The organism is Cupriavidus sp. KB_39 (genome assembly GCF_052114485.1).
Taxonomy (GTDB): domain Bacteria; phylum Pseudomonadota; class Gammaproteobacteria; order Burkholderiales; family Burkholderiaceae; genus Cupriavidus.
Map to the genome: position 1 here is coordinate 1 of NZ_JBFREV010000032.1, position 57,671 is coordinate 57,671.

The following is a 57,671-nucleotide window of genomic DNA, read 5'->3' on the forward strand; positions in this document are numbered from 1 at the left end:
GGCCGCACCGGCGGGTCGTAGAGCACGAAGTCGCCATAGCGCTGCACGAGGAAGTCCTTCACGGCGGTCTCGCTCGCGCCGCTGCGTAGCTGCTCCCGGATCTGGGCGCGCAGGTCCACCGCGAGGTCGGCGTTGGAATCGGCCAGCGTCTGGTTCTGGCAGACCAGRCAGCGCAGCTGTTCCGCCAGCGCATGCACGCGGGCGTCCAGTTTGGCGGCGTCTTCGGCGCCGTGGGCGGCGCACGCCATCCAGAGCAGGCAGGCGAGCGCSAMTCTACGCATGGCCGGGCTCCCGTTCCAGCGTGCGCAGCAGCGGCAGGATCTTCTGCTCCAGCACCTGCGGCGTGACCGGCCCCACCTGTCGATAGCGCACCACCCCGGCTCGGTCGATGACATAGGTTTCCGGCACGCCATACACACCCAGGTCGATGCCGGCCTTGCCATCCGCGTCCACCAGCGACGCCACGTACGGATCGCCCATGCGCCGCAGCCAGTCGCGCGCGGCGTYGGGCTGGTCCTTGTAGTTCAGGCCGACCAGCGGCACCTCGGACTTCCCGGCGAAGTCGGTCAGCACGGGATGTTCGACGCGGCACGCGGTGCACCACGACGCCCACACGTTCAGCATCCACACCTTGCCTTTCAGGTCGGATGTGGCRCGYACRYCSYYGGAAGCCTTCAGCAGCGGCAACTGCAACGCTGGCGCGGGCTTGCCGACCATGGCCGATGGGAGTTCGCGCGGATCGTGCCGCAGCCCGGCGGCCAGCGCGGCGGCCAGGGCGAGGAAGACGGCCAGCGGCAGCAGAAAGCGCGTCATCGCAGCGGCTCCCGGGTGGTGGCCAGCGGCACGGCGGGGCGCGGGGCCGGGGGCGCGGCCTCCGCTTCCACCTCGGCCGTCCGACGTCGATAACGCCGGTCGCAAGCCGCCAGCAGACCACCGAGCGCCATCAGCACGCAGCCACCCCAGATCCAGCCGACGAACGGCTTCACGTGGAGCCGYACCGCCCACTGGCCGTCGGCCACCTGTTCGCCGATCGCCACATAGAGGTCGCGGGTAAAGCCATTATCGATGGCGGCCTCGGTGGTCGGCATGTCCTGGCTGCGGTAGACGCGCCGTTCCGGCGCCAGCGTGGCCACCGTCTGCCCGTCGCGGCTGGCCACCAGCTTGGCGCGGAACGCCGCGTAGTTCGGGCCGCGYACCGGCGCCACGCCCTCGAAGCGGAACGTGTAGCCGCCCACGCTGACCACCTCGCCGGCGCGCATCGGCAACTCGCGCAGGCTTTCCTGGCTTTTCACCAGCGTCACCCCGGCGATAAACACGCCCACGCCGACATGCGCGAGCAGCATCCCGTAATACCCGGCCGGCAACTGCCGCAGGGCGGATCGGCCACGATGGCGCAGCCGGCTGGCGAGGCTGGTCAGCCCGCTGGCCACGCACCAGGTAGCCAGCCACAGCCCGAGCCCGGTCAGCGCGGAGGCCGTGCGCAGCGTCGCCAGCAGCGCCAGGGCCACCAGCAGGCTGCCGATGGCGGCCCAGCGCAGCCGCGCGGCCAGGTCGGGCAGGGCGGCGTGGCGCCAGCGCACCAGCGGGGCCACGCCCATCAGCAGCACGGCCGGCGCCATCAGCGGCACGAAGACCTGTTCGAAATAGGCCGGCCCCACCGAGATCTTGCCGAGGCCGAGCACGTCCAGCAGCAGCGGGTAGAGCGTGCCGAGCAGCACCGTGGCCGCCGCCACGGCCAGCAGCACGTTGTTGGCGAGCAGGAAGGATTCGCGCGAGACCGCCGCGAAGGCCGCGCGCACCGACACCCGCGGCGCGCGCCAGGCATAGAGCGCCAGCGCGCCGCCCGTGATGGCGCTGAGCAGGGCGAGGATGAACACGCCGCGCGTCGGGTCCACGGCGAAGGCGTGTACGGAGGTCAGCACGCCCGATCGGACCAGGAAGGTGCCGAGCAGGCTCAGCGAGAACGTGAAGATGGCGAGCAGCGCGGTCCACGCGCGGAAGGCGCCGCGCTTCTCGGTGACGGCCAGCGAGTGCATCAGCGCCGTGCCGGCCAGCCAGGGCATCAACGAGGCATTCTCCACCGGGTCCCAGAACCACCAGCCGCCCCAGCCCAGCTCGTAGTAGGCCCAGGCGCTGCCGAGCAGGATGCCGATGGTCAGGAAGCTCCACGCCAGCGTGGTCCACGGCCGCGCCCAGCGCGCCCAGGCGGCGTCCAGCCGCCCGCCCAGCAGCGCAGCCACCGCGAAGGCGAAGACCACGGCAAAGCCCACATAGCCCATATAGAGCTGGGGCGGATGGAACACCATGCCGGGGTCCTGCAGCAGCGGGTTCAGGTCGCGCCCCTCCATGGCCGGCGGCAGCAGGCGGATGAACGGGTTGGAGGCGAACAGCAGGAACAGCAGGAAGCCCACGCTGATGGCGCCCAGCACACCGATCACGCGGGCCCGCAGCGCCGGCGGCAGGCCGCGGCTGAAGCGCGCCACGGCCAGCGTCCAGAGCGCCAGCATCAGTGTCCACAGCAGCATGGAGCCCTCGTGCCCGCCCCAGACCGCCGCCGCGCGATAAATCGCCGGCAGCGCGGTATTCGAGTTGGCCGCCACGTAGCGCACGCTGAAATCGTTGTCGAGGAAGGCCAGCGTCAGCGCGCCGTAGGCTGCCATCACCAGCAGCGCCTGGGCGACGGAGGCGGGGCGGGCCACGGCCATCAGCGTGGCGTCGCCGCCGGGACCCCGCGCGGCGCCGGCAATCGGCAGCACCGCCTGCATCACGGCGACGAACAGCGCGAGGATCAGGGCGAAGTGACCGAGTTCGACGATCATCGTGGCGTGGTCTCCGGGATGCGTGCCTTGGTCTGGGCGGCCTGCTTCAGGGCCTCGGCGGCCTCGGGCGGCATGTAGTTCTCGTCGTGCTTGGCCAGCACTTCGGTGGCCTGGAACACGCCGTCGCGCAACTGGCCACGCGCCACCACGCCTTTGCCTTCTCGAAACAGGTCCGGCAGGAGGCCGCGATAGACCACGGGCACCTGTCGCATGGTGTCCGTGACGATAAAGCGGATGGTCATGCCGTCGCCCTCGCGGCGCAGCGAGCCGGTCTCGACCAGCCCCCCCAGCCGGAACGCCCGGCCGGCCGGGGCTTCCTGCGCGGCCACCTGCGTCGGGCTGAAGAAGAAGACGAGGTTGCCCCGGAACGCGTTGAGCACGAGTGCCGTGGCCACGCCGGCGCAGGCCAGCGCGGCCAGCAGCCAGCCGAGGCGACGGCGCCGGGTGGTCATGCGCGCGGTGCGTCGCCAGCCGCCAGCCGCCGCGCGGCCCGCGCGCGCCGCGCCAGCAGCATCATTTCCAGCCCCAGCGCGGCAAACGCCACCCCGAAGGCGCCGGCCACATAGCCCAGATGGGGCGAAGACAGCAGGAGGTTCAGCATGATCGGCTCCGGTTCTCGTTAGATCAGCCGCGGCTCGGCGCGCTCGCGCAGGATGCAGCGCACGCGCACCAGCGCCACGGCAATCGTGTACATCCAGCAGGCCAGCGTCATCAGCAGCATGCCGGCCAGCATGGTGTGCGCCATGGATGGCGCGGCGGTCAGGCTCACCGACGCGCCCTGATGCAGCGTGTTCCACCACTGCACCGAGAAATAGATGATGGGGATGTTCACCACGCCGACCAGCGCCAGCACCGCGCAGGCACGCTCGGCGCGGCGCGGGTCGTCGATGGCGTTTTCCAGCGCGAGAAAGCCGAGGTAGAGGAACAGCAGGATCAGTTCGGAGGTCAGCCGGGCGTCCCAGACCCACCACGTGCCCCAGGTCGGCTGGCCCCACAGCGCGCCGGTCCAGAGCGCGATAAAGGTGAACAGCGCGCCGGTGGGGGCCAGCGCGGAGGCCATCATCGACGAGAGCCGCGTGCGCAGCACCAGCGCCAGCGCGCAGTAGCTGGCCATCACGAGGTAGATGAACATCGACATCCACGCTGCCGGCACGTGGATGAAGATGATGCGATAGACCTCGCCCTGCTGGGCGTCCGTCGGCGCCACGCCGAAGCCGAGGTAGAGCCCGGCGATCAGAAGCAGCGCTGCCGCCACGGCGAACCAYGGCRYCAGCCGCCGGGCSAGCGGGTCGAAGCGGGCCGGRGAGGCGTAGGTCAGCCAGCGCGACCGGGAGGGCTGGGGCAGTCTGGCGGAGCGGGGCARGTCGGCCGAGGGTCCCATCGTCTCACTCCATGGCAATGCGCAGGCCGGCAGCGGCGGCCGGCGGACACAGGCACAGCGCCAGCGCCAGGCAGGCGCCCAGCAGCGACAACTGCGGCATGACGTCGAGCCCGGCATCCGCCGCCGCGCCGGCCCCGGCGCCAAAGACCAGCACCGGCACGCAGAGCGGCAGGACGAGGATGCACAGCAGCACCGCGCCGCCGCGCACGCCCAGCGTCAGCGCCGCGCCCACCGCGCCGATCAGGCTCAACACCGGCGTGCCGATCAGCAGCGACGCCGCCAGCATCCACGTGGCCCCGGCCGGCAGCGAATACTGCTGCGCCAGCACCGGCGTCAGCACCAGCAGKGGCAGGCCACTGGTYAGCCAGTGCGCACAGATCTTGGCCAGCACCAGCAGCGCCAGCGGCGCCGGGGACAGCAGCATCTGCTCCAGGCTGCCTTCGGCATGATCGGCGGCGAACAGGSGCGACAGCGACAGCATCGACGCCAGCAGCGCCGTCACCCACAGGATGCCGGGCGCCAGCGCGCGCAGTTGCTGCGGATCGGGGCCGATGGCGAGCGGGAACAGGCTGGCGGCGATGACGAAGAACACCAGCGTGGCGACAAGGCCGTCGCGCCGGCGCCAGGCCAGCTTCAGGTCATGGACGAGCGTGGCGCCGAAGGCATGCATCAGGCGGTGCCCTCCAGCGCGAGCCCGCGCAGCCTGCCGCGCGCCGTTGCCAGTGGCAGCGCCAGCGGGCCGTGCAGGGCGATCACGGCCATGCCGCCGGCGGCCAGATGGGCGTCGAGGCGGGTGCGGAAGTGGTCGGCGGCGGGGGCGTCCAGCGCCGCCAGCGGCTCATCCAGCAGCCACAGCGGGCGCGGTGTGAGGGTCAGCCGCGCCAGCGCGATACGCCGCCGCTGGCCCTGGGAGAGCGTACGCAGGCGCGCATCGGCCATCCGCGCGAGCCCGGCGTCCGCCAGCGCCGCCCGCGCTGCCTCCGGCGTGACCCGGTGGCCGGCCAGCCGCGCCGCGTAGACCAGCTGCTCGATGGCGCTCATCTCGGCGTCGAGCCCATTGTGGTGGCCGAGGTAGGCCACCGCTCGCCCATAGTCCGGATCGCCACCGCGCACGGGCCGCCCTTGCCAGGTCACGGCGCCGGCCAGCGGCACCAGCAGCCCGGCCAGCACCCGCAGCAGCGTGGAYTTGCCGCTGCCATTGGGCCCGGTCAGGGCGATGGCCTGCCCCGGCGCCAGGTCGATGTCGATGCCATGGAACACGGCGCGGCCGGCGCGGGCAAAGGCGAGCTGGTGGGCCGCGAGCATGGGGCGGGCCTCAGCCGGAACGGGGTCGGGAGCGGGAACGGGCGCGCGCGGCGTGGGTCATTCGCTGCCCTCGGCCTTGGAGACATCGGGCAGCCGGTGCGCAATGCCCTTGTGGCAGTCGATGCAGGTCCGCTCCTTGTTGGCGAGGTAGGTGGAGTGCATGGCCTGGGCGCGCGGGCTCTGCCGCGTAAAGTCCATCGACTGGTAGTCGTGGCAGTTGCGGCATTCGAGCGAGTCGTTGGCCTTGAAGCGCGCCCACTCGTGCTGGGCCAGCTCCAGCCGATGGGCCTGGAACTTCTCGCGGGTGTCGATGGTGCCGAAGATCTTGGCCCAGACCTCCTTCGATGCCTGCATCTTGCGGGCCATCTTGTCGGTCCAGTTGTGCGGCACGTGGCAGTCCGAGCACTTGGCGCGCACGCCGCTGCGGTTGGTGAAGTGGATGGTGCCCTGCAGCTCCTGGTACACGTTGTCGCGCATTTCGTGGCAGCCGGTGCAGAACTTCTCGGTATTGGTGAACTCCAGCGCCGTGTTGAACGCGCCCCAGAACACCACGCCCGCGATGAAGCCGCCCAGCGTGAGGAAGCCGAGGCTGAAATACGCGCTGGGCCGGTTGATGGTGCGCCAGTATCGTTTGAGCAGGTCGAGCATCGCGCTAGTCCGCCAGGTCTTATTTCTTGGCTGCAGTGCCCTTGGGCGCCGCCGGTTTCTTCAGCATGGTCTCCACGTCCGTGAACGTGTTGCCGACCAGCGGCTTGGCGTCGGCCTGCGGCACGTGGCACTGGGTGCAGAAGTAGCGCCGGGGCGAGACATCGGCCAGCACGTTGTTRTTCCGGTCCATGTAGTGCGTAATGCTGACCGGAATCGCCTGGGTCTCCTCGGTGCGGGTGCGCGCGTGGCAGAACATGCAGCGGTTGTAGTCCTTGTCGAGCTGGTAGCCGTCGATCTTGTGCGGGATGGTCGGCGGCTGCATGGTGTAGTTGCGGGTGCGGCGCACGTCCTTGTTCTCGGTGGGGTAGAGCAGGGGCGGTTTGGACTCGCTGCCGATGGGCGTGGGACCGCGCATGGCGTCGGTCAGCCCCTTTCCCTCGGACTGGGCCTGCGCGCCGGCCAGCACGAACTGGCTGGCGAGGATCCAACCCATCCAGACTGTTGATCGCATGGCGTGGCCCCCCTATACCTTCACGATCTTGACCGCGCACTTCTTGAAGTCGGTCTGGAGCGAGATCGGGCAGGTGGCGTCCAGCGTCACCTTGTTGATCAGCTGGCTGGCGTCGAACCACGGCACGAAGACCAGCCCGCGCGGCGGCTGGTCGCGCCCGCGCGTCTCGATCCGGGAGCGCATGCGCCCGCGCCGGGACACCACCTCCACCTCCACGCCGCGCCGCAGTCCCATCGCCTTGGCATCCTCGGGATGCATGAACACCACGGCGTTGGGGAAGGCGCGGTACAGCTCGGGCACGCGGCGGGTCATCGAGCCGGAATGCCAGTGCTCCAGCACCCGGCCGGTGGCCAGCCAGAACGGGTATTCCTTGTCCGGCGACTCGGCGGCGGGCTCGTAGGGCAGGGCGAAGATGACCGCGCGGCCGTCCGCGTTGCCGTAGAACTGGAAGCCGGTGCCGGCCTTCACGTAGGGGTCGCTGCCCTCGCGGTAGCGCCACAGGGTTTCGCGTCCGTTGACCACGGGCCAGCGCAGGCCGCGCGCCTCGTGGTAGGCGTCGAACGGGGCCAGGTCGTGGCCGTGGCCCCGGCCGAAGCTCGCGTATTCCTCGAACAGCCCCTTCTGGATATAGAACCCGAACGCCTTGGCTTCATCGTTGTGGTAGTCCGGGTTGACTTCCTTGAGCGGGAACTTGTCCACCTGGCCGTTGCGGTAGAGCACATCGAACAGCGTCTTGCCCTTGACCTCCGGCATCTTGGCGATCAGGTCCGCCGGCCAGACTTCCTCGATCTTGAAGCGCTTGGAGAACTCCACCAACTGCCACAGGTCCGAACGGGCCTCGCCGGGGGCATCGACCAGTTGATGCCAGAACTGGGTGCGCCGCTCGGCGTTGCCGTAGGCGCCTTCCTTCTCTACCCACATGGCGGCAGGCAGGATCAGGTCCGCCGCGAGCGCGGTCACGGTGGGGTAGGCGTCCGAGACCACGATGAAGTTTTCCGGGTTCCGGTAGCCCGGCAGCCCTTCCTCCATCAGGTTGGCCGCCGCCTGCATATTGTTGTTCACCTGCACCCAGTACGCGTTGAGCTTGGCGTCCTTGAGCATGCGGTTCTGCAGCACGGCGTGGTAGCCGGGCTTTTCGGGGATGGTGCCGGCCGGGATCTTCCAGATCCGTTCGGCGGTCTCGCGGTGCTTGGGGTTGGCGACCAGCATGTCCGCCGGCAGCCGGTGGGAGAACGTGCCCACCTCGCGCGCGGTGCCGCAGGCCGAGGGCTGGCCGGTCAGCGAGAACGGGCTGTTGCCCGGCGTGGCGATCTTGCCGGTCAGCAGGTGGATGTTGTAGACCATGTTGTTGGCCCAGCTGCCGCGCGTGTGCTGGTTGAAGCCCATGGTCCAGAACGACACGACCTTGATGTTCGGGTCGGCGTAGAGGGCGGCCAGCTGTTCGAGCTTGTCGCGCGGCACGCCGGAGAGCTTGCTGACGGTGGCCACGTCGTACTTCGCCACGAACTTGGCGAAATCGTCGAACGTGATCGGCGTGGCGGCGTTGGGGTCGGCCGCGTTCTTGGCCTTCTTCTGCAGTGGGTGGTCCGGGCGCAGCCCGTAGCCGATRTCGGTCACGCCCTGCTTGAACACCGTGTGCTTGTTGACGAAGTCCTTGTTGACCTTGTTATTGGTGATGATGTAGTGGGCGATGTAGTTCAGGATCGCCAGGTCGGTCTGCGGCGTGAAGATGATCGGCAGGTCGGCCAGTTCGTAGGAGCGATGGGTGAAGGTAGACAGCACCGCCACCTTGGTCTTGGGYGCGGAGAGGCGGCGGTCCGTCACCCGGGTCCACAGGATCGGGTGCATCTCGGCCATGTTCGAGCCCCACAGCACGAAGGCGTCGGCCACCTCGATATCGTCGTAGCAGCCCATCGGCTCGTCCATGCCGAAGGTGCGCATGAAGCCGGCCACGGCGGAGGCCATGCAGTGACGGGCGTTCGGGTCGATATTGTTCGTGCGGAAACCGGCCTTCATCAGCTTGGAGGCGGCGTAGCCCTCCCAGATCGTCCACTGGCCCGAGCCGAACATGCCGACCGCCGTGGGGCCTTTCTCCTTCAGCACGCGCTTGAACTGGGCGGCCATCACGTCGAACGCCTTGTCCCAGGTCACGGGCTGGAACTCGCCGTTCTTGTCGTACTGTCCGTTTTTCATGCGCAGCAGCGGCTTGGTCAGCCGGTCCTGCCCGTACATGATCTTGGACAGGAAGTAGCCCTTCACGCAGTTCAGGCCCTTGTTGACCTCGCACAGCGGGTCACCCTGGGTGGCCACCACCTTGTTTTCCTTGACCGCCACGGTCACGCCGCAGCCGGTGCCGCAGAAGCGGCAGGGCGCCTTGTCCCATTTCAGGCGGGTCAGGTCGCTGTCCGTGACGAAGTTGGCCGCGTCCGCGCCCAGCGGAATGCCGCCCACCGAGGCGGTGGCGGCCACGGCCGTCTGCTTAATAAAGTCCCGGCGAGTGACTTTCATCGACAATCTCCGTGTCCATGTCGCACGCATCCTCGTTGTGCTGGTAGACCAGGGTGGCCGCCAGCACGCCGTCCAGCTGATGGAGGAACGTCAGATGCGCCGCGATGGCGCGTGAGGTGGGGGCTTCCAGCGTGACGACGAGCTTGCCGGYGTCGCTGGCGGCGTGGATCTCGGCACCGGCCAAACCGGCGATGGCGCCGCGCACGGCATCGAGGCTCGCCGGCTGGGTGTGCACGAGCACGCCGGCGATGTGCCACTGCTGCGCATCGGCGTCATCAGGGCTCTCTGCGCGGGTGTCTCCCGGCTGCGCCGTGGGGAGTGGCGGCTCGGGGGTGGAATGCGTGGTACCTGGCATGACTGTCCTTGCGGCAGCAGGCCGCGTCGTTCAGTGCTACAGGAACTGCAGGCGTCACCCCACCGGGCGACGTCGGTCCATGCCAATCAATGCGTGGGCGGGCCGCTGACGAGYTGGGTCATCCAGACGATGAATCCGTACCCGGCCACGACGATGACGGTCAGCACCGGCACCATCACGGCGGTCAGGAACAGGAAGCTCCGGAGTTCTTCTTTCTTGCGCTGCGGATCGTCGGCGACAGCCATCGCAAAGTCCGGCATGGATTTCGTGGGGACGGGATCATTTAAGGAAGCGCATCCGGTGGTGTCAAGCGCGCATTGGGCCAATATGGCACGGCGTGATGTGTGTGGGTCGTGCGGAGGGCGTGTATCGGGCGATCTCTGATAAGTCAGAGACCGCCCCGGGGCGAGGCTCAGGGCTGGGCGCCGAACTCCGTCTGCGCSCGGGTCCAGGCGCGGGCCTGCTCGCTGATGGAGACGCCCAGGCCGGGGCGCGTGGGCACGGTGATGCGGCCGTCGCGGATCTCCAGCCGCTCGTTGAACAGCGGTTCGAGCCAGTCGAAATGCTCGACCCACGGCTCGCGCGGATACGCTGCCGCCAGATGCACATGCAGTTCCATGGCGAAGTGCGGCGCAATCATCAGCCCGGCGTGGTCGGCCAGCGCCATCACCTTCAGGAACGGCGTGATGCCGCCCACGCGCGGCGCGTCGGGCATCAGGTAGTCGGCGGCGCGGTGGCGGATCAGGTCCCAGTGTTCGGCGGCGCTGGTCAGCATCTCGCCGGTGGCGATGGGGGTGTCGAACTGCGTGGCCAGCGCGGCGTGGCCTTCGTGATCGTAGGCGTCCAGCGGTTCCTCGATCCAGACCAGGTTGAACGACTCGAAGGTGCGGCACATGCGCTGCGCGGTGGGGCGGTCCCACTGCTGGTTGGCATCGACCATCAGCGGCACGGCATCGCCCAGATGCTCGCGCACGGCGGCCACGCGGCGCAGGTCTTCGGCGCGGTCTGGCTGGCCCACCTTGAGCTTGATGCCGCCAATGCCGCGCTCGACGGACGCCGCCGCGTTCACCTTGAGCTGGTCCAGCGGGGTGTGCAGGAAGCCGCCCGAGGTGTTGTAGCAGCGCACGGCATCCCGATGGGCGCCCAGCAGCTTGGCCAGCGAGAGGCCGGCGCGCTTCGCCTTCAGGTCCCAGAGCGCCACGTCGATGGCGCCGATGGCCTGCGTGGACAGGCCGCTGCGTCCCACCGAGGCGCCGGCCCAGCACAGCTTGTCCCAGATCCTGGCGATGTCGCTGGCGTCCTCGCCCAGCAGGGCCGGGGCGATCTCGCAGGCGTGGGCGTACTGGCCGGGGCCGCCGGCCCGCTTGGAGTAGCTGAAGCCGAGCCCGGCGTGGCCATCGGCGGTCTGGATTTCGGCGAACAGGATGGCCACCTCGGTCATCGGCTTCTGTCGGCCGGTCAGCACCTTGGCGTCGCTGATCGGGGTGGCGAGCGGCAGGTAGCAGGWAGAGAGGCGGATCCAGGCGATCGAATCGGGAGACATGCGGGTTCCTTTTCAGGGTATGACAACGTTGTCATTCAAGGGCGGAATGCCCGGCTGGGATGCGTCGTATTGGCCACGTGGTCGTTGTTTATGGCCGGGATGCGCGCCAGTTCAGGCAATCGTCGGTAGAATGCTAACGTTGTCATACGACTGGGTCAACCCGTCGGCCGACATCGTATCTCCATCCAATCCGCTTAAACCCGCCAGAACCCGCATGCCCCAAGCTCCAGCGTCGAAGTCCGTCACGCTCCATGATGTCGCCCGGCAGGCCGGCGTCTCGCTGATTACCGCCTCGCGGGCGTTGAGCAATCCGGGCATGGTGTCCGAGGCCACCATCGCGCGCGTGCGCGAGGCCGTGGCGGTGACCGGCTACATCCCGAACCTGCTGGCCGGCGGGCTGAAGTCCCGCAAGAGCCTGATGGTGGCCGCGCTGGTGCCGAACATCGCTGTGCAGCAGTTCCTGCCGACCGTGAAGGCGCTGACCGATGCGCTGGACGCCGCCGGCTACCAGTTGATCCTCGGCCAGACCGGCTACGATCACGCCCGGGAGGAGGCGCTGCTCGCCACGATGATCAGCCGTCGCACGGACGGCATCGTGGTGACCGGCCTGATCCATTCGCAGACCGCGCGCGACCAGTTGCGCCGCGCCGGCATTCCGGTGGTGGAGACATGGGATTTGAGCGATCGGCCCGTGGACATGGCGGTGGGCTTCTCGCACCTCAAGGTGGGCAGCGCCATCGCCGGCTACTTCCTCGGGCAGGGGCGGCGCCGGCTGGCCATCGCCACCGGCGACGACCAGCGGGCCGCCGTGCGACGCGAGGGCTTCCTGTCCACGGTGGGCCACGATGTGCCGACCGTGGTGGTGCCCGCCCCGAGCAGCCTTGAATACGGCCGCAAGGCGCTGGCCGACCTGCTGGCGCAGGCCCCGGACATCGAGGCAATCTATTGCAGTTCCGACCAGCTCGCGCAAGGYGTGATGATCGAAGCACACGCGCGCGGGCTGCGCATGCCGCAGGATCTGGCGATCTGCGGCTTCGGCGACGCCGACTTCGCCGCGCATATGAACCCGCCGCTGACCACCGTCCACGTGGATGGCGCGCAGATCGGCGAACTGGCCGCGCGGCAGTTGCTGGCGCGTTTTCGGGGCGAGCCGGTGCCGGAGCCGGTGATCGACGTGGGCTTCCGCATCATCGAGCGGGGCACCACGTAAGACGCTGCATCAGTGCGCCGATGAAGGTGCTCTGCCCGGCGCGGCTCGAACCGTATCAGCCGGCGCAACCTTTGCAGCCGGCACGCTAGGCCGGTCCACTGTCACATCCCGTCCGGCGGCAGCAGGTGGACGTTGTACGCCACTTCCCACAGGTGGCCGTCCGGGTCCTGGAAGTGACCGGCATAGCCGCCCCAGAAGGTCTTCTGCGCGGGCTTGGTGATGGTCGCGCCGGCCTGTTTCGCCTGTGCCATCACGGCATCGACCTCGGCCTCGCTACGCACGTTGTGGGCCATCGAGAACTCGGTGGCGCTGGGCGGCGCCACCGGCAGGCCGGCCTCGCGGGCGAGGTTCTCGCGCGCGAACAGCGCCAGCTTGGTCCCGCCTTGCAGGTCGATGAACACGGCGGCGCCATGCTCGAATTCCTGCCCGATAATGCCGGCGGTCGGCAGGCCGAGGCCATCGCGGTAGAAGCGCAGCGAGCGTTCCAGATCGTCCACGCCCAGCGTGATCAAGGTGATATAGGGTTTCATGGGCTGTCTCCGTTTTCGGTGCGACAGCTTACCTCCGATCCGCCCGCCTCAGCCCAATCAGCGGGGATGCGGCAGAATGCGCTTTCCGCACCCCCGCGCCCCCAAATCGTGATGATCCGATGCTCAGACTCGAGGACCTGACCCTGTTTGTCCGCAGTGCCGCGCTCGGCAGCTTTTCCAGCGCCGCGCGCGAAGCCGATCTGCCGCCTGGGCAGGTCAGCGCCGCCATCCAGCGGCTGGAACGGGAGCTGGACCTGCGCCTGTTCGTGCGCTCCACGCGCAGCCTGCGGCTGACGGCCGAGGGCGAGCGATACCTGCCGTACGCCACCGATGTGCTCGCGCTGCTGCACGAAGGCCACGAGCGTTCCCGGAGCGAGGAGGGGGATCTGAGCGGGGTCCTGCAGGTGTCGGCGCCGTCCGATGTCGGCCGCAACGTGCTGCTGCCGTGGATCACGGCGTTCTGCGCGAGCCATCCGCGCCTGTCACTGCGGCTGCTGCTCTCGGACCGCGTCAGCGATGTGTTCCGGGAGCCGGTCGACGTGGCCATCCGCTACGGACTGGCCGAGGACGCCAGCTATGTGGCCCTGCCGCTGGCCCCCGAGAACCGCCGCGTGCTGGTGGCATCGCCCGACTATCTGGCCGCGCACGGGCGGCCGGCAAGCCTGGACGACCTTTTGCGCCACCGCTGCGTGCTGTACCTGCTGGGCGGGCGCCTCTATGACAAATGGGTGTTCCCGGTGGAGGGCAAGCGCCGGCTGGTGGCGGTGAACGGGGCGATGATCTGCGACGATGCCGACGTGGCGCGCCGCTGGGCGGTGGCGGGGCAGGGCATCGCCTACAAGTCGTGGCTCGATGTCTGCGCGGATGTGGAAGCGGGCACGTTGGAGGTGGTGCTGCCGCACCAGCCGGGCGAGAGCGCGCCGCTCAGCCTGATCTGCCCGCATCGCAAGCAGTTCTCGCCGGCGGTGCGCCAGTTGCAGGCGCTGTTGCGCGAGCGGCTCGCCCCGCTGGAGGCCCGGTTGCGCGGCATCGCCACGCCCTAGGCCCCTTTTTTCGTATTGATCGTACGGGTCTTACTTCGATGCGACCTTGCTGATGCGGYCYTCGATATGCTTGGCGCGCGCYTCCGAGCCCGGATGCGAGCCGAACATGCTCGACTTGCCGCCATCGAGCTTGGCCAGCTTCTCGAACGCGGTGACCAGCGCCTTGGTATTGGCCTTGTTCTTGGTCAACAGGTCGAAGGCGAAGTCGTCGGCGGCGGTCTCCTGCGCCTGCGAGAACTGCGCGTTGACCAGCTTTTCGCCGAGTTCACCCAGTTGGGAGGAAGACAGCGCGGCCATGGCGCCGTTGGTGGCGCCGACCGCACTGCGCGCGGCGGTGGCGGCGTAGGCCACCTGCATGGCCTTCTTGCTGTGGCCCAGCGCCACGTGGCCGAGTTCGTGGCCCAGCACGCCGCGGACCTCGTCGTCGCTCATCATGTCCATCAGGCCGCTGTAGACCCGCACGCAGCCGTTGGCCATGGCCCAGGCGTTGACGTCCTTGGTCAGGTACACCCGCACGTTGAGATTGGGCACATCGCTGTTCTTCAGCCCGGCCATGACCTTGGTGAGGCGTTTTGCGTAGTTGGTGCGGGGGCCGGCGGTCTTGTTGGTCTGGTCGGACTCGGCGCAGGCCTGGTCCGACAGCGATTTCACCTCCGCGTCGGTCAGGGTGGCGGCCTGCGCCAGCGAGGTGCCGGCGGTGACCAGGCTGTTGACATCGGTGCCGGCGCAACCGGCGAGCAGGGCAGTGGTGAGCAGCGGAAGTACGAGGAAGCCTTTCATAGCGGTTCGCGAGGTAGTGGCGGGAGTTTCCCGGGAATGGGAGGCTATGCCACTTCATCGCGGGCGAACCCGCATCCAGATCAAGGTCCGCCGTGTTTCCGCRCGCTGGCTAWGGAAATCGGATTTCTGCCAATCGCATCAATCCTGAGGTAATCGTGAATCGATCCTGACGCGACTCAAGCCGTGGCCTCATGCGCGCCGCGCGGCACGAAGCGCCCCAGTACATGGCTGGTCATGCCCTTGGCCAGTTCCTCCTCGCCATAGAACACCGTGCCGAGCCCTTCCTTGCGCAGCAGCGCGGACTCGTCCTCGCTATGCGTGCGCAGCACGATCTCCACGTTGGGGTTCAGCGTCTTGGCGGTTTCCACCATCTGGCGCACGTAGAGCGGCTCCGGCACGGCAATCACCAGCATCGCCGCGTGGGCGATATGGGCCTGGATCAGCACCGCCGGGTCGGCCGCATTGCCCGAGACCGCCGCGAAGCCCGCGCGGCGCAGGGACTCCACACGCTCGCGGTTCTCGTCCGCAATCACGAAGGGAATGCCGCGCTCCTGCATCGCCTGGGCAATCCGCTTGCCCACGCGGCCGTAGCCGACCAGCACCACCTGGCCTTCCAGAAACTTGCGCTCGGTGGTCATCGGCAGCTCGGCGTAGGGGTCGCCGCGCTGCTCCAGCCGCCGCGCCAGCGCCGATCGCTTGAGAATCCACTTTCGCAGCGGCTCCACGCCGGCAAACAGCAGGGGATTGATCGCGATGGAAATCAGCGCGCCGGCCAGCACCAGGCTCATGCCTTCCTCCGGCAGCAGCCCCAGCGTGACCCCCAGCCCGGCCAGGATGAACGAGAATTCGCCGATCTGCGCCAGGCTGGCGGACACCGTCAGCGCCGTATTGAGCGGATAGCGGAAGGCCAGCACCAGCGCGAAGGCCGCCAGCGACTTGCCGAACACGATGATGGCGACCACGGCCAGCACGTGCAGCGGCTGCTCGATCAGGATGGCCGGCTTGAACAGCATGCCCACCGAGACGAAGAACAGGACCGAGAACGCGTCGCGCAGCGGCAGCGATTCCTCGGCGGCGCGATGACTGAACTCCGACTCGCGCATCACCATGCCGGCGAAGAAGGCGCCCAGCGCGAACGACACGTTAAACAGTTCGGCCGCCCCATAGGCAATGCCAATCGCCACCGCCACMACGGCCAGCGTGAACAGCTCGCGCGAGCCGGTCTTGGCCACCTGCCACAGCAGCCACGGCAGGATGCGTCGCCCGGCCACCAGCATCAGCGCGATAAACGCTACCACCTGGAGCAGTGTCTGGAGGATGGTGAAGCCGAGCGCCTGCGCGCCCTGGTCTGGCGCGGCGTTTGTGCCGCCGAGCAGCCCGGCCAGCGGCGGCAGCAGCACCAGCACCAGCACCGTGGCGAGGTCTTCCACCACCAGCCAGCCCACGGCGATGCGCCCGTTCATGGTTTCCAGCACGTTGCGGGTTTCCAGCGCCTTGAGCAGCACCACCGTGCTCGCGCACGACAGGGAGAGGCCGAAGACCAGCCCGGTGCCCAGGCTCCAGTCCCAGATCCACGCCACCAGCATGCCCAGCGCGGTGGCAATCGCCATCTGCACCACTGCCCCGGGAATGGCGATACGTTTTACCGCGAGCAGGTCGCGCAGCGAGAAATGCAGGCCGACGCCGAACATCAGCAGCATCACGCCGATTTCGGATAATTGCGAGGCCAGATGAACATCGGCGACGAAGCCCGGCGTGCCGGGGCCGATGATGATGCCGGTGACGAGGTAGCCGACCAGGGCGGGAATCTTGACGCGTTCGGCCAGGAAGCCAAGCACGAGGGCGATGCCGAAGCCGGCGGCGATGGTGGTGATGAGGGTGAAGTCGTGGTCCATGCGTCGTCTGCGGGGTGCTGCGCAAGCGGCCAGTGAAATGCTGGGGCGAGGGGCAATTGTAACGGCAGGTGCCCGGCCTCGACGGCGGGGCCCATGAAAAAACGGGCAGATTCCGGYCAGCGCCCGCCAGCGGGGGCTTGGCAAGGTGCGCCACTTCGACAACCATACACGCACCAAAAGGCGGATAAATACGAGAGGAGAGGCGGGAATGACCCAAACGAAGACCAMAGCCCCGGCCAAGRCCGCAACCAAGGCCACCGCGCCAGCGGACGAGTCCCCGGCAGCCCTGATCGACGCCCGGATCGCGGAACTGGGCGACTGGCGCGGCGAAACCCTCGCCCGCCTGCGCGCGCTGGTGAAGGAAGCCGACCCCGAGGTGGTGGAGGAATGGAAGTGGCGCGTGCCGGTGTGGTCCCACGACGGCATCCTGTGCACCGGCGAGACCTACAAGAGCGCGGTGAAGATGACCTTCGCCAAGGGGGCCTCGCTGGACGACCCGTCCGGCCTGTTCAATTCCAGCCTGGACGGCAACACCCGGCGCGCCATCGACTTCCGYGAGGGCGAGAAGATCGATGCCAAGGCGCTGAAGGCCCTGATCCGTGCCGCCGTKGCGCTGAACCAGGGCAAGGSCTAGTTCCGGAATTCCCGGTTCAGGCTTCGCCGCCGCGCTCGAGCATCTTATATAGATGGGAGCGGGAAATGCCCAGTTCCAGCGCGGCCTGCTTCTTGTTGCCGCCATGGCGGGCGATGGCCTGCAGCACGGCGTCATAAGCGAGGTCGCGCAGCCGGGCCGCCGCCGGGGCCGGGGCATCCTCGGGCGCGAAGACCTGCCCGAGCGGGTGCGTTGCCGGCGCCACCATGGTCGCCATATGGTTTTCCTCGCCCCGGGCGAAGTCCTGCACCCGGAGCCGGCTGCCGTCGCAGAACACCAGCGCTTCCTCGATCTTCTGCCGTAGCTGGCGCACATTGCCGGGCCAGCGCCGCGAGGCCAGGTGCCGCGCCACATCGGGCATGACCTGCGGCACCGGCACGCCGTTGCGCTGGCAGAACGCCTGCACGAAGTGATGGAGCAGGGCGGGWATGTCCTCCAGCCGCTGGCCCAGCGCCGGCACGCGCAGCACCACGCCGCTGAGGCGGTAGTAGAGGTCGAGCCGGAAGCGGCCACCGTCGATCAGCGCCTGAATGTCGCGGTTGGTGGCGGTCACGAGCCGGAAATCCACCCGCCGCGCCTGCCGGCTGCCGAGCCGCTCGACCATGCGGTCTTCCAGCACGCGCAGCAGCTTGACCTGCATCTCCATCGGAATATCGGCGACTTCGTCCAGGAACAGCGTGCCGCCGGCTGCCTGTTCGAGCTTGCCGGGCTGGCCATGCCGATGGCTGCCCGTGAAGGCGCCCGCCGCATGGCCGAACAGTTCGGCCTCGATCAGCGTGGCCGGGAACGCGGCCAGGTTCAGGCTGACCAGCGGCGCGGCCTGCGTCCCCTCGTCATCGCCCTGCACGCCATGCGACCCCCGGCCGGCGCTGTGGATGGCCCGCGCGACGAGTTCCTTGCCCGTGCCGGACTCGCCCAGCACCAGCACGGGCACGTCGAGCCGCGCCACGGTCTCGATCTCCCGGCGCAGCCGCTGCATCGGCGCGCTCTCGCCAATCAGCAGGCCCACTCCCGAGTCGCGCTGGCGCAGCCCGTGCAGTTCGCGCCGGTAGTGCGCCAGCTGCGACCGCAGTTCCTCCACCTCCTTGTGCATCCGGCCGATGGCCTCCGGCTCCTTGAATAGGACCTGTCCGATCGCGCCGACCGTCTTGCCATCGGCAACGATGGGCACCCGGTTCACCACGCGCGTCACGCCATTCATCCGCTGAAGCTGGCCGATCTCGGCCTTGCCGGTCGCCGCCACGTGGCCCAGCCGGGAATTCGGGATGACCTGCTCGGCGGGGCGCCCCGTGCCTTCCCCAGTGCGCAGGCCGAAGAACGCCTCATGGACGGGACTGATGAAGCGGATACACCCCGTGTGGTCCACCACCGTGATCGCCTGATAGGGATTGGTCAGGAAGTGTTCGAGGATGGCGTCCGCAAACGGCACTGCGCCGAGGAAGTCGAACAGCGCCGCCCCGGCCGCCGCGCGGCGCAGCAGGATGGTCTGTTGGCTGGCATCGAGCAAGGCCAGCCCGATATGGCGCTCGCCATCGACCTCGATATCGAAAATGCGGCCGGCATGGTGGTTCTCGGCGGGGGGCAGTGCGGCCACGCCGGCCTGCGCGGCCCGGGCGATGGCCGGATTGCGTGCTGTGCCCGAGGCGGCGAGGGTCTCCCCGCCGGCCCCGAGCACCAGCGCRCCCAGGCTTTGTGTCTTCACTGACGMCATTGATTGTGTCTCCATGCGGGACATCTGAGTGTCCTCGTGCCGGACACTCTACCGGCCAGTCGAAAAAATCGCAATGAAATCAATGTGCTTCATGGCTGGCACGGGTAGTGCGTTAGCTCTCGGATAACACCCATACCCATAAGCCCGAAGACACAGAGGAGACACATGTCCTGGCAGCCGGAAATCGACGAACTGGCCTATCGCAAGCGACTGGCCGCCGAGCTTGGCGGACCCGACAAGGTCAAGCGCCACAAGGACGCCGGCAAGCTCACCGTGCGCGAGCGCATCGAGGCCATCGCGGACCCCGGCAGCTTCCGCGAGGTGGGCGCGCTCACCGGTAGCGGCCAGTACGACAGCAATGGCCGGCTGGTGGGCCTGACCCCGGCCAATCTGGTGATGGGTCGCGCACATCTGGGTGGCCGTCCCGCCGTGCTGGTCGGGGATGACTTCACGGTGCGCGGCGGCGCCAACGACGGCGCGGTGGGCGACAAGCTGATCCACGCCGAGAAGATGGCCCACGACCTGCGCCTGCCGATGGTGCGGCTGGTCGATGGCACGGGCGGCGGCGGCTCGGTGCGCAATATCGAGAACCGTGGCTACACCAATATCCCCACCATGAAGGTGTGGCAGCACGTGGTGGAGAACATGTCGGTGGTGCCGGTGGTGTCGCTGGCGCTGGGCTCGGTGGCCGGCATGGGCGCGGCGCGCGTGGCGGCCAGCCACTACTCGGTGATGGTCAAGGGCACGACGCAACTGTTCAACGCCGGCCCGCCCGTGGTGGCGCGCATCGGCCAGATCCTGGAAAAGAACGAGCTGGGCGGCAGTCAGATCCACACCCGCAACGGCGTGGTCGATGACGAGGTGGCGAGCGAGGAAGAGGCCTTCGACCGGGCCCGCCGCTTCCTGTCCTACCTGCCGCCGTCCGTGTATGAGCTGCCGCCGCGCGCCGCGCCCGCCGACGACACGCGCCGCCGCGACGAATGGCTGCTCTCCGCCATCCCGCGCGAAAGCCGCCAGGTCTACAAGATCCGGCCGATCGTGCAGGCGCTGGTCGATCAGGACTCGTTCTTCGAGATCGGCAAGCACTGGGGCCGCGCCATCGTCACCGGGCTGGCGCGGCTGGATGGCTGGCCCGTGGCCGTGGTCGCCAGCGACCCGTACTACTACGGCGGCGGCTGGGACGGCCCCACGGCCGAGAAATTCACCCGCTTCCTGGACATGGCCGAGGCCTTCCACCTGCCGGTGGTCAACCTCGTCGATATCGCCGGGTTCCAGATCGGGCTGGAGGCCGAGAAGGCCGGGATCATGCGTTACGGCGTGCGCGCGCTGGCGGCGGTTTATCAGGCCACCGTGCCGTGGTGCTCGGTGATCGTGCGCCGCGCCTACGGTGTGGCGGCGGCGGGGCACCAGCACATGGGTCGCTTCAACTTCCGCTATGCGTGGCCGTCCGCCAACTGGGGCTCGCTGCCGATCGAGGGCGGGCTGGAGGTGGCCTACAAGGCCGAGATCGAGGGCGCCGACGACCCGGTGCAGAAGCGGGCCGAGATCGAGCAGCGGGTGCGCAGCCTGACCTCGCCGTTCCGCAGCGCGGAAGCCTTCGTGATCGAGGACATCATCGACCCGCGCGACACGCGGGCGCTGCTGTGCGAGTTCGCCAACCTCGCCGCGCCGCTGCGCGAGGCGGGGGTGCGCAMGTTCGGCATCCGGCCTTGAAAGCGTTCGGCAACCCCTAGCCAAAATCCTAAAAAAAGAATCAGGAGACAAACCGCATGCAACGCAGATCCCTACCTTCGCTGTGTCTCGGCCTGATGGCCACCACGTTGGCCACCACGCTGGCCGCGCCGGCCTTCGCGCAGGAGAACTGGCCCGCCAAGCCCGTCACCATCGTCGTGCCGTTCCCGGCGGGCGGCATGACCGACCTGCTGGCGCGCCGCATCGCCCGTGACATGCAGGCCGAGCTGAAGCAGCCCTTCGTGGTGGACAACCGCGCCGGCGCCAGCGGGCAGATCGGCACCGAGATCGTGGCGCGCGCCAACCCGGACGGCTACACGCTGCTGGTCTCGGCCACGCACCACGTGATCAACCCGGCCATCCGGCCCAAGCTGCCGTACAACGCGTCGAAGGATTTCACGAACATCGCGCTGCTGGCCACCACGCCCAACGTGCTGGTGGTCAACAACAAGGTGCCGGCCAACAATCTCCCCGAGTTCCTGGCCTATGCGAAGAAGCAGACCGAGGGGCTGTCCTACGGCTCGTCGAGCATTGGCGGCGCCACGCATATGTCCGGGGAGCTGCTGCGGCTGATGACGAAGGTGCCGATGACGCACATTCCGTACAAGGGCGCGTCCCCGGCGCTGGCCGACCTGCTGGGCGGCCAGATCCCCGCGCTGTTCCATGACGTGATGACCATGGCGCCGTACGTGAAGGACGGCAAGGTCAAGGCCATCGGCGTGACCTCGGCCAGGCGCAGCGAGGCGCTGCCCAACGTGCCGACCATTGCCGAGCAGGGCGTGCCCGGCTACGAAGCCACCACGTGGATCGGCTTCTACGGCCCGGCCAACCTGCCGCGCGCGCTGGTGGAGAAGCTGAACCACGCAGCGGTCAAGAGCATGAACAGCGCCGAGGCCAAGACCTACCTGACCCAGAACGGCACCAGCCCCGGCGCGCTCAACGCCGAGCAGTTCGGCAGCTTCGTGCAGGCCGAACTCGACAAATGGAAGCGCGTGGCCATCGAGGCCAAGGTCAAGGTGGACTGAGCGATGGCGGATACCAAGGAGCAAGCTTCGTTGTTGTCATTGCTGGCGCCGCGCTCGGTGGCGGTGCTGGGCGCGTCCGACAACCCGATCAAGGCCGGCGGACGGCCCATCGACTATATGCGGCGCCACGGCTATGCCGGGCGCATCTACCCGGTCAACCCCAAGCGGGCCGAGATCCAGGGCCTGGCCGCCTATCCCGATCTGGCCGCGCTGCCGGACTCGCCCGATGTGGTCGTCATCAGCGTGGCCGGCACCGAGGCCGAGCAGGCCATCGAGCAATGCATCGCGGTGGGGGCCAAGGGCGCGGTGATCTATTCGTCGGGCTTTGCCGAACTGGGCGAGGCCGGCGCGGCGCAGCAGCAGCGGCTCGTGGCGCGGGCCCGCGCCGGCGGCCTGCGGCTGTTCGGGCCGAACACGCAGGGCGTGGCCAACTTCGCCACCGGCGCCGTGCTGCATTTCTCGACCATGATCAACGAGGAAGCGCCGCAGGACGGCCCGGTGGCCATCGTCAGCCAGAGCGGCGCGGGCTCGTCCATCGTCTATGGCGGGCTGCGCCGCAAGGGCATCGGCGTGCGCTACATGGTGGCCACGGGCAACGAGGCCGACGTGACCGCCGCCGAAACGCTGCGCGCGATTGCCGAGGACGACGCCGTGCGCGTGATGCTGCTGTACGTGGAATCCCTGCGCGACCCCGACGTGCTGGCGCAGGCCGCACGGATCGCCCATGCGCGCGATGTGCCGATCCTCGCCGTCAAGGCCGGCCGGACCCGCGCCGGGCAACTGACCGCCAGCTCCCACACCGGGGCGATGGCCGGCGAGGACGCGCTGGCCGATGCCTTCCTGCGTCAGCACGGCATCCTGCGCGTGAACGATTTCCGGGAGTTGTCCGAGTACGCGCAGATCTTCGCGGGCGGCCAGCGGCCGCGTGGCCGCAAGGTGGTGGCGATCAGCAACTCGGGCGCCACCTGCGTGCTGGCGGCGGACGCGGCGGAGTCCCACGGGCTGGACCTGTGCCAGTTCGACGRACCCGGCACCGCCGCGCTGCGCRCCGTGCTGCCCGGCTATGTCTCGGCGCGCAATCCCATCGACATGACCACCGCGTTGCTCGGCCAGCCGCAGATCTATGGCCAGACGCTCGACGCCGTGGCGGCCCAGCGGCAGGCCGACCTGATCTTCGTCGGCTTTCCGATTGGCGGCGAAGGCTACGACTTCGACGATTTCTCCGCACAGACCGGGCGCTTTGCTTCGGCCAGCGGCGTGCCGGTGGCGGTCAGCGCCAATCAGGAGTGGGTGGCGCAGGCGTTCCGCGCGCAGGGCGTGCCGGTGTTCGACAGCGAGCGCTCCGCCATGCAGGCGCTGGCGCTGCTGGCCGAATATGGCGAACGCCGCGAGGCGGCGCTGGCCGCGCCCTTGCCGGCTGGCGTGCCGGCAGGAGTACTGACGCACGCGTCCCCCGCCCATGCCCTCGATGAAGTCCGCAGCCTGGCCGAACTCGCGGCGGCGGGCCTGCCCGTCGTGGCGCACCGGCTCTGCCACAGCGCCGACGACGTGCGCCGTGCCGTGTCCGAACTGGGCGCACCGGTGGTCGCCAAGGGTGTGTCCCCGGACATCACGCACAAATCCGAGCACGGGCTGGTGAAGCTGAACCTGTCCGGCGAGGCCGCCGCCGTGGCTGCCTTCGACGAGATCGACCAGATCCTGCACAGGATGGAAGTCCGCCACGGCGGCGTGCTGCTGGCGCGCCAGCAACGCGGCGCGTTCGAACTGGCCGTGGGCGCCCATATCGATCCGGCCTACGGCCCGGTGGTGATGGTCGGGCAGGGTGGCGTGCTGGTGGAAGCGCTGCAGGACGTGCAATTCCTCGTCGCGCCGTTCACGGCCAGTCAGGCGCGGGCCGCCATCGGCCGGCTGCGCATCGCCCCGGCGTTCGCCGCGCTGCGCGGCATGGAAGCGGTGGACCTCGACCAACTGGCCGACATGCTGGTCCGTCTGGGCGACTGGATGGTCGCGGCGGGCGGCACGGTGCATTCGGTCGATGCCAACCCGGTGATCGTCGCCCGTGGGGCGGTGGCGCCGGTGCTGGTCGATGCGGTGGTGATCCGCACAGGAGAGACGGCATGAACGACACCATCAAGATCCGCACGCTGCGCCGCGTGCTGGTGGCCAACCGGGGCGCCGTGGCGGCGCGCGTGATCCGCGCGCTGCGCCAGCTCGGCATCGCCTCGGTGGCGGTCTACTCGGACGCCGACGCGGGCCTGCCCTACCTGCGCGAGGCCGATATGGCCGTGCGCATCGGTGAGGCGGCGCCGCTGGACAGCTATCTGCATCAGCAAAAGCTGCTCGATGTCGCCCGGGAGACCGGCGCGGACGGCGTGCACCCCGGCTATGGCTTCCTGTCGGAAAACGCCGACTTCGCCGAACGGGTGGAGGCGGCGGGGCTCTGCTTTATCGGCCCGTCGCCCGCCTGGATCCGCCGTCTGGGCCACAAGACGCAGGCGCGCGACTTCATGGCCGGCCACGGCATGCCGATGGCGCCGAGTTCCGGCGTGCTGCCGGACGACATGGCCGTCGTGGCTGCCGCCGCCGAGCAGATCGGCTACCCGGTGCTGATCAAGCCGGCTGGCGGTGGCGGGGGCATCGGCATGCTGCCGGTGCGCGATGCGCAAGGGCTGGCCGCCGCGTGGCAGCAGGCCCGCTCGGTGGCGCAGCGCAGCTTCGGGCAGGCGGAGCTGTATCTGGAAAAGCTGATGGAGCAGCCGCGCCACATCGAATTCCAGGTCTTGGCGGACCGCTACGGCGGCGTGCGCATTGTGGGCGAGCGTGACTGCTCGGTGCAGCGCCGTCATCAGAAAGTGTTGGAAGAAGCCCCCGCGCCGGGCTTGTCGGGCGAGGCGGTGGCCGCCATGCGCGAGCGGCTGGCCACGCTGCTGGGCCACGTCGGCTACGACGTGATCGGCACCGTGGAGATGCTGCACACACCCGAGACCGGCTTTGTCTTCCTGGAGATGAACACCCGGCTGCAGGTGGAGCATGCGGTGACCGAGCAGGTGACCGGCATCGACATCGTGGCCGCGCAGSTSCGGCTGGCCTGCGGCGAGCGGATCGACGCCGTGCTGCCGGCCCCCACGCGCCAGCAGGGCCACGCCATCGAGGCCCGCGTCTACGCCGAAGACCCGGTGCGCTTCTTCCCGTCGCCGGGGCCGCTGGACACCTTCGTGCCGCCGCAGGCGCCCGGCATCCGCGTGGAGACCGGCTACGCGCAGGGCCAGCGCGTGACGCCGTACTACGACCCGATGATCGCCAAGGTCATCGCCACCGGCAGCGACCGCGCCGACGCCATCCGGCGCCTGCGTGCCGCGCTGGAGGCGTTCCAGATTGCCGGGGTCAAGACCAACCTGCCGTTCCTGCTGCGCGTGCTGGCCCACCCCGATTTCGCCGATGCCCGCATCGACACGGCCCTGACCCAGCGCGTGCTGGCCACGCCGCTCCAGACGCCTACGCCGAAGCAACCCGAAACCCTTACCGAAAGAGCAGCCTGATGCCCCAGATCGACGCCGCAGTCAGCGGCCATGTGTCCTCCATCGCCATCGAAGCCGGCGCCACCATCTCCGCCGGGGATGTCCTGATGATCATCGAGTCGATGAAGATGGAAATCCCGCTCGAAGCCGAGGCGGATGGCGTGGTCAAGGCCATCCTGGTCCAGCCCGGCGACGCCGTGACCGAGGGCCAGCCGGTGGTGGAGGTCGAGTAACGCGCCAAGGCTCCGGGGGCCTTACTCGATCGTCACCTTGCCATCCTTGACCAGCTTGGCGAACTTGGCGGTCTCGTCATCGATGCGCTTGGCGAACGCTGCCGAATCGCTGGGCATCGGCTCGGCGCCGGCGGCCAGCATGCGCTGCTGGAAGTCCGGCGAATTGACGATTTCCACGATCTTCGCGCTGAGCTGGGCGACGATGGGCTTGGGCGTGGCCGCCGGCGCCAGGATGCCGAACCACGTGCCGATATCGAAGCCCTTCAGGCCGGCTTCTTCCATGGTCGGCACGTCCGGCAGCACGCTGGAACGCTTGGCCGTGGTCACGGCCAGCGCGCGCAGCTTGCCGGCCTTGATGTGCGGCAGCACCGGGGTCAGCGTGTCGAAGGACATCGTCACCTGTCCGCCCAGCAGGTCGGTGGTCAGCGGGCCGCTGCCTTTATAGGGCACGTGCAGCAGCGGGGCGCCCGTGGCGGTCTGGAACTGCGTGCCGATCAGGTGCTGGGCGGTGCCGTTGCCGTTGGAGCCGTAGGCGAACTCGGTGGGCGACTTCTTGGCCAGCGCCACCAGCTCGGCCACGGTCTTGGCCGGGGTCTTGGCGGGATTGATCACCAGCACATTGGGCACCATCGCCACGGTGGCGATCGGCGCCAGGTCTTTCTGGAAGTTGTACGGCAGCTTCTTGTAGACGCTGGTGGCGATGGTGTGGTGGACGGCGCCCATCAACAGTGTGTAGCCGTCCGGGCGGGCCTTGGCCACGTAGTCCGCGCCCACCGTGGCGCCGGCGCCGGGCCGGTTCTCCACGATCACGGGCTGGCCCAGCTTCTTGGAAAGCTGGTCGCCGATGGCGCGCGCGAGTACGTCGGTGGTGCCACCGGAGGGGAACGGCACGATCAGGCTGATCGGCTTGGTCGGCCATTCCTGCGCCACGCACAGGGCGGAGGCCCCGGCGCCCAGCATCAGCAGCGCGGCACGGAGGAAGCGGGGAAGCGTTTGGGAAGTCGGCATGGTCTGTCTCCTGTATTTATGATTTGTGATTTATTGCTCACTAATAGCGAGATCACTCGCTGACGGCAACACCTGCAAACCCGGTACGCGCAGCGCGGCGCGTCCCGCGAAGGTGGCCGCGCAGCCCAGTTCCGCCTCGATATAGAGCAGGCGGTTGTACTTGGCGACGCGGTCGGAGCGGCACAGCGAGCCGGTCTTGATCTGCGTGGCTGCCGTGCAGACGCTGAGGTCGGCAATGGTCGTGTCCTCGGTCTCGCCGGAGCGATGCGAGATGACCGAGGCGTAGCCGGCCGCCTCCGCCATGTCGATGGCGTTCAGCGTCTCGGTCAGCGTGCCGATCTGGTTGGGCTTGATCAGGATCGCGTTGGCGGCCCCGCAGTCGATGCCCTGCCGCAGGATCGCCGTGTTGGTGACGAAGAGGTCGTCGCCCACCAGCTGCACGCGCTGGCCCAGCCGCTCGGTCAGCAACTGCCAGCCGGCCCAGTCGCCCTCGGCCATGCCGTCCTCGATGGTGACGATGGGGTACTGATCGACCCACCTGGCCAGCAGGTCGACAAAACCGTCCGCCGAATAGGACCGGCCTTCGGACTGCAACTCGTACCGCCCGTCGCGATGGAACTCCGAACTGGCGACGTCCAGCCCCAGCGCGATGTCCCGCCCGGCCTGGAACCCGGCCTGTTCGATGGCGCGCAGGATGATCTCCAGCGCGTGCTCGTTCGAGGCGAGGTCCGGCGCGAAGCCACCTTCGTCGCCCACGGCGGTGGAAAGCCCCTGCGCCTTGAGCACCGCCTTGAGCGTGTGGAAGATCTCCGCGCCCCAACGCAGGGACTCGGAGAACGACGGGGCGCCCACCGGCAGGATCATGAACTCCTGCATGTCCACGCTGTTGTCGGCATGGGCCCCGCCATTGATGATGTTCATCATCGGCAGCGGCAGGCGGGCGTCGCGGCGCTGGCCTCCGATGGTCCGATAAAGCGGCACGCCGGCCGAAGCCGCCGCCGCCTTCGCGGTGGCCAGCGACACCGCCAGCAGCGCGTTGGCGCCGAGCCGGGACTTCTCCGGCGTGCCGTCGAGCCGGATCAGGCAGTCGTCCACCGCCGCYTGGTCTGCCGCCGGCATGCCGGCCAGCGTGCGGGCGATATCGACGTCGATATGGGCCACGGCCTTGCGCACGCCCTTGCCGAAGTAGCGCCGGGGTTTGCCGTCGCTGTCGCCGTCGCGCAGCTCCAGCGCCTCGCGGGCGCCGGTGGAGGCGCCCGACGGCGCCGCTGCAAAGCCTTGCGAGCCGTCCGACAGCCGCACCTGCGCCGCCACGGTGGGGTTGCCGCGCGAGTCGAGGATCTCGTAGCCGCGAATGTCCTGGATGATGGGCATGGGGGGGTCCTAACGAAATAGCAACTTACTGGACCTGCGCGATCCGCAGCAGATTGGTGGTGCCGGCCACCGCGAAGGGCAGCCCGGCGGAAATCACGATCGAGTCGCCGGCCGCGCCGAAGCCCTCCTTGCGCACGGTCTGGCTGGCYAATTCGGTCATCTCGACCACATCGACCACCTCGTGGCACAGCACCGCGTGTACGCCCCAGGCCAGCGCCAGCCGGCGCGCGGTGGCCATGCGGGGGGTCATGCCGAGGATGGGCACCTCGGGGCGCTCGCGCGCCATGCGCAGCGCCGAGTAGCCGGAACTGGTGTAGGCCACCGTCGCCGGGGACTTCAGCAGCCCGGCCACATGGCGCACYGCCAGCCCGATGGCGTCGGCGGCCTCCGCGCGCGGCGGGGTGTGGGAGGCCTGGATGGCATCGTGATAGAGCGGGTCCGACTCGGTGCGCGAGATGATGCTGTTCATCATCCGCACGGCCTCCACCGGATACCTGCCCGAGGCCGATTCGGCGGACAGCATCACCGCATCGGCGCCGTCGTACACGGCCGTGGCGACGTCCGAGGCTTCCGCGCGGGTCGGCACCGGCGAGGCGATCATCGATTCCAGCATCTGCGTGGCCACGATCACCGGCTTGCCGGCCTTGCGGCAGGCCCGCAGGATCTGCTTCTGCAGCGAGGGCACCAGCTCGGCCGGCATCTCCACGCCAAGGTCGCCGCGCGCCACCATCACGGCATCCGATTCGGCGACGATGGCCTCCAGGCTCTGGATGGCCGCCGGCTTCTCCAGCTTGGCGACGATGCCCGCGCGGTCCTTGACGATGTCCTTGATCTCCAGGATGTCCTCGGGCCGCTGCACGAAGGACAGGGCGATCCAGTCCACGCCGAGCGTCAGGCCGAACTCCAGGTCGCGCCGGTCCTTCTCGGTCATGGCCGACAGGGGCAGCACCACGCCGGGCACGTTGACGCCCTTGCGGTCGGACAGCGTCCCGCCATTGACCACSGTGGTCTCGGCGAAGTCCTTGCCGCAGCGCTCCACGCGCAGGCGGATCTTGCCGTCATCGAGCAGCAACTCGGTCCCTTCCTGCAGCGCTGCGAAGATTTCCGGGTGGGGCAGGCTGACCCGGCTGGCGGTGCCGGCCACGGTGGCGTCGAGGTCGAGCCGGAAGCTGGCGTCGGCGGCCAGCTGGATCGGGCCATCGGCAAACGTGCCGATGCGCAGCTTGGGGCCTTGCAGGTCCAGCAGCACGCCGATGGGGCGGCCACGGTCCCGTTCCACGGCGCGGATGGTGTCCAGCCGCTGCTTGTGGTCGGCGTGGCTGCCGTGGCTGAAGTTGAGCCGGAATACGTCGGCGCCGGCTTCGAACAGCGCGTCGATGACTTCCGGCGACGTGCTCGCGGGGCCCAGTGTGGCCACGATCTTGGCATTGCGGGTGCGTCTCATCTTGTTACTCCCTTCACCGCGCGATCAGGATGGCGCGGAAGTCATTGACATTGGTCAAGGTCGGCCCGGTGACAACCGCATCGCCGAGCGCCTCGAAGAAACCGTGGCCATCGTTGGCCGCCAGCGCGTCCTGCGGGCGGATGCCGAGTTGCCAGGCGCGCGCCAGCGTGTCCGGGCCGGCCAGCGCGCCGGCGATTTCCTCCTGGCCGTCCACGCCATCGGTATCGCCCGCAATGGCATGCACGCCCGGTTCGCCACGCAGCGTCAGCGCCAGCGAGAGCAGGTATTCCACATTCCGCCCGCCGCGCCCGTTGCCGCGCACGGTGACGGTCGTCTCGCCGCCCGAGAGCAGCACGCAGGGCGCCGTGAACGGCTGGCCGTGCCGCGCCACTTCCAGTGCCAGACCGCCCATGACCTTGCCGACATCGCGCGCCTCGCCCTCGATGGCATCGCCCAGGAGGTAGGCGCGCAGGCCGGCGCGGCGTGCCACGGCGGCGGCAGCTTCCAGCGCCAGCCGGGGCGTGGCGATCAGCGTGGTGTCGATGGGCGGCAGGCGGGCATCGCCGGGTTTGATGGACTCGGACGCGTCCGAATCGAGCACGGCCAGCACATGCGGCGGCACGTCGATGCCGTAGCGCCGGACGATGGCCAGCGCGTCGGCCCGGGTGGTCGGGTCCGGCACGGTGGGGCCGGAGGCGATGTCGATGGGGTCATCGCCGGGCACATCGGACAACAGCAGGTTGCAGACCCGCGCCGGATGGCAGGCCGCGGCGAGGCGCCCGCCCTTGATCGCCGACAGGTGCCGGCGCACGGTGTTCATCTCGGTGATGGTCGCGCCGGACTTCAGCAGCGACTGGTTGACCGCCTGCTTGTCCGCGAGCGACATGCCGGCCAGCGGCAGCGGCAGCAGCGCGGAGCCGCCGCCCGAGATCAGGCAGATGACGAGGTCGTCCTCGGTCAGCCCGGACACCCGTTCCAGCATGCGCTGCGCGGCGTGGAAGCCGGCGGCGTCCGGCACCGGATGGGCGGCCTCGACGATCTCGATGCGCGCGCACTCCACCGCGTAGCCGTAGCGCGTGACCACCAGCCCTTCCAGCGGATGGGGCCAGGCATCTTCCAGCGCGCGGGCCATGGCCGCCGAGGCTTTGCCAGCCCCGATCACGATGGTCCGGCCAGGAGACGGTGGCGGCGGGGGCAGGTGGGCGGCCAGCGTGCGCGCGGGCTGGGCGGCGTGGATGGCCGCCTGGAACATCTCGCGGAGCAGTTGGCGGGCCTGGGGGGTGTCCATGGCGGGGCTCGGGGTCATCGGATCAATGGAGGAGCGAGGCATGGGCATCGCCGATGCGGGCCAGCCGGGCGCCGACCGTGGAGGTAGCCGGCTCGGGCTGGTCAGGGATCAGCGCGTCGGGGTCATCGGACAGCTTGCCGTCCAGCGCGTCCTGCAACTGCTGCTGATCCACCGCGCCCACCCAGCGGGCGATGGCGACCGTGCCCACGGCATTGCCGATGGTGTTGGTAATGGCGCGCGCCTCGGACATGAAGCGGTCCACGCCGAGCAGCAGCACCATGCCGGCCACCGGGATCGTGCCCAGCGAGGCCAGCGTCGCCGCCAGCGTGATAAAGCCGGAGCCGGTGACGCCGGCGGAGCCCTTCGAGGTCAGCAGCAGCACCCCCAGCACCACGAACTGGTCGGTCAGGGAGAGCGGCGTGTTGGTGGCCTGGGCGATGAAGATGGCGGCCATGGTGTAGTAGATGCACTGGCCGTCCGGGTTGAAGGTCAGCCCGGCGGGCACCACCAGCCCGACTACCGGCTTGGACACCCCGGCCTTCTCCAGCTTGCCCATCAGCTGCGGCACCACGGATTCGGACGAACTGGTGCCCAGCACCGTGAACAGCTCGTCGCGGATATAGCGCAGGAACTTCCACAGGCTGAAGCCGGAGAGCCGTGCCACGCCGTTCAGCACGATGGCCACGAACAGGAAGCACGTGATGTACATCGTCCCCATCAGCTTGCCGAGCGAGACCACCGAGCCCAGCCCGTACTTGCCGACCGTGAAGGCCATGGCGCCGAAGGCGGCCAGCGGGGCCAGCCGCATGACCATGCCGACCACGCTGAAGATGCCGTGCACGAACGAATCGAGGAAATCGACCACCGGCTTGGCGCGGGGGCCGATATGGGACAGGGCGATGCCGAACAGCGTGGCGAAGACCAGGATCTGCAGGATGTCGTTGCGGGCCAGCGCGTCGATGATGCTGGTCGGCACCAGGTTCATCAGGAAATCGATAAACGAATGTGACTTTTCAGCCGCATGGGTGTAGGTGGCGATGGCCTTGGTGTCGAGGTGCGCCGGGTCGATATTCATGCCGCGCCCCGGCTGCACCAGATTCACCACGATCAGCCCGAGCACCAGCGCGAAAGTCGACAGCAGTTCGAAGTACAGCAGCGCGCGCACGCCCACCCGCCCCAGCTCCTTCATGTTCTCCATGCGGGCGATGCCCAGCACCACGGTGGCGAAGATGATCGGCGCGAAGACCATCTTGATGAGCTTGATAAATACGTCGCCGAGCGGCTTGAGGTCGCTGCCGAGTTGGGGTGCCCAGACACCCAGTGCCACACCGGCGGCAACGCCGATCAACACCTGGACGTAGAGCTTTCCCAGTAGCTTTCGAATCATGGCTGTCTCCTGCACATTCGAATCTGGCGCGCCTGCGGACCGGCTCTGATGGCCGCTTTTTTAGCGTCCGCAGGGCAGCGCGAGCCGCGATCCGGCTCGCAAGGGCCGCCCGGCCAAATGCCGGGACGGCGAGGGGGCGGGAGGGTTAAGCCGCCTTGGCCTGCTTGTTGGCGGCCAGGTAGTCGCAGACCGCCTTGGTCACCTGGACCGTGGTGGCCTTGCCGCCGAGGTCGCCGGTGTGGAGGGCCGGGTTGGCGGTCACGGCCTCGATGGCGGCCATCACGCGCTTGGCGGCGGCGTCTTCGCCCAGGTGTTCGAGCAGCATCACCACGGACCAGAAGGTGCCCACCGGATTGGCGAGGCCCTTGCCCATGATGTCGAAGGCGGAACCGTGGATCGGCTCGAACATCGACGGGTAGCGGCGTTCCGGGTCGATATTGCCGGTGGGCGCGATGCCGAGGCTGCCGGCCAGCGCGGCGGCGAGGTCGCTCAGGATGTCCGCGTGGAGGTTGGTGGCGACGATGGTGTCCAGCGTCTTCGGGCGGTTGACCATGCGCGCGGTGGCGGCATCGACCAGTTCCTTGTCCCAGGTCACGTCCGGGAAGTCCTYGGCCACTTCCACGGCCACCTCGTCCCACATCACCATGGCGTGGCGCTGGGCGTTGGACTTGGTGATCACGGTCAGCAGCTTGCGCGGACGCGATTGCGCCAGCTTGAAGGCGTAGCGCAGGATGCGCTCCACGCCCACGCGGGTCATCATCGACACATCGGTGGCCGCCTCGATCGGGTGGCCCTGGTGCACGCGGCCGCCYACGCCCGAGTACTCGCCTTCCGAGTTYTCACGCACGATCACCCAGTTCAGGTCYTCSGGGGCGCAGCGCTTGAGCGGGCCGTCGATGCCGGGCAGGATGCGCGTCGGGCGCACGTTGGCGTACTGGTCGAAGCCYTGGCAGATCTTCAGGCGCAGGCCCCACAGCGTGATGTGGTCGGGAATCTGGTTGTCGCCGGCCGAGCCGAACAGGATGGCGTCCTTGCCGCGCAGCGCGTCCAGGCCATCGGCGGGCATCATCACGCCGTGCTGGCGGTAGTAGTCGCCGCCCCAGTCGAAGTTTTCGAATTCGAACTGGAAGCCGGCGCCACCRGCGGCCAGCGCTTCCATCACTTCACGGCCGGCGGGAACCACTTCCTTGCCAATGCCGTCACCGGGGATCGTGGCGATCTTGTACGTCTTCATCTTGTGTCTCCTGGTCAGAATCATCGCTGTAGTGCGTGGGACGGATTCTTGACCGTGGACGCGGTGTTGGATCGACGCTAAAGTTAAACCATCTTTAACCTGACATTAACAATGCCATGAGCGCGACGAGCGGCATYCAACCGTCCGARCTGGGCTTTTTCGCGGCGGTGGCCACGGCGGGCAGCCTGAGCGCGGCGGCGCGGGATCTKGGGATCTCGACGGCGGCGGTCAGCAAGCGGCTGGCCCAGATGGAGGCGCGCATCGGCATGCCGCTGCTGACGCGGACCACGCGCCGGATGGGGCTGACGCCCGAGGGGGAGGTGTTCCTGGAGCACGCGCGGCGCATCCTGGGYGAGATCGACGACCTGAGCCAGTTGCTGACCAGCGCCAAGGGGCGGCCGAGCGGCCTGCTGCGCGTGAACGCCACGCTGGGCTTTGGCCGCATGCATGTGGCGCCGGTCATCGCCGAGTACAGCCGGACCTACCCCGATGTCGATGTGCAGCTCCAGCTGTCGGCGGATCCGCCGCCGCTGACGGAGGATGCCTTCGATGTCTGCGTGCGGTTCGGGGAGCCGCCCGACGCGCGGATCATCGCCAAATTCCTGGCCCCGAACCGGCGCCTGCTGTGCGCCTCGCCCAAATACCTGCGCGAGCACGGCGTCCCGGCCACGCCGGGGGATCTGGCGCGGCACAACTGCATCGGCATCCGGCAGGGCAGCGATGCCTACGGGGTGTGGCGGCTGACCTCGGGCAAGGGCGCCAAGCAGCGCACCGAGGCGATCCATGTGCGTGGCAATTTGACGACCAATGACGGCGAAATCGCCGTGCAGTGGGCGCTGGAGGGCCATGGCATCGTGATGCGCGCCGAATGGGATATCGAGCGCTACCTGCGCAGCGGGCGGCTGGTGCAGGTGTTGCCGCACTACGCCACCCCCGAGGCGAACATCTATGCCGTCTACCAGCAACGGCACCAGTTGTCGTCGCGCATCCGCCTGTTCGTGGAGTTCCTCGGCTCGAAGTTCAGCGAGTTTGGAACCTGATCAGGCTTRCTTGACTACTCGATCGATGCCCGCAGGCTGCTCAACCGGTCCAGCGCCTGGCGCAATTCGGCGGTCAGTTCGGCGACCAGCGCGCCGGCGGGCAGGGCGCGGGCGAGCGGTACGGCCTGGCCGGCCCATTGTGCGGCGAACTCGCTGACACCCTTGGCCTTGGCGGCGGCGTGCAGGGCCTTGCCGGCGTCGTAGGTGACGGGATAGTCGGGAATCGCGGGGGYGCCCGGCGCCACGCCGAGGGCGGTGAAGCGGCTGGTGAAGCCCCGCGCGGCGCGGCCGGAAATCGCCCGCGTCAGCGTGGTGGCGCGCGGCTCGGCGGCGGTCAGGGCGGCGCGGTAGGCGGCGTCTGCCGATGATTCATCGCACGCCACGAAGGCGGTGCCCAGTTGCGCGGCCTGCGCGCCCAGTGCCAGCGCGGCGGCAATGCCGGCGCCGTCCATGATGCCGCCGGCGGCGATCACCGGCAGGCTGGTACGCGTCACCAGCACCCGCACCAGCGCCAGCGTGCCCAGTCCTTCGTCATCGCCCTCCGGATCGAACACGCCACGGTGCCCGCCGGCCTCGATGCCTTGCGCGATGATGCCGTCGATGCCCGCCGCCTCGATCTGGCGCGCCTCCCGCAGCGAGGTGGCGCTGGCCAGCAGGAGGATGCCGGCGGCCCGCAGCGCATCGATCTTCTCCTGCGCCGGCAGCCCGAAATGGAAACTGACGACCGCCGGCTTTTCTTCCAGCAGCATCTGATACATCGCCTCGTCGGCCACGAAGCTCTTGTAGATCTCGCGCAGGCCGGCAGGCGGCGTGGCGCCGAATTCGGCGAACTGCGGCGTCAGGTATTGCAGCCAGGCGGCCTCCCGCGCCGCATCGGCCTGGGCCGGGGCGTGGCAGAACAGGTTGATATGGAAGGGCTTGGCGGTCAGCGCGCGGGTCTCGCGGATGACCTTGCGGGCGCCTTCGGCGTCCATCGCCCCAACGCCGAGCGAGCCCAGGCCGCCGGCTTCGGACACGGCGGCGGCCATGGCCGGCGTGCTGACGCCAGCCATCGGCGCCTGGATGATCGGCGTGGCGAGGTTGAGGAGGGAAACCAGATTGCGGGCGGCGGTGTTCATGGCTGGGCTTCAGGTTAGGTGGGCGATGAAGGGGATGGGCCTTGCTGCAGTTCCCGCAGGAACGCCGTGTAGGCCGAGGTGGCGAAGCCGGCGCGCTTCACCAGGAAAGTGTGGACGGTGCGGACCGGCACGGTCTGGAGGTGGGCCATTTCGCGATGCACCGCCAGCAGCGAGCGCGGCACGATGCCCACCGCCGACCCGGCGGCCACATAGGCCAGGATGGCGTGGTAGGACGGCAGGTCGATCACCGAGAGCCGGCGGCGCATGTCGTCGCCCGCCTGCTCCAGCCAGTCTTCGGCACATTGGCGGTAGGTGCAGCCGCGCGCGAAGGCGGCCAGTTGGTGCAGCGTGACGTCCTGCGGCTGGCGCACCGGCGGGTGCGTGGCGGGCAGCACCAGCACCAGTTCCTCGGTTTGCAGGTAGGTGCCGTCGAGSCCGTCGCCCATTTCGGTCAGGTCGATGTCGGCTGGCGCGCCCGTGCCCGGATGTGCCACCACGGCGCAGTCGAGCCGATGGCCGAGCACGGCATCGACCAGCGCCTGCGAGGTGCCCGTGGTCAGCTTCAACGCCACGTCCGGCCAGCGCGCGTGGAAGGCGCCGAGCGGGCGGGGCAGCAGCGTGGCCGCCGAGCTTTCCATCGAACCAAGCCGCAGCGGGCCGCTTGGCGCATCCGTGCGCATCGACTGCCGCGCCTCGTCGGCCAGCGCCAGCAGGCGGTCGGCATAGTCGAGCAGGCGGAGGCCTTCCGGGGTGAGCAACATCTTCTTGCTATCGCGCTGGAACAGGCTGACGCCGAGGCTCTCCTCGAGCTGCTTCACGCGGGTGGTCACGTTCGACTGCACCCGGTCGAGCCGCTTGGCGGCGCGTGTGATGCTTTGCTCACGCGCCACCGCCCGGAAGATCTCTAATTCTGCCAGTTCCACGATTTACGTTCTTCAAAYAAGAATGAAAGTAGATGAAGTATCGTGAATGAAGAACGTCAAGTCAAGGGAATGACTKGGGGTAACCAGCCGCTTAGTGGCCGGCGCTCTGGCCGCCATCGACGTGCAGGATCTCGCCCGTCACGAACGAGGCGCTTTCCAGGAACAGCACGGCTTCGGCGATATCGCCCATTTCGCCCATATGGCCCACCGGGTGCAGTGCGCCGAGTGCCTCATGGGTTTCCGGCGCATGCATCGGGGACTTGATGATGCCGGGCGACACGGCGTTCACGCGGATGCCGGTCTTGGCGTACTCGATGGCCAGGGACTTGGTGGCGGCGTTGATGCCACCCTTGGTCAGCGAGGCCAGCACCGACGGCACGCCGGCGATGGCGTGATCGACCAGGCTGGTGGTGATGCTGACCACGTGGCCGCTGCGCTGCTTTTCCATCTCGGCGATGGCCAGCTGGGTGATGTGGAAGAAGCCGGACAGGTTCACGTTGGTCACGGCGGCGTAGTCCTGCGCGGTGTACTGCGTGAACGGCTTGGCGACGAAGATGCCGGCGTTGTTGACCAGCGAGTCGATGCGGCCGAAGGCTTCCAGCGCCGTGGCCACCACGCGGCGGGCGGTGTCGGGGTCGCCGATGTCGCCGGGGACGATGGCGATATCGGGATCGTCGGTCGGCTTGATATTGCGCGCCGTGGCCACCACGCGGTAGCCGCGTGCACGGTAGGCCTTGACCAATTCGGCGCCGATGCCTTGGGATGCGCCAGTCACGATGACAACTTTTTGCGAGGACATTTCAGATTCTCCTGGTAGGGGTTCGGCGTGTTTGCCTTGGGCTCAAATCTAGTGGAGCCGGCCCCAACGAAGAAGGCATCGCCCACATCAACAGTTTTGCGTGGCGGGAACAAGTCGGGAGGACGGGCGGTGGAAGGCAAAAAAAACGCGCGCCGGCGGGGAGCCGGACGCGCGCGCTTAGGGGAGCTTAGGGGAGCTTAGGGGGAGCTTAGGAGATCGAACTACTTGATGTCTGGCGCTGGGCGTTTAGCGCTTAGCGCTTGTCCACGTCCAGCACGGCCTGGGCGAACGCCACCGGCGCTTCCTGCGGCAGGTTGTGGCCGATGCCGCCGGTCAGGTCGCGGTGCTCATAGCGGCCCGTGAACTTGCTGGCATAGGCGCTGGGCTTGGGGTGGGGCGCGCCGTTGGCGTCGCCTTCCATGGTGATGGTCGGGATGCTGATGGTCGGCGCGGTGGCCAGGCGCTTCTCGAGATCGTCGAACTTCGGCTCGCCCTTGACCAGGTCCTGCCGCCAGCGGTAGTTGTGGATGGTGATGGCCACGTGGTCSGGGTTGTCGAAGGCGGTGGCGCTGCGGTTGAAGGTGGCATCGTCGAAATCCCACTTCGGCGACGCCAGCTTCCAGATCAGCTTGGCGAAGTCGTGCGTGTACTTCTGGTAGCCGGCCGCGCCACGGTCCGTGGCGAAGTAGAACTGGTACCACCATTGCAGCTCGGCTTCGGGCGGCAGCGGCACCTTGCCCGCCGCCTGGCTACCGATCAGGTAGCCGCTGACCGAGACCAGGCCCCGGCAACGGTCCGGCCACAGTGCGGCCATGATGTCGGCGGTACGCGCGCCCCAGTCGAAGCCGGCGACGACGGCGGTCTGGATCTTGAGGGCGTCCATCAGCGCGATCATGTCGGCGGCAATCGCCGACGGCTGGCCGTTGCGCATGGTGTCCGGCGAGAGGAAAGTGGTCGTCCCGTTGCCGCGCAGGTAGGGCATGATCACCCGGTAGCCRCGCGAGGCCAGCAGCGGCGCCACATCGACAAAGGCGTAGATGTCGTACGGCCAGCCGTGCAGCAGCAGGGCCACGGGGCCATTGGCCGGGCCGGCTTCGGCGTAGCCCACGTTGAGCACGCCGGCCTGGATCTGCTTGAGCGGAGCGAAGCTGGTGTGGCTGCCCGGCTTGGAGGCCGGCAGCGCGGCGGCCTTGGTGATGGCGGACTGCGCCTGTGCGGCCTGCGACAGCGTCAGTTGCGCGGCGGCCAGCGTTGCGGCGGCGGCGCCCAGGAAACCACGACGGGGCAAATCGATTTTTTCCGACATATTGTTCCTCTCTCCTCGGGTCAGTGATGAACTGACACGAAGTCTATGAGGCCATGGCAAGTGCCATGTGTCGGAATGCACGGTTTTTGTATCGCTGTGTATATGGCGATGCCTGACTGACACGCGGATGCAGAAACCGGGGCTCCCCTAGAGCCGTCGATGGGCGAAATGCCCGCGCCGGGCCCCGGCCATCAGGGTGGCGAACTGCTCGGTGCTCATGTGCACTACCTCGTCGCGATCCCCGGCTTCGAAGTAGACATCGGGATGGGTCATCAGGCTGTCATCGAGCCAGGTCTGCGTGCCGTAGGCCATGCCGACCGGGGGCAGCGCGCCAGGGTCGCAGTCCCGGAACACCTCGTGCACGCCTTCCGTACGCGCCCGGGCCARCTGGCGRCCGGTCTGTTCGCAGATTTCCGAGAGTTTCAGGTGATGGGTGGCGGGGATCACGGCGGCGAGGTAGCCCCGGTTGTCCTCCAGCAGCACCGTGCGGGCCAGCCGGTCGCCGGGAATCGATATCGGCCGGGCTGGCGCCGCGCCATCGGGGCTGCCGTGCCGGTGCACGGTCTCGAACTCGCTCTGCGTCTTGCTCAGGCACCTTGCGAGGGCGGTGGACATGGTCATGAGGGCAACCTCCGAGCGTGGGGCGCTACAGTTGTCTGGAGTACGGGAACTATAGGACAAGCGCCTGACGGCATTTGGTTGGGGCTAACCCGAGCATGGCGGGGGGCGGGGAGGTGACCCGGGTGGCCCATAGCAAGCCGCTATCGCGACGATTGCAATCGTCACATTTGGTTGACGGCGGCTCTCAACTATATTTTGTGTGCGGCAGGCTTGCCGAGGCAGGCCCACGTGGAAGCGTCGACGCGGAAAGACTAGAACTAGCGTTGGGTACCCCCCAAAGGAGATCGCATGTCTTACGAAAAGTGTCCCTTCAACCATGCCGCCGGAGGCGGCACCACCAACAAGGACTGGTGGCCACAGCAGTTGCGGCTGGATCTGCTCAGCCAGCACTCGGACAAGTCCAATCCCCTGGACAAGAGCTTCAACTATGCCGAGGCGTTCAAGACCCTCGACCTCGCCGCGGTCAAGAAAGACCTGACGGCACTGATGACCGACTCGCAGGACTGGTGGCCGGCGGACTTCGGTCACTACGGCGGGTTGTTCATCCGCATGGCCTGGCACAGCGCCGGCACCTACCGCATCGGCGATGGCCGGGGGGGTGGCGGGCGCGGCCAGCAACGGTTCGCCCCGCTCAACAGCTGGCCGGACAACGTGAGCCTGGACAAGGCGCGCCGGCTGCTCTGGCCGATCAAGCAGAAGTACGGGCAGAAGCTTTCCTGGGCGGACCTGATGATCCTGTCCGGCAACGTCGCCCTGGAAAGCATGGGATTCAAGACCTTCGGCTTCGCCGGGGGCCGCGAAGATACCTGGGAACCGGACCAGGACGTGTATTGGGGGAATGAAAAGACCTGGCTGGGCGGCGAAGTCCGCTATGGCAAGGGCGCGGCGGGCAAGGATGACGATGGTGGCGTACTGGTGGCTGACGTCGAGAAGCACGGCCAGGAATCCAGCCGGACCGATCCCGGCCGCTACCTCGAGAATCCGCTCGGCGCGGTGCAGATGGGCCTGATCTATGTCAATCCGGAAGGGCCCGACGGCAATCCGGACCCCATCGCCGCCGCGTATGACATCCGCGATACCTTCGGCCGGATGGCCATGGATGACGAGGAAACCGTGGCGCTGATCGCCGGYGGCCACAGCTTCGGCAAGACCCACGGCGCCGCGCACCCCGAGAACGTGGGCGACGAACCGGAGTCCGCCGAACTGGAACTGCAGGGTTTGGGCTGGCGCAACAAGTTCGGCACTGGCTGCGGCCCGGACACCATCACCAGCGGCCTGGAAGTCACCTGGTCGAATACGCCGACGCAGTGGGGGAACAGCTTCTTCGAGAACCTCTTCAACTTCGAATACGAGCTGACCAAGAGCCCGGCCGGCGCCAATCAGTGGATCGCCAAGGACGCACCGGAGTCGGTGCCGCACGCCTATGACCCGGCCAAGAAGCTCAAGCCGACGATGCTGACCACGGACCTGTCGCTGCGCTTCGACCCCATCTACGAGAAGATCTCGCGGCGCTTCAAGGACGACCCGCAGGCGTTTGCCGATGCCTTCGCCCGTGCGTGGTTCAAGCTGACCCACCGCGACATGGGCCCGCGCGCGCGCTATCTCGGCCCGGAAGTTCCGGCCGAGGAACTGCTCTGGCAGGACCCGATCCCGCCGGTGGACCATCCGCTGGTCAATGACCAGGATGTGGCGGGGCTCAAGCAGAAGATCCTGGCTTCGGGGCTGTCGGTCTCGGAACTGGTGTCCACGGCCTGGGCGTCGGCGTCGACCTTCCGCGGTTCGGACAAGCGCGGCGGGGCCAACGGGGCGCGCATCCGCCTGGCGCCGCAGAAGGACTGGACGGCCAACAATCCGGATCAACTCGGCAAGGTGCTGAAGACGCTGGAAGGCATCCAGAGCGCGTTCAACGGTGCGCAGTCGGGCGGCAAGAAGATCTCGATGGCGGACCTGATCGTGCTGGCGGGCGGCGCCGGCATCGAGAAGGCGGCGGAAGCTGGCGGCCAGAAACTGACCGTGCCATTCACGCCGGGCCGCATGGATGCGTCGCAGGACAAGACCGACGTCCAGTCGGTGGGCGCCCTGGAGCCGAAGGCCGATGGCTTCCGCAACTACCTCGACGCGAAGGTGCAAGCACCGGCCGAAGCCATGCTGATCGACAAGGCGCAACTGCTGACCCTCACCGCCCCGGAAATGACGGCGCTGGTCGGCGGCCTGCGCGTGTTGAAGGTGCAGAGCGGCAAGGATGCCCACGGCGTGTTCACCGATCGCCCGGAAACGCTGACCAACGACTTCTTCCGCAACCTGCTCGATATGGGCGTGCAGTGGAAGCCGGTGTCACGGAATGTGTTCGAGGGTAGCGACAAGTCCGGCAAGGTCCGCTGGACCGGCACGCGCGTGGATCTGGTGTTCGGCTCGCACTCGCAGCTGCGGGCGCTGGCCGAGGTCTACGCCAGTGAAGACGGCAAGGAGAAGTTCGCCAAGGACTTCGTGGCGGCGTGGGTCAAGGTGATGAACCTGGACCGGTTTGACCTGAAGAAGTAAGGGGGGAAGGGCGCCGGACGAAGGGTCCGGCGCCCCCGCCTCAGGCTGCCACGCCCACGGCAAGCCCCATCGATTCCGCCACCGCCGGCGTATTCGCCGCCTCGGCACCATCGACATCAAGCCACTGGCTGACCGCCCCCCGTACCGTCTGTGCCAGCGCCTGCTTGCGGCGCCAGGCGGAACGCTTCTTCGAGGCGATTTCGGCGATGTCGCGCTCGGGCTGCCGCACGGGGATCTCGATATTGCCGGCGGCGTCTGGCGTGCCGTGGTACTCCATCCAGAATCCCTCGTAGTCGCACTGGATCTCGCGCGGCGTATGGCGCTGGCGGCCGACGTGATTCGCCCGGGACACCGCCGTCACGCGGCGCGCGCCGATATGGCCGGCGAAGGCCAGCAGCGCTTCCATGACCACGTCCTTGGGGCGCAGGCCCTCGCAGGCGCGCGTGGCAATGCGGATGCGCTCCCGGGCGGTCTCGCCCATCGTGCCCTGCAGGCCGCCGATGAACACCTCGGGGCCGGCCGGGCCCTGGCGCAGGTAGAAACTCAGTTGGGCGAGGCAGATGCCGGCTTCCTGGTCGATCCAGTAGAACGCCAGTTCGCCTTCCTTGGGATTGGGACCGGGATCGGCCAGGCGCAGCTGGTAGCCGCCGTCCGCCGAGGTCCAGGTCAGGCCGCCTGACATATAGATACGGTCGCAGACGCAGGCCGGCACCATCGCGGCCATGACGGCGTAGTGCTCGATCATCAGCCGGGCGCGCTCGTAGAAACACAGGCCCAGCGCGCCGAGCGGGCGGAACGGCTTCTCCAGCACCAACGGCCGGGCCGTGGCCACCCGTTGCAGCAGCACGCAGGACGCCGCTGCGCCCAACCACAGGCGGGCGGCATTGCCACGCGTGGCCGCCACGGCCAGCAGCCGCAGRCGTCGAGACAGCCACTTTCGGCTGCCCGACGGGTAACAGATCGACGACACCGAGGCCACGGCAGTCAAATATTTCAGATACCGGGCCGGAAAATGCTCAAAACGTCCCGCTGCGTCGGCTTGGGAAAGCCCCCGCAAGGTCAAAAATGTTGCTTGCACGACTTAACGCTCCCCTGATTCACGCGCCGTTCCTTCGATGGGAACTGGCTGCGCATATGGCTTCCCTGTCCGCAACGCCCAAAATGAGCGCCAGGTATGGCTAGCCCGTCACTTTTTTCTTGTCGTGCGGGGTGTGCAGGCCRGCTCGTAATATTTCGTAACGCTTTGAAATATTGCCGGTTGACAGGGGGATACCCGGGGGATGCCTTCTTTTGGGGAATACCTCCGGCAATCCTCCTTCGGGGGGATGTGTCGCTTAAGACATAAATCGGACACACAGCGTTAAAATCCTCGCCGCCGCGCATGCCAGCATAGGGATGCCGGGGGGTCCAAGACATCGAAAAATCAAAAGCAATTTTTGGGGAAATCCATGAAGAGGATGGGAAATCTGGTGGCCTGCGTCATGCTGGCCGGGGTTCTGGCCGCCTGTGGTGGCGGTGATGGGGATGGCGGCAGCGCGCTGAACGTCAGCGCCACAGGCAGCCAGACGCAGGGCACCAGCGTCGGCGCGGGGGGAAGCACCACGCTGAACGTGCAGTCGAGCGACTTTATTCGTCTGCAAACCAGCCAGCCGGTGCGCTGGCAGGCAGTGMTCACGAGCGACAAGACGACGGTCACCAACCAGGTGCTGACCGAGACCCAGTGGTCCGGCAATCTGRTCAGCCCCACGGGCGACGCCATCACCCTGACGGCGACGCAGGTCAGCGATCCRTCCAAGGTGTTCACGCTGAAGATCGCCGTGGCGCCGCAGCGCTACAACGGCGTGGCGTACAAGGTGGGCGAGGTGGCGACGTTTGCGGAGACGCAAGTCCGCTTCAACGGCACCACGACGACCGAGAACCTGGCCTACACCATCGCCTCCGTGAGCAACGGGCGGGCGATGATCACCAGCGCCGACGCCATCACGAACGCGCCCGACACCAGCTACGTGCAGGACCTGGATCGCAACCGCCTGTCGCGCACGTACACCAACGGCAATGTGTGCACGTATTCGCCCAAACGCACGCTCTATGAGCTGCCGCTCTACGTCGGCAAGACCTGGACCGGCGCGTGGGACTACGCTTGCCAGATGGGTTACACCGAAAAGGGCGCGGTGGTCGGCAAGGTGGAAACGTATGAAAGCATCACGACGCCGGCTGGCACGTTCAACGCGCTGCGTCTCGCTTTCACGATCACGTACACCAACTCGAACGACACCCAGCTGCCCAATGGCGCCGCGGGCAACGCCACCTACAAGGAGACGATCCTGGGCTGGTGGGCGCCGGACCTGGGCCGCRTCGTCAAGTGGCAGTCGAACTATTCCTATGCAACGGGTTTCGCAAATCCGACGTATATGACGACGTACACGCAGACGCTGACCAGCCTCCGTTGATCGCTCGCTGACGAAGCACAAAGTAGTAGGGCTCCCCGCAACGGGGAGCCTGATCACCGCCCGGGGATTCTCAGGTAGCCTATGCCGGGCACACCTGCCCGCCTGACCGCCCACGCCATGCCCACCGCCATCCGCAACGCGCTTGTCTGGATCTTCGATGCATTCGAGCGGGATCCCACCTACGTCTGCAAACGGATGTTTGGCAGCGATGCCGCCTACATCGACGGGAACCTGTGCTTGATCGCGGCGGATCGCGACGACCCGTGGAACGGGCTGCTGGTTTGCACCTCCCACGAGCACCACGCCGCGCTGATCGCGGACATGCCGGCCTTGCGGCCGCACCCGGTGCTAGGCAAATGGCTGTATGTGCCCCAGACCGATCCGGCGTTCGAGGAAGCTGCCGAATGGCTGGTGGCACGCGTGTTCGAACGGGATGCACGCGTGGGCGTAGAGCCGAAGCCCTCCCGGCGGCGGAAGGGATCGATGCTGCCGAAGAACGGTTAGGGGAGGTCTCACGATACCGAACGGATCGTGCCGCCGTCGACGCGGATCGTGGCGCCGYTGACATAGTCGGCGTATCGGCTGCASAGGTAGGCGACGGCGGCGGCGATCTCCTCGGGGCGGCCCAGGCGCCCGACATCGTTGGGCACCATGTCGCGGACGCAGCCCCGCTCGATCTCTTCCCAGCTGTCTCCCCAGCCGTGGTGCGGCGCGATCGATTCGAGCAGGCTTTTGACCGCCGGCACAAGGATGGCCCCGGGGGCGACGATGTTCGACGTCACACCGGTACGCTTCAGTTCGCGAGCCAGCGATACCGCGAGGTTATGGCGCGCGGCGAGCGACGCGTTGTAGTCCGGCAGGCCGGCCCCCGGTTGGCCCGCCAGGCCGCCGCCGATCTGGATCACGCGCCCCCAGCCGCGCTCGCGCATCGCGGGGACGAACCGCTGGATCATCCGCACGGCGGACAGGACATTAGCCTCGAAGGTCTCGGTCCATTGGTCGGGCACGGCAGTCGTCCAGTTCAAATGCTGGTAGCGGCCCGCGTTGTTGACCAGGATGTCGACAGGGCCGCCTTTGCGGACCTGCGTGGCGACGGCATCGGCGCCGGCATCGGTGGAAAGGTCGCCCAGGGCCAACCCGGCCATCCCGCCGCTGGCCTCGATCTCCGCGATCACCGCATCCGCCCGCTCCCGGTTCCTGCCGTGCACGATCACGGTCGCCCCTTCAGCGGCCAGCATCTTTGCTATCGCTTCACCGATCCCTGCGGTTGCGCCCGTTACCAGGGCGCGTTTTCCCTTGATTTGCAAATCCATCATCCACTCCAGTGGGCTAAAGTTCTACAAGTGTATAATTTTGTTTCGTGAAAGTCTACGAGTGTAGAAATTATGAAGGCACTGGGCAAGAAGGGCGCTGCAACGCGACAGGTCATCCTGGATGCCGCGCGACAGTCGTTTACGGCATCGGGCTATGACGTGGGGGTTCGGGAGATCGCCGAGGCTGCCGGCGTGACGGCGATGCTGGTCAATCGTTACTTCGGATCGAAAGACCAACTGTTCGAGGAGGTGGTGGATACGGTGCTGGCCGCGCCCGGCATCGTGACGGCGGAGGTCATGGACGATCGGCCCGCCATGCAGGCGTTTTGCAGGGCGCTGGCGCGCGGCTTGGTGACGCGGACCATGCCCGAGGCCACGCCGATGGACGGTTTCCTGATCATGCTGCGTTCGGCAAATAGTCCGAAGGCTTCGGCGATTCTGCGCGGCAAGTTCGAGCAGGTTTTCGCACAGCCGCTGGCCGCGCGGCTACCCGGGCCCCAGGCTGGCCAACGCGCCGCGATGCTGCTGGCCGTGATTGCGGGCGTTCAACTCATGCGCCAGGTGGTTGAGATGGCGGGGCTGACTGAAGCGGATCCGGAGGACCTTGCCGTCCAACTGGAGGGGATTTTCTGCTTGCTGGCCGGGATTACGCCTGAAACTGTTCGACCAGGAAATCGATAAAGGCCCTGGCTCGGGCGGTTTGATTCCGGCGCTGGGAGTAATACACGAACAGGTCAGCGGMGGGGATCTTGTCATCGGGCAGGACGACGCGGAGGCGTCCGCTCTCGAGATACTTGGCCAGATCCCATTCCGAGCGAATCAGGATGCCGTGACCGTCCAGCGCCCACCCCAGGACAATATCTCCGTCATTACTCGATAGCGCGCCATCCACCTTGACGGTCTCCTGACGACCGTCATGTTCCAGACGCCATACGCCGTAGGCGTCGTCATTTTGTCGATGGACAATGCAGCGGTGGTGGGCAAGGTCCGCCGGCGATTTTGGGGTGCCATGCCGCTCCAGGTAGCCCGGCGACGCGCAAAGGAATCGTCGGTTCGACATAATGCGCCGCGCGGCCAGGCGGGTGTCCGGCAGGGTCCCAAAACGGATCGCCAGGTCGAAACCGCTTTCTACGAGATCCACCGGGCGGTCAGTCACTTCCAGCTGGACTTCGACGTGCGCATAGCGCCGTGCGAATTCCGAGACCAGCGGTGCGATGGTGGTTCGACCGAAGCCCAGTGAGGCATTCACTTTCAATAGCCCGCGTGGCTCGGCGCCGCTGCTCGATACGACGTTCTCCATTTCCCTGAGGTCCGCCAGGATGCGTGTGGCATAGGCGAGATAGGTCTCGCCTTCGTTCGTCAAGCTGATGCTGCGGGTSGTGCGGTTCACCAGCCGGACGCCCAGGCGACTCTCCATTATGGCAAGCCGCTTGGTCGCCGCGGGAGGCGTGAGATCCAGCTCCCGCGCCGCGCCCGAGAGGCTGCCCAGCTTGGCCACCAGGACAAAGAACTCAAGCTCCGAGGCAACGTCAGTTTTCACTTGGATTTAATAATGTTTTGAATTGGATTCAATTCTAGAGCATGGTTCTCCGCCTACGCTACGGATTCCCCACGCGTATGCGTGTGCTATYTGTGCATCAGGAGACACATCGTGAGAATCGTTGAAATCCGGGAGAAGACGCTCCCCATCAGCTCGCCCATCCGCAACGCCTATATCGATTTCAGCAAAATGACCCTCAGCCTGGTGGCGGTCATTACGGACGTGATCCGTGACGGCAAACCGGTGGTGGGCTACGGCTTCAACTCGAACGGCCGCTACGGCCAGGGCACGCTGATGCGCGAGCGGTTTATCCCGCGCCTGATGGAAGCCGATCCCGATTCGCTGGTGGACGCCACCGGCAACAACCTGGATCCGCACAAGGTCTGGGACACGATGTTCAAGAACGAAAAGCCCGGCGGGCATGGCGAGCGCTCCGTGGCCATCGGCACCATCGACATGGCCATTTGGGATGCCGTGGCGAAAATCGAAGGAAAACCGCTGTTCCAGTTATTGGCGGACCGCTATGGCAACGGCCAGCCTGACCGCAAGGTGTTCGTCTATGCCGCCGGCGGTTATTACTATCCCGGCCAGGATCACGGCAAGCTCAAGGACGAGATGCGCAGCTATATCGACCGTGGCTATACCGTGGTGAAGAAGAAAATCGGCGGTGCGTCATTGGACGAAGATCTGCGCCGCATCGATTCGATCCTGAGCGTGCTGCAGGACGGCCAGAAACTCGCGGTGGACGCGAATGGCCGCTTCGACCTCGACACCGCTATTCAATATGCGAAGGCGCTGTCGCAATACGACCTGTTCTGGTACGAGGAGCCGGGCGATCCGCTGGACTTCGAACTCCAGGCCACGCTGCGCAATTACTACGACAAGCCCATGGCCACCGGTGAGGACCTGTTCTCGATGCAGGACGCCCGCAATCTGATCCGCTATGGCGGCATGCGTCCAGATCGTGATTGGTTGCAATTCGACTGTGCACTGAGCTATGGCCTGGTCGAGTATCTGCGCACGCTCGACATGCTCAAGCAACACGGCTGGTCGGCCAGCCGCTGCATTCCGCACGGGGGACACCAGATGTCGCTGAATATCGCCGCTGGCCTGGGCCTCGGCGGCAATGAAAGCTATCCGGACCTCTTCCAACCGTTTGGCGGCTTTCCGGACGGCGTCAAGGTAGAGAAAGGCTACCTCACGATGCCTGACTTGCCGGGTATCGGCTTCGAGGGTAAGTCGGACCTGTACAGCGTGATGCGGCAACTGTCGGCGTAAGCCGCACGGTTAAATAAACGAAACGGAGGCAACCGAGCGGATCAGTAATCGGCCCGTGACCGGGTGAGATTGGGGGGTATCATCGCTCCACAAGCGTTGGTGCGCCCCAGCCCCTTCAGGGGTTCAATTGGCTCGGGAGAGGATTCTGAAAGATTTCATTAATGAGACGGAAGGCCTGGCTGGCGCGAGGCTGACRTTGCTTCGCGATGGTCCGATCGAACTCTACCGCGCACAGTTTGTGRATTCGTCGGTAATCGCTGCGATACCCGTGGCCCCGGTGTCCGAAACCTCCCTCGAGCAGCTGCGCTACGAATACAGCATCAGAGACAAGTTCGATGGCGGCTTTGCACTGCGCCCTTTAAGGTTCACCGTACATAATCAAAACCCGGCTCTGCTGCTGCACGATTCTGGTGGCGAGATGCTGAAAGACCTGATCTCAGGCGCCACGCCGCCGGAGATTTTCATTCGCCACGCACTGCTCGTGGCGTCGTCGCTGGCATCCGTCCATGACGCAGGCCTGGTCCACGGGGGATTGACGCCTTCGAACATCATGGTGCATCCAGGCGAGCTACGTGCAAGGTTGAYGGGTTTTCGTGCGCTAGCCTTGATGCCGACGCTGTCCGCATTCGCTGGCGGAACGGAACGGGAAATGGACCGCGAGGCGCTGCACTATATGGCCCCGGAAGCGACTGGGCGGGTCAATCGAGTCTTCGACGAACGCTCAGATCTATATTCACTGGGCTGCATTTTCTTCCACATGCTGACCGGCCGCGTGCTTTTCCCTGGCGTTTCGCCATCGGAGCTCATCCATGCGCATATCGCTCGTCGTCCTGACGAAGATGTGCTCCTTGATCTGAAACGAAGTTTCAACGCGCGCCTCGTTGAGCTTGTATGTCGACTGCTGGCCAAGGAGCCAAGCGAGCGGTATCAACGGGCTTCCGATGTTGTTGACGATCTGGTTGCCCTGACCACAGTGAATCATCCGCGAACAGCAACCTTGGGACAAAGGCGTCGATCAGGTGCAGGTCTGTTCCGATCCGGAAGGTTGGTGGGTCGCCTGGCGGAGCTTGAGCGTCTTCGCGATGCCATTCAAAGCACGCCGGATGACCRGAAGCGGAGATTATGGTTAGTGGAAGGCCCGGCGGGCATTGGCAAGACCGCTTTAGTCAATCGTCTCAGGTTGGAGGTCGGCGGCAAAACCTGTGAGTTTGCGCAAGGCAAATGCGAGCTTGGGGATGGTGTCACACCCTATGCCAGCTTGTCCCGGGCCCTTCACGCACTCTTGAGAGCGGCGCTTGGATATCCTCCGCTGCAGTATGCGCAACTGCAGCGAAGGCTCCGCGAGGCCTTTGCCGACGAATCATCGATCATCACGACCATTTTCCCGGATTTCAGCCGACTCCTGGGAGAACACACGCACCATCCCGCTGTGTCGGCGCACGCAGAAAGGCACCGTTTCCTCGATGCCATCGCAAAGCTATTGCGTGCGTTCGCCTCGAAAGAGCGCCCGCTCTTATTGTTTCTGGATGACTTGCAGTGGGTCGACGAAGCAACGCTCGAGGTTGTTGAATATGTGCTGCAGAACCCGCTCTGTGGTCATGTCTTGTTGGTCGGCGCAATGCGCGACGGGAAAGTCGAGAGCGAGGGGGCTCACGTGCGCCCCTTTGTTCTGACCGATATGGTTGAGCGGATGACACTCGGACCTCTCTCTGGACGGGAAGTGGGCGGGCTCCTGCGTGCAGTCCTGGACGAAGATGATGTCGGGAATCTCACCGTACTCGAGGGCGCCATTTACCGCGGCGGCGGCGGTAATCCGCTTCACACGATACAGCTGGTCAGATCACTCATCGACGATGAGGTCATGGTCTACGACGAGGGCAACGGCGAATGGGTGGCATCCCTGCCGGCACTTGAAGCAAGATCAGACCTCTCAAGCGTGGTCGAGTTGTTGTCAACAAGGGTTGGGAGTCTGGCCCAGGACGCGCTGATGGCAACGCAATACCTRGCGATTCTCGCAGAGCCGTCATCGCTTGAAATCCTGTCTACGGCGATGTGCCGCCCACAAAATCTGGTCGAGCTTTCGCTGCGAGAAGCCCTTGAAAAGCAGTTCATTGTGTTGAGCGACGGTCTCTACTCCTTCACGCACGATCGGGTTCGCGACGCTGTATACGAAACATTCGGCGATCTCGAACGGCAGGAGAAACATCTGGAAGTTGGCWGCAACCTTTGGGAAAACGTTGTCAAGAATGGATTGAAGGTCAGTGTTTTTGTTGTCGCGAACCATTTGACCAGGGCGAGGCTGCCGGTTTCCGATCATCGACGGCGTCAGTTCGCGTTGATCATTCTTGACGCTGCCAATAAGGCCAGGGAAGCGACGGCCTATGAGGCGGCGATTGCGTACCTCGCCAATGCCCGGGATTTGTTGAAAGATCGGGCCGACCTCGACGGTGACTTGCTCGCGGTTATCGAATTGAGGCTTGGAGAGTGCGAGTTCGTGTGTATGCGAACTATTGAAGCATCAGAGCGAATCGCGGCGATATCGAAAGATCTACTGGATTCCAGGCACCGGGCAGAGCTTATTCGACTACGCCTCGCAATGTATGTGACGTTGGACCAGCCCGATAAAGGTCTGGAAGTTGGATTCCGGTATCTCGAAGAGGAGGCCGGCATCGTCTTCTCGAAGGACAATCGATTGGAAGGCGTCGAGGCCGACTATCGGCGACTTCTAGAGCATTACGGAAGCCGTAGTGTTCAAGATCTCGTCAACCTGAAGCTTATGGTCGACGAACGCGTTCGAAATGCGATGGACGTGATGACGGATCTCATACCGGCGGTGATGTTTTCCAGTCAGGACCTCGCCGAATTGATCATTCTTCGAATGATCAACCTCAGTCTTGAAYATGGACACTGCGATGCGTCATGTTATGCCTACGTCTGTCTAAGCTTCATTGCTGGAGCCAGATTTGAGGACTATGCGACGACCGCTGTTTTCGGCGAACTCGCGATGCGGCTCCCGGCGGAGCGAGGGCTGAATCTATACGCCGGTCGTGTTCAGATGTGCTTCGGTGCGCTCAGCCTTCCTTGGACGGGCTCCGCCACGGAGGCGAGGCGGCATCTGGAGGAGGCGACGGCACTCACCGACCGCCAGGGTGACATGACGTTCGCCGTCTATTCCCGACGGCACATTGTCACGAATTTACTGTTCAGTGGTGGTGCGTTGTCGGAGGCTCAACAAATCGCCGAGGACGGTTTGAAACTCGCGCGGGATGCTGCRTTTGCGCTAGTCGTTGACGCGTTCATGGCACAGGCGTGGTTGATCCGCGAGCTCAGGGGGGTTCCCGTCGATATCGGGATGCACGATCCAAATGTCGAGTATCTCGATTTGCTGAGCGACTGTATMAGTGGAAAGTTCCATCGGGACATTGCCGCTTTTGCATTTTGGAYGTACCGCCTGCAGGTCGCGGTCCTGTGGGGAGACCTGCCCAAGGCAATGGAGGCTGAAGCGCGCGCCAGCGCATCCGYATGGGCGTCTCCCGCCTTTCTGGAGAATGCTGATTTTGTTTTCTATAGCGGACTATTGCGCATCGCCATGGCGAGGACWGCCGCACCTGCCGATCGCGAAGCTCACACGCGTCTTGTGCGAGATCGGGTTCGGCAGATGCAGTGTTGGGCGGAGGCCTGTCCCGAGAATTTTCTCTCGCGCGAGAAATTGCTCGCCGCGGAGCTTTCTGAGCTGATGGAGGACAAGGCGAATAGTCTCGCGCTCTATGAAGAGGCGATAGCCTTGGCGGATCAGTCGCGCGATATGCACATTCAGAGCGTCGCCAGAGAGCTGGCATCTCGTTTCGCAGCGCGTTGTGGGCTCCGCTCCGCGCAACAGGGATACCTGGAGCAGGCGAGGAGTGCATACGCTTGCTGGGGGGCGGATGCAAAGGTTCGGCACCTCGATGYGGAGTTTCCCGCGCTTAGAGCAGGAAGGAGCACGGAGTTTCGCGAACTCGGGAACTCACTGTTATGGAGCGAGGATCGTTTCGAAACGGAAGTTGTACTGAGGTCGGTCCGGGCCTTGTCGGGGGAGTTCTCGTTACAACAGGTCATGAAGATCATCCTCCAGAATGCCCTGCAATATGCCGGCGCGGAGCGTGCGGTGCTGTGCTTGCTCGAAGACGGCGTGTTGTATGTGGCGGCACGTGCAAAATTGGCACAGGGACAGTTGGAAATGAATCTCGTACGGACGGTCCTCTCGCCGGAGTTGATTGCGACGCCCATCGCCTACCTGACGCTGCGCAGCAAGGAGTCTGTCGTGCTTGAGGATGCGCGCGATGACCCGCAATACGGACTCGACAGCTATGTTCGGGCACACAGATCGCGGTCGATTATGTGTGTCCCACTCCTCAAGCAGGGTTCACTCACAGGATTGCTGTATGTGGAGAATGCGTTGATCGCAGGCGTCTTCAATGCGACGCGTGTGAGGACCCTTGAGGTTCTCGCATCTCAGGTGGCATTTTCCCTGGAAAACGCGAAGTTGTATGAGAACGTTGAAGCCGAGCATGTTCGGCGCGCGGAAGCCGACCGTTACGCCCGAGAGACACAGGAAAAATTGGCACGGGCTGCGCGGTTGACAGAATTGGGTGAACTCGCGGCATTCATCGTGCACGAAGTCAGTCAGCCCATCTCCACGGTGAGCACGTGTGCCCGCGCCGCAATTCGATGGCTGAATCGAGAGATTCCGGACCTTTCGGAGGCCGTGGCGGCGCTCGAGATGATCTCCGCAAGCAGCGAGCGTGCGACGAATATCATCGGAAGCATTCGAGCGATGGTCAAGGAGTCTCGTCCGAATAAATCGAGCATGGATATCCACGAGGCAATACTCGAGGTCTTCAATGTCTTGCGGGAGCGCATTGATGCTGAGAAGGTAATGCTATCGAGCACCTTCGCAACGGATGCCTTGATTGTCTCTGGTGATCGCATATTGCTGCAGCAAGTAGTGATGAATCTCTTGACCAACGCACTCGAGGCAATGAGTGACATGGAAGAGCGRGAGAAGTGCATTGCAGTCCAGACCCATATTGATGAACACCATATGGTCTGGGTGTCAGTCAGCGATACCGGCCGGGGCATCTCGGATGAGATCGCAGCGCACATCTTCGACTCTCTGGCCACCACAAAAGGATATGGGATGGGCATGGGCCTCTCCATTTGCAAGTCGATTGTGGAGGCTCACGACGGGAAGATTGAAGTTTGTAGTGCCGGCGCAGCAGGCGCCAGCTTCCGCTTCTCCGTCCCAATCTGGTGCAATTTCAAATAATCCGGTCTATCCCGACAAGGTGATGCGTCGATAACCGTCAAGCTGTGTGCGTTGATTCAGCAACGACTGTGAGGACGCATGCAGGCCACGCTTAACGGCACCGAACTCTTCTTTGACGTGGATGGCGAAGGATTTCGCCCGGAGCAGGGCACACTGGTGGAAAAGCCGGTGCTGGTGGTCATCCATGGGGGACTTGGATTCGACCATGGCTACCTGAAGCCCGGGCTGTCCGCGCTGCGCGATCAGGTGCAACTGCTTTACGTCGACTTGCGAGGGCAGGGGCGCTCGGGACGCCCACCGCTGGATACCTGCACGCTTGAGCAGATGGCCGATGATGTCGCGGCGCTGTGCGCGTATCTCGGCGTGGGGCAGGTTCATGTGTTTGGCCATTCGGCCGGCGGCTTTGTCGCCATGCATTTGGCGTTGCGCCATCCTGCGCTGGTACGGGGGCTGGTGCTGTGCAGCAGCTCGCCAACCGTGCAGCCGATTATGGACGATAACGGAGAGCCGGCGCCGACGCTGGCCTCGCGCGCCGGGCCCGAAACGATGGCGGTAGCGGCGCGGGTGTTTTCCGGTGACATTACCGCCGAAAGCGTCGAGGCCTTCTTCCGCGAGGTCGGTCCCTATTATGCGGCGCCGTCCCACATGGACGTGCCGCCTGCGCTCACCGCGCTCAGCATCGCTTCGGTCGACATCATGCGGCATTTCATGACGGTGATTGCGCCGTCCTATGACTTGCGGCCTCTCCTGGGCAGCATCTCCGCCCGAACCTTCGTACTGGTCGGCAAGTTCGACTGGGTGTGCCCGCCGCGCGCCAGCCGTGCCCTCGCCCGGGGCATTCCAGGCGCGGTGCTGGTGGAGTTCGATGACGCGGGCCATTTTCCATTTTCCGAGACACCGACGGCGTTCATCGACGCAATGGCGAATTATTTCGCGAGCTAATACGGAGGGATCATGACTGAACTTTGGCGCCTATCGGCAACTGAACTGGCCTCGCGTATTCGGCATCGTGAGGTGTCTGCCCGCGAGGCAGCAACGTCCGCGCTCGAACGCCTGGATGCCGTCAACCCGTTGATCAACGCGGTGGTCGCACATCGCCCGGAGTCGGTCCTGGCGCAGGCGGATGCCGTTGACGCGGCGTTGGCGCGCGGGGAGGACCCGGGGCCGTTGGCGGGTGTACCCGTCACCACGAAGATCAATACCGACCACGCGGGATTTGCGACGACGAACGGCACACGCCTGCAAGAGGGGCTGGTTGCGCAGCACAACAGTCCGGCCGTCGAGAACCTCGCGCGGGCGGGCGCCGTCCTGCTTGGCCGCAGCAACTCGCCCACGTTCGCGCTGCGCTGGTTCACCGACAATCGGGTCCACGGTCATACAAGCAATCCGCGCAGTCCTGCGCTTACGCCTGGAGGATCGAGCGGGGGAGGGGCGGCGGCGGTAACCGCGGGGATCGGCTGTATCGCGCTCGGTACCGACATCGGCGGCTCTATCCGCTACCCGGCGTACGCATGCGGCATCCACGGATTGCGGCCGTCGTTCGGCAGGGTGCCGGCGTTCAACGCCTCGTCGCCCGAGCGTCCGATCGGCGCCCAATTGATGTCCGCGACGGGGCCCATGGCGCGTACGGTGGCGGATCTTGAAGTTGCGCTGATGGCCATGTCCGCGCCCGATGTGCGTGATCCGTGGTGGGTGCCCGTGCCGCTACAGGGTCCCGAGACGGCGTTGCGGGCGGCGCTCTGTTTGCGCCCGGGTGGCATGGAGATCGCCCCGGAAGTGGAAGCTGCGCTGCGCGATGCGGCGCGGCGGCTGGTGGACGCGGGGTGGACGGTCGAAGAGATCGACGACACGCCGCTGATCCGTGATGCGGCCGAAGTTCAGGAGCGACTGTGGCTCGGCGATGGATTCCCGGCGCTCGTCGACGCTGTTACCCGGGATGGCGATCCCGGGGCGCGGGCCGTGGTCGAGGGCGTGCGTGCCAAGGTCAGTGCGATGCCCGGTGACGTCGTCAACAGCTCGCTGGTGCGCCGGACCACGCTGGTGCGTCATTGGCGCGCCTTCCTTGCCMAATACCCGGTGCTGCTGCTTCCTGTATCGGGAGAGYTGCCGTTCCCGGACGGGCTCGACATGCAGGGCGCGGCGGGCTTTCAGCGCGTYTGGGAAGCGCAGCTGACCATGCGGGCACTCCCGGCGATGGGGCTGCCAGGGCTCGTCGTCTCCACGAATCTGGTCGACTCGGTCCCCGTCGGCGTACAGATCGTGGCCAGCCATTTTCGGGAGGACCTGTGCCTGCTGGCAGGCAAGGCGATCGAGGCGCGCGGCACGCCGCCTTCGCCGATCGATCCCTTTACCAAGTGATGGAGGAGAGCCCCGCGTGGTAGCCACATTCGCGGAAAATGCGAATGACGCCGTCAACCTGCTGTGGCTCAATCCACAATGAAGAGCTTGGCGCCTGTCTTGGTATAAGACTGATGTGGCTCCGCGTTGTCGCCCACCTGATAGCTCATGCCCGCCGTCAAAACAAATTTCCGTCCATCTTCGAGCGTTGTTTCCAACTCACCTTCCATGCAGAAGAGGACATGCCCCTTTTGGCACCAATGGTCCGCGAGGTAGCCAGGGGTGTATTCCACCATCCGCACCCGAATCTGATTCGGCTTTTCACCGAAGCATCGCGTGCGCCAATAGGCCATGCCGGTTTCCCCCTGGTGCTCTGTCTTTTCGACTTCCGCCCAGTTGGTCGTCCCAAATGCAAATGCTTCCATCTTCATGCTGTTGTTCCTTGTACTAGGAGTGTCGGTTCACAATTGCCGCCTCTACCAGAGTTTCACGTACGCCTTGCCGATCAGCGGGCGAAGCGAGGCCGATGCAAACCGATAGTTCCTCGCCCTCGACCAATGACCTGTAGACGACGCCAGCGCGTCGTAATGCGGTGAACGATTTCGGCAGCAGGGCTATGCCCTTTCCATTCGCCACATCAGCAAGTAGAACGTGATGGTCCGATGGCTCCCTCAATTTGGATGGGGCGAAACCATGGCGGGAGAAAACTGTCTGGCAGTGATCGAAGAACGCGGGCTGTCGCGCACGCTCGAACCAGAAGACYTTCTCACGTGCCAGGTCCGCGAGACCAATTCTTCTGCGCTTGGCTAAAAGATGGCGTGACGGTATCGCGACGACCATCGGMAGTTGGTCGAGTTCCCGGACCTCCAGTTCGTGCGTTTCCGTAGGCAGCGCGATGAACGCTGCGTCCAGTTTGCCAGCGCGWAGCTGGCGTACGAGCCGGGGCGATGTATCGGAGAAGGTCGAGACRAYGGTTCCGGGATGACGGGCTTGCACCCGTTGTGCCAGCCCGTGGAACCAGGCTGGTTCCACGGCGCTAGTCAGTCCAAGCCGGAGGTTGGCCGGCAGACCCTTAATCGTGAGCGCTGCCTCGGCCTCGCGAAGCAATTTGGCAATGCTGCGCGCATAAGGGAGCAGCTTCTCCCCAGCGACGGTAAGCGTCACGCCCCGCGTATTGCGGTCAAACAACCGCGTTCCCAACCGTTCTTCGAGTTCTCGAATTGCCCGGCTCAGTGGCGGCTGGGAAAGATGCAGCGTCTCGGCCGCCTGCCGGAAGCTCAGTGCGTCCGCCACGGCAAGGAAAAGCAAAAGGGATCGGGAATCGAGGCGATCAGACATATCAAAAAGGTATCACAAACTTGGTCATTCCGCATCCCGGGTGCGTGCCCTACATTTGCCGCACCAACTCTTCTGGAGAAGATCAATGAACCTGACTCACCATGCTGCCCTGGCCGCTGTTTCCCGGCGCAATTGTCAACGGGGTGACCTATGAACCCAGAACGTTACGAGCGTGGCTTGCAGATGCTGGCTGCAGTGGATGGGGTTGCCGGTCAGAACGTGGTCGAAACGCTGGCGCAATCGTTTCCGGACTTCGCGCGCTACGTGGTTGAGTTTCCGTTCGGCGACATCTACGCCCGAAACGGCCTCGGCTTGCGCGAGCGGGAACTGGCAACTGTCGCAGCGCTTTGCGCACTCGGCAGTGCATTACCGCAGCTTCGCGTGCATGTACAAGCTGCATTGCACGTCGGCTGCAAACCGCGAGAGGTGGTGGAGGTTGTGATGCAGATGGCGGTATATGCGGGATTTCCGGCGGCACTGAACGGTTTGTCCGTCGTACGTGAGGTCTTCGCGGAGACTGGGATTCCGCTACCACTGGATTGAGGTCGCGGCGCCGACKCGGAGTTCCGCACACCGACCGTGCCTAGGCACGCTTGACGGTCGCATTCTGGTCATCGACATACGCA

At 66.4% G+C, this 57,671-nt stretch carries 53 protein-coding genes (1 of these 53 running past the window's edge); 18 read left to right on the plus strand and 35 right to left on the minus strand.

Annotation, left to right across the window (positions count from 1 at the left end; translation table 11 throughout):
• From AB4Z27_RS21385 to AB4Z27_RS21450, 14 genes are all read right to left on the minus strand, one after another.
• The coding region (locus AB4Z27_RS21385; RefSeq protein WP_441645207.1) for a cytochrome c-type biogenesis protein at positions 1 to 281 on the minus strand (281 nt) is incomplete at its 3' end.
• Positions 274 to 813: a DsbE family thiol:disulfide interchange protein gene (locus AB4Z27_RS21390; protein WP_441645208.1), complete on the minus strand. Its 540-nt coding sequence runs from the start codon at positions 811 to 813 to the stop codon at positions 274 to 276. The genes AB4Z27_RS21385 and AB4Z27_RS21390, both read right to left, overlap by 8 nt.
• On the minus strand, positions 810 to 2,819 hold the full coding sequence (locus AB4Z27_RS21395; protein ID WP_441645209.1) for a heme lyase CcmF/NrfE family subunit: 2,010 nt from the start codon (positions 2,817 to 2,819) through the stop codon (positions 810 to 812). The genes AB4Z27_RS21390 and AB4Z27_RS21395 overlap by 4 nt, the downstream gene beginning before the upstream one ends.
• Positions 2,816 to 3,271 (minus strand): cytochrome c maturation protein CcmE, encoded by a 456-nt coding sequence (gene ccmE, locus AB4Z27_RS21400; protein WP_092301143.1) that lies wholly within the window; start codon positions 3,269 to 3,271, stop codon positions 2,816 to 2,818. Before ccmE ends, AB4Z27_RS21395 begins: the two co-directional genes overlap by 4 nt.
• Positions 3,268 to 3,420: a heme exporter protein CcmD gene (gene ccmD, locus AB4Z27_RS21405; protein WP_092301146.1), complete on the minus strand. Its 153-nt coding sequence runs from the start codon at positions 3,418 to 3,420 to the stop codon at positions 3,268 to 3,270. Before ccmD ends, ccmE begins: the two co-directional genes overlap by 4 nt.
• Before the next feature lie 18 nt (positions 3,421 to 3,438).
• A complete protein-coding gene (locus tag AB4Z27_RS21410; RefSeq protein ID WP_441645210.1) occupies positions 3,439 to 4,200 on the minus strand; it encodes a heme ABC transporter permease in 762 nt (253 codons plus the stop codon).
• Between the two features lie 4 nt (positions 4,201 to 4,204).
• Positions 4,205 to 4,870, minus strand: coding sequence for a heme exporter protein CcmB (gene ccmB / locus AB4Z27_RS21415; RefSeq protein ID WP_441645211.1), 666 nt, complete (start codon positions 4,868 to 4,870; stop codon positions 4,205 to 4,207).
• Positions 4,870 to 5,505, minus strand: coding sequence for a cytochrome c biogenesis heme-transporting ATPase CcmA (gene ccmA, locus AB4Z27_RS21420; protein ID WP_441645212.1), 636 nt, complete (start codon positions 5,503 to 5,505; stop codon positions 4,870 to 4,872). Before ccmA ends, ccmB begins: the two co-directional genes overlap by 1 nt.
• Positions 5,506 to 5,562: 57 nt before the next feature.
• A complete protein-coding gene (locus tag AB4Z27_RS21425) occupies positions 5,563 to 6,153 on the minus strand; it encodes a cytochrome c3 family protein (protein ID WP_092301158.1) in 591 nt (196 codons plus the stop codon).
• A 19-nt stretch (positions 6,154 to 6,172) separates the two neighbouring features.
• On the minus strand, positions 6,173 to 6,646 hold the full coding sequence (locus tag AB4Z27_RS21430; protein WP_255370982.1) for a nitrate reductase cytochrome c-type subunit: 474 nt from the start codon (positions 6,644 to 6,646) through the stop codon (positions 6,173 to 6,175).
• A 30-nt stretch (positions 6,647 to 6,676) separates the two neighbouring features.
• Complete coding sequence (gene napA, locus AB4Z27_RS21435; RefSeq protein WP_441645213.1) at positions 6,677 to 9,172, minus strand: periplasmic nitrate reductase subunit alpha; 2,496 nt, start codon at positions 9,170 to 9,172, stop codon at positions 6,677 to 6,679.
• Positions 9,144 to 9,527: a chaperone NapD gene (locus AB4Z27_RS21440; protein WP_441645214.1), complete on the minus strand. Its 384-nt coding sequence runs from the start codon at positions 9,525 to 9,527 to the stop codon at positions 9,144 to 9,146. The genes napA and AB4Z27_RS21440 overlap by 29 nt, the downstream gene beginning before the upstream one ends.
• Positions 9,528 to 9,613: 86 nt before the next feature.
• Positions 9,614 to 9,772: a periplasmic nitrate reductase, NapE protein gene (napE, locus tag AB4Z27_RS21445; RefSeq protein WP_092301325.1), complete on the minus strand. Its 159-nt coding sequence runs from the start codon at positions 9,770 to 9,772 to the stop codon at positions 9,614 to 9,616.
• A 167-nt stretch (positions 9,773 to 9,939) separates the two neighbouring features.
• Entirely contained in the window at positions 9,940 to 11,070 is a 1,131-nt protein-coding gene (locus tag AB4Z27_RS21450) for an L-talarate/galactarate dehydratase (RefSeq protein ID WP_441645215.1), read from the minus strand.
• Positions 11,071 to 11,284: 214 nt separating this feature from the next.
• Between AB4Z27_RS21450 and AB4Z27_RS21455 the strand changes: the two genes are divergently transcribed.
• Positions 11,285 to 12,280, plus strand: a complete 996-nt coding sequence (locus tag AB4Z27_RS21455; protein WP_441645216.1) for a LacI family DNA-binding transcriptional regulator — start codon at positions 11,285 to 11,287, stop codon at positions 12,278 to 12,280.
• Between the two features lie 101 nt (positions 12,281 to 12,381).
• Here AB4Z27_RS21455 and AB4Z27_RS21460 read toward each other — a convergent pair whose 3' ends face one another.
• Positions 12,382 to 12,810, minus strand: a complete 429-nt coding sequence (locus AB4Z27_RS21460) for a VOC family protein (RefSeq protein WP_092301176.1) — start codon at positions 12,808 to 12,810, stop codon at positions 12,382 to 12,384.
• Between the two features lie 119 nt (positions 12,811 to 12,929).
• On the opposite strand from AB4Z27_RS21460, the gene AB4Z27_RS21465 reads away from it, so the two are divergent.
• Positions 12,930 to 13,853: a LysR family transcriptional regulator gene (locus AB4Z27_RS21465; RefSeq protein WP_092301178.1), complete on the plus strand. Its 924-nt coding sequence runs from the start codon at positions 12,930 to 12,932 to the stop codon at positions 13,851 to 13,853.
• Positions 13,854 to 13,883: 30 nt separating this feature from the next.
• Here AB4Z27_RS21465 and AB4Z27_RS21470 read toward each other — a convergent pair whose 3' ends face one another.
• On the minus strand, positions 13,884 to 14,633 hold the full coding sequence (locus AB4Z27_RS21470) for a M48 family metallopeptidase (RefSeq protein ID WP_441645217.1): 750 nt from the start codon (positions 14,631 to 14,633) through the stop codon (positions 13,884 to 13,886).
• Between the two features lie 176 nt (positions 14,634 to 14,809).
• Complete coding sequence (gene ybaL, locus AB4Z27_RS21475; RefSeq protein WP_092301184.1) at positions 14,810 to 16,528, minus strand: YbaL family putative K(+) efflux transporter; 1,719 nt, start codon at positions 16,526 to 16,528, stop codon at positions 14,810 to 14,812.
• A gap of 208 nt (positions 16,529 to 16,736) precedes the next feature.
• Between ybaL and AB4Z27_RS21480 the strand changes: the two genes are divergently transcribed.
• Positions 16,737 to 17,162 (plus strand): DUF1801 domain-containing protein, encoded by a 426-nt coding sequence (locus AB4Z27_RS21480; RefSeq protein WP_441645218.1) that lies wholly within the window; start codon positions 16,737 to 16,739, stop codon positions 17,160 to 17,162.
• A 16-nt stretch (positions 17,163 to 17,178) separates the two neighbouring features.
• Here AB4Z27_RS21480 and AB4Z27_RS21485 read toward each other — a convergent pair whose 3' ends face one another.
• Positions 17,179 to 18,891: a sigma-54 interaction domain-containing protein gene (locus AB4Z27_RS21485; RefSeq protein ID WP_441645219.1), complete on the minus strand. Its 1,713-nt coding sequence runs from the start codon at positions 18,889 to 18,891 to the stop codon at positions 17,179 to 17,181.
• 165 nt (positions 18,892 to 19,056) lie between these two features.
• Between AB4Z27_RS21485 and AB4Z27_RS21490 the strand changes: the two genes are divergently transcribed.
• Genes AB4Z27_RS21490 through AB4Z27_RS21510 form a run of 5 tightly spaced genes read left to right on the plus strand, consistent with a single transcriptional unit; the run spans position 19,057 to position 25,398 of the window.
• Positions 19,057 to 20,604: an acyl-CoA carboxylase subunit beta gene (locus AB4Z27_RS21490; protein ID WP_441645220.1), complete on the plus strand. Its 1,548-nt coding sequence runs from the start codon at positions 19,057 to 19,059 to the stop codon at positions 20,602 to 20,604.
• A 56-nt stretch (positions 20,605 to 20,660) separates the two neighbouring features.
• Complete coding sequence (locus AB4Z27_RS21495; protein WP_092301197.1) at positions 20,661 to 21,647, plus strand: tripartite tricarboxylate transporter substrate binding protein; 987 nt, start codon at positions 20,661 to 20,663, stop codon at positions 21,645 to 21,647.
• Between the two features lie 3 nt (positions 21,648 to 21,650).
• A complete protein-coding gene (locus AB4Z27_RS21500) occupies positions 21,651 to 23,768 on the plus strand; it encodes an acetate--CoA ligase family protein (protein ID WP_441645221.1) in 2,118 nt (705 codons plus the stop codon).
• Positions 23,765 to 25,186, plus strand: a complete 1,422-nt coding sequence (locus AB4Z27_RS21505; RefSeq protein ID WP_441645222.1) for an acetyl-CoA carboxylase biotin carboxylase subunit — start codon at positions 23,765 to 23,767, stop codon at positions 25,184 to 25,186. Before AB4Z27_RS21500 ends, AB4Z27_RS21505 begins: the two co-directional genes overlap by 4 nt.
• A complete protein-coding gene (locus AB4Z27_RS21510; RefSeq protein ID WP_092301205.1) occupies positions 25,186 to 25,398 on the plus strand; it encodes an acetyl-CoA carboxylase biotin carboxyl carrier protein subunit in 213 nt (70 codons plus the stop codon). Before AB4Z27_RS21505 ends, AB4Z27_RS21510 begins: the two co-directional genes overlap by 1 nt.
• A 21-nt stretch (positions 25,399 to 25,419) precedes the next feature.
• Here AB4Z27_RS21510 and AB4Z27_RS21515 read toward each other — a convergent pair whose 3' ends face one another.
• From AB4Z27_RS21515 to AB4Z27_RS21540, 6 genes are all read right to left on the minus strand, one after another.
• A complete protein-coding gene (locus tag AB4Z27_RS21515) occupies positions 25,420 to 26,358 on the minus strand; it encodes a tripartite tricarboxylate transporter substrate binding protein (protein WP_441591170.1) in 939 nt (312 codons plus the stop codon).
• A 78-nt stretch (positions 26,359 to 26,436) separates the two neighbouring features.
• Positions 26,437 to 27,780, minus strand: coding sequence for a phosphopyruvate hydratase (eno, locus tag AB4Z27_RS21520; protein ID WP_441645223.1), 1,344 nt, complete (start codon positions 27,778 to 27,780; stop codon positions 26,437 to 26,439).
• 25 nt (positions 27,781 to 27,805) lie between these two features.
• Positions 27,806 to 29,224 (minus strand): pyruvate kinase, encoded by a 1,419-nt coding sequence (pyk, locus tag AB4Z27_RS21525; protein ID WP_092301214.1) that lies wholly within the window; start codon positions 29,222 to 29,224, stop codon positions 27,806 to 27,808.
• A 13-nt stretch (positions 29,225 to 29,237) separates the two neighbouring features.
• Entirely contained in the window at positions 29,238 to 30,512 is a 1,275-nt protein-coding gene (locus AB4Z27_RS21530; RefSeq protein ID WP_177220014.1) for a glycerate kinase type-2 family protein, read from the minus strand.
• A 22-nt stretch (positions 30,513 to 30,534) separates the two neighbouring features.
• Positions 30,535 to 31,899, minus strand: coding sequence for a dicarboxylate/amino acid:cation symporter (locus tag AB4Z27_RS21535; RefSeq protein ID WP_092301217.1), 1,365 nt, complete (start codon positions 31,897 to 31,899; stop codon positions 30,535 to 30,537).
• A 145-nt stretch (positions 31,900 to 32,044) separates the two neighbouring features.
• Positions 32,045 to 33,133: a tartrate dehydrogenase gene (locus AB4Z27_RS21540; RefSeq protein ID WP_441645224.1), complete on the minus strand. Its 1,089-nt coding sequence runs from the start codon at positions 33,131 to 33,133 to the stop codon at positions 32,045 to 32,047.
• 116 nt (positions 33,134 to 33,249) lie between these two features.
• Here AB4Z27_RS21540 and AB4Z27_RS21545 point away from each other — a divergent pair, with 116 nt between their 5' ends.
• Positions 33,250 to 34,173, plus strand: coding sequence for a LysR family transcriptional regulator (locus tag AB4Z27_RS21545; protein WP_144195318.1), 924 nt, complete (start codon positions 33,250 to 33,252; stop codon positions 34,171 to 34,173).
• Positions 34,174 to 34,187: 14 nt separating this feature from the next.
• On the opposite strand, the gene AB4Z27_RS21550 is transcribed toward AB4Z27_RS21545, so the two are convergent.
• The 5 genes from AB4Z27_RS21550 to AB4Z27_RS21570 all read right to left on the minus strand — a co-directional run bounded on the left by AB4Z27_RS21550 (position 34,188) and on the right by AB4Z27_RS21570 (position 38,940).
• On the minus strand, positions 34,188 to 35,291 hold the full coding sequence (locus tag AB4Z27_RS21550; protein ID WP_441645225.1) for an NAD(P)H-dependent flavin oxidoreductase: 1,104 nt from the start codon (positions 35,289 to 35,291) through the stop codon (positions 34,188 to 34,190).
• Between the two features lie 14 nt (positions 35,292 to 35,305).
• The gene (locus AB4Z27_RS21555; protein WP_441645226.1) at positions 35,306 to 36,214 is read right to left on the minus strand and encodes a LysR substrate-binding domain-containing protein; all 909 of its coding nucleotides are present in this window, start codon (positions 36,212 to 36,214) and stop codon (positions 35,306 to 35,308) included.
• 91 nt (positions 36,215 to 36,305) lie between these two features.
• On the minus strand, positions 36,306 to 37,013 hold the full coding sequence (locus AB4Z27_RS21560) for an SDR family NAD(P)-dependent oxidoreductase (RefSeq protein ID WP_441590956.1): 708 nt from the start codon (positions 37,011 to 37,013) through the stop codon (positions 36,306 to 36,308).
• Between the two features lie 253 nt (positions 37,014 to 37,266).
• Complete coding sequence (locus AB4Z27_RS21565) at positions 37,267 to 38,319, minus strand: alpha/beta fold hydrolase (RefSeq protein ID WP_441590954.1); 1,053 nt, start codon at positions 38,317 to 38,319, stop codon at positions 37,267 to 37,269.
• Positions 38,320 to 38,466: 147 nt separating this feature from the next.
• The gene (locus AB4Z27_RS21570) at positions 38,467 to 38,940 is read right to left on the minus strand and encodes an aminoacyl-tRNA deacylase (protein WP_092301238.1); all 474 of its coding nucleotides are present in this window, start codon (positions 38,938 to 38,940) and stop codon (positions 38,467 to 38,469) included.
• A 288-nt stretch (positions 38,941 to 39,228) separates the two neighbouring features.
• Between AB4Z27_RS21570 and katG the strand changes: the two genes are divergently transcribed.
• Positions 39,229 to 41,481 (plus strand): catalase/peroxidase HPI, encoded by a 2,253-nt coding sequence (gene katG / locus AB4Z27_RS21575; RefSeq protein WP_092301241.1) that lies wholly within the window; start codon positions 39,229 to 39,231, stop codon positions 41,479 to 41,481.
• A gap of 40 nt (positions 41,482 to 41,521) precedes the next feature.
• Here the strand turns inward: katG and AB4Z27_RS21580 are convergent, their stop codons facing one another.
• On the minus strand, positions 41,522 to 42,460 hold the full coding sequence (locus AB4Z27_RS21580) for a VirK/YbjX family protein (protein WP_092301331.1): 939 nt from the start codon (positions 42,458 to 42,460) through the stop codon (positions 41,522 to 41,524).
• Positions 42,461 to 42,929: 469 nt separating this feature from the next.
• Between AB4Z27_RS21580 and AB4Z27_RS21585 the strand changes: the two genes are divergently transcribed.
• Together AB4Z27_RS21585 and AB4Z27_RS21590 are read left to right on the plus strand one after the other, a co-directional pair.
• Complete coding sequence (locus AB4Z27_RS21585; protein ID WP_441645227.1) at positions 42,930 to 43,931, plus strand: hypothetical protein; 1,002 nt, start codon at positions 42,930 to 42,932, stop codon at positions 43,929 to 43,931.
• Between the two features lie 117 nt (positions 43,932 to 44,048).
• Positions 44,049 to 44,435: a hypothetical protein gene (locus AB4Z27_RS21590; RefSeq protein ID WP_092301334.1), complete on the plus strand. Its 387-nt coding sequence runs from the start codon at positions 44,049 to 44,051 to the stop codon at positions 44,433 to 44,435.
• 8 nt (positions 44,436 to 44,443) lie between these two features.
• Here AB4Z27_RS21590 and AB4Z27_RS21595 read toward each other — a convergent pair whose 3' ends face one another.
• On the minus strand, positions 44,444 to 45,247 hold the full coding sequence (locus AB4Z27_RS21595) for an SDR family NAD(P)-dependent oxidoreductase (RefSeq protein WP_441645228.1): 804 nt from the start codon (positions 45,245 to 45,247) through the stop codon (positions 44,444 to 44,446).
• A 69-nt stretch (positions 45,248 to 45,316) separates the two neighbouring features.
• On the opposite strand from AB4Z27_RS21595, the gene AB4Z27_RS21600 reads away from it, so the two are divergent.
• Positions 45,317 to 45,925, plus strand: coding sequence for a TetR/AcrR family transcriptional regulator (locus AB4Z27_RS21600; RefSeq protein WP_441590948.1), 609 nt, complete (start codon positions 45,317 to 45,319; stop codon positions 45,923 to 45,925).
• Here the strand turns inward: AB4Z27_RS21600 and AB4Z27_RS21605 are convergent.
• On the minus strand, positions 45,891 to 46,784 hold the full coding sequence (locus tag AB4Z27_RS21605; RefSeq protein WP_441645229.1) for a LysR family transcriptional regulator: 894 nt from the start codon (positions 46,782 to 46,784) through the stop codon (positions 45,891 to 45,893). The genes AB4Z27_RS21600 and AB4Z27_RS21605 overlap by 35 nt on opposite strands.
• A 111-nt stretch (positions 46,785 to 46,895) precedes the next feature.
• Between AB4Z27_RS21605 and AB4Z27_RS21610 the strand changes: the two genes are divergently transcribed.
• From AB4Z27_RS21610 to AB4Z27_RS21625, 4 genes are all read left to right on the plus strand, one after another.
• Positions 46,896 to 48,062, plus strand: a complete 1,167-nt coding sequence (locus tag AB4Z27_RS21610; protein ID WP_441590944.1) for a mandelate racemase/muconate lactonizing enzyme family protein — start codon at positions 46,896 to 46,898, stop codon at positions 48,060 to 48,062.
• Positions 48,063 to 48,339: 277 nt separating this feature from the next.
• A complete protein-coding gene (locus AB4Z27_RS21615; protein WP_441645230.1) occupies positions 48,340 to 53,370 on the plus strand; it encodes a trifunctional serine/threonine-protein kinase/ATP-binding protein/sensor histidine kinase in 5,031 nt (1,676 codons plus the stop codon).
• Positions 53,371 to 53,448: 78 nt separating this feature from the next.
• The gene (locus tag AB4Z27_RS21620; RefSeq protein WP_441590941.1) at positions 53,449 to 54,312 is read left to right on the plus strand and encodes an alpha/beta fold hydrolase; all 864 of its coding nucleotides are present in this window, start codon (positions 53,449 to 53,451) and stop codon (positions 54,310 to 54,312) included.
• A 12-nt stretch (positions 54,313 to 54,324) separates the two neighbouring features.
• Positions 54,325 to 55,728, plus strand: coding sequence for an amidase family protein (locus tag AB4Z27_RS21625; RefSeq protein ID WP_441645231.1), 1,404 nt, complete (start codon positions 54,325 to 54,327; stop codon positions 55,726 to 55,728).
• Positions 55,729 to 55,796: 68 nt separating this feature from the next.
• Here AB4Z27_RS21625 and AB4Z27_RS21630 read toward each other — a convergent pair whose 3' ends face one another.
• Positions 55,797 to 56,138 carry a DHCW motif cupin fold protein gene (locus AB4Z27_RS21630; protein ID WP_441645232.1) on the minus strand — a complete coding sequence of 114 codons (342 nt, stop codon included), beginning with the start codon at positions 56,136 to 56,138 and terminating at the stop codon, positions 55,797 to 55,799.
• 16 nt (positions 56,139 to 56,154) lie between these two features.
• On the minus strand, positions 56,155 to 57,045 hold the full coding sequence (locus AB4Z27_RS21635; RefSeq protein WP_441645233.1) for a LysR family transcriptional regulator: 891 nt from the start codon (positions 57,043 to 57,045) through the stop codon (positions 56,155 to 56,157).
• Between the two features lie 150 nt (positions 57,046 to 57,195).
• Between AB4Z27_RS21635 and AB4Z27_RS21640 the strand changes: the two genes are divergently transcribed.
• A complete protein-coding gene (locus AB4Z27_RS21640) occupies positions 57,196 to 57,588 on the plus strand; it encodes a carboxymuconolactone decarboxylase family protein (RefSeq protein ID WP_092301275.1) in 393 nt (130 codons plus the stop codon).
• A 40-nt stretch (positions 57,589 to 57,628) separates the two neighbouring features.
• Here the strand turns inward: AB4Z27_RS21640 and AB4Z27_RS21645 are convergent, their stop codons facing one another.
• Positions 57,629 to 57,671: the 3' portion of a hypothetical protein gene (locus AB4Z27_RS21645; protein ID WP_441590934.1), read on the minus strand. The gene runs 80 nt beyond the window's last position; only the last 43 of its 123 coding nucleotides appear in the window; its start codon lies beyond the right edge, outside the window; its stop codon occupies positions 57,629 to 57,631.

Bases quoted from the DNA above. Each gene is read 5' to 3' on its own strand.
- AB4Z27_RS21560 (WP_441590956.1), bottom strand. From the start codon at position 37,013: ATGTCCTCGCAAAAAGTTGTCATCGTGACTGGCGCATCCCAAGGCATC.
- AB4Z27_RS21465 (WP_092301178.1), top strand. From the start codon at position 12,930: ATGCTCAGACTCGAGGACCTGACCCTGTTTGTCCGCAGTGCCGCGCTC.
- AB4Z27_RS21630 (WP_441645232.1), bottom strand. From the start codon at position 56,138: ATGAAGATGGAAGCATTTGCATTTGGGACGACCAACTGGGCGGAAGTC.
- AB4Z27_RS21640 (WP_092301275.1), top strand. From the start codon at position 57,196: ATGAACCCAGAACGTTACGAGCGTGGCTTGCAGATGCTGGCTGCAGTG.
- AB4Z27_RS21535 (WP_092301217.1), bottom strand. From the start codon at position 31,899: ATGATTCGAAAGCTACTGGGAAAGCTCTACGTCCAGGTGTTGATCGGC.
- AB4Z27_RS21460 (WP_092301176.1), bottom strand. From the start codon at position 12,810: ATGAAACCCTATATCACCTTGATCACGCTGGGCGTGGACGATCTGGAA.
- AB4Z27_RS21620 (WP_441590941.1), top strand. From the start codon at position 53,449: ATGCAGGCCACGCTTAACGGCACCGAACTCTTCTTTGACGTGGATGGC.
- AB4Z27_RS21510 (WP_092301205.1), top strand. From the start codon at position 25,186: ATGCCCCAGATCGACGCCGCAGTCAGCGGCCATGTGTCCTCCATCGCC.
- AB4Z27_RS21515 (WP_441591170.1), bottom strand. From the start codon at position 26,358: ATGCTGGGCGCCGGGGCCTCCGCCCTGTGCGTGGCGCAGGAATGGCCG.
- AB4Z27_RS21495 (WP_092301197.1), top strand. From the start codon at position 20,661: ATGCAACGCAGATCCCTACCTTCGCTGTGTCTCGGCCTGATGGCCACC.
- AB4Z27_RS21530 (WP_177220014.1), bottom strand. From the start codon at position 30,512: ATGGACACCCCCCAGGCCCGCCAACTGCTCCGCGAGATGTTCCAGGCG.
- ccmD (WP_092301146.1), bottom strand. From the start codon at position 3,420: ATGCTGAACCTCCTGCTGTCTTCGCCCCATCTGGGCTATGTGGCCGGC.
- ccmE (WP_092301143.1), bottom strand. From the start codon at position 3,271: ATGACCACCCGGCGCCGTCGCCTCGGCTGGCTGCTGGCCGCGCTGGCC.
- AB4Z27_RS21425 (WP_092301158.1), bottom strand. From the start codon at position 6,153: ATGCTCGACCTGCTCAAACGATACTGGCGCACCATCAACCGGCCCAGC.
- AB4Z27_RS21600 (WP_441590948.1), top strand. From the start codon at position 45,317: ATGAAGGCACTGGGCAAGAAGGGCGCTGCAACGCGACAGGTCATCCTG.
- AB4Z27_RS21590 (WP_092301334.1), top strand. From the start codon at position 44,049: ATGCCCACCGCCATCCGCAACGCGCTTGTCTGGATCTTCGATGCATTC.